We start from the raw sequence: 57204 nt of genomic DNA on the forward strand, positions 1-57204 counted from the left end.
GGGGGGGGGGGGGGGGGGGGGGGGGGGGGGGGGGGGGGGGGGGGGGGGGGGGGGGGGGGGGGGGGGGGCCAACGGGGGGGGCGGGGGGCCTCAGGCGATGTCGAGCGAGAGGCGGCGCAGGAGGGCCGCGAGGCGCTCCTGGTCGGCCTTCGAGAGCCCCGCGAGCAGGTCGGCCTCGGCCTCGACCAGGTGCGAGATCGCCGCATCGACGCGATCGCGACCCTCGACGGTCATCGACACGAGCACTCCACGCCCGTCGTTGGGGTCGGTGCGCCGCTGCACGAGGCCGCGCCGCACCATGCCATCGATGCGGTTCGTCATGGTGCCGCTCGACACGTAGGTCTGCTCGAGCAGCGCCTTCGGGCTCAGTTCGTGCGGCGCGCCCGCCCGGCGCAGCGCGGCGAGCACGTCGAACTCCCACGACTCCAGGTCGGCGGTGGCGAACGAGGCGCGCCGGGTCTTCTCGAGCTGCTTGGCGAGCCGCGTGACCCGCGACAGGATCTTGAGCGGCGAGAAGTCGAGCCCCGGATGCTCGCGCACCCACGCGTCGACGATCTCATCGACGGTGTCGCGCGAATCCCTCTGGTGCATCCACCCATTATGTCCACCTGAGGTCTGGCAGACTGGACTACTGCATCGGCAACCGATGATCCGCGATGGTGTAATGGCAGCACGACAGCCTTTGGAGCTGTTAGGTCCAGGTTCGAGTCCTGGTCGCGGAGCTGGCAGTGCGGTGCGATTCGATGCGCCGGATTCGCCTTCGTGCATGTGACGGGGCCCTACCCGATATGCCCGAAGTCGAATCCGGAGCATCGAATCGCATCCCGCCATCGTGAAGTGAGAAAGGCATCCCATGACTGATCAGAGGCTCGCGATTGTGGTGCTGGCAGCAGGCCAAGGTACGCGAATGAAGTCCGCCACCCCCAAGCTCCTCCACGAGATCGCGGGCGTCCCCCTCATCGGCCACGTGCTCGCCACCGCCGGAGAGCTGGATGCGGCATACACCGTGAGCGTGGTGCGCCACGAGCGCGACAGCGTCGTCGAGGTGATCGCCGACCACTTCCCGTCGAGCATCATCGTCGATCAAGACGAGGTGGCCGGCACCGGCCGCGCCGTCGAGCAGGCCCTCGAGGGGCTTCCCGCCGACTTCGACGGCGACGTGCTCGTGGTCTCGGGCGACGTGCCGCTGCTCGACGCGGCCACCCTCAACGGGCTCATCGCCGAGCACCGGGCCACCGGGGCATCCGCCACCCTCCTCTCCGCCCTGCTCGACGACCCCAGCGGTTATGGCCGCATCGTGCGAACGACCGACGGGATGCTCGACCGCATCGTCGAGCACAAAGATGCCACCGACTCCGAGCTCGCCCTGAACGAGATCAATGCGGGCGTCTACGTGTTCGGCCTAGCCGAGCTGCGCGACCAGCTGGCGCAGGTCACCACCGCCAACGCCCAGGGCGAGAAGTACCTCACCGACGTGATCGGCCTGCTGCGCCGTGCGGGCTCCGACGTCGCCGCCGTCAGCGTCAGCGAGCCCTGGCTCGTGGCGGGCGTCAACGACCGCGCCCAGCTCTCCGAGGCCGCCGCCAAGCTCAACGCCCTCATCGTGCGCGGCTGGCAGCTCGCCGGGGTCACCGTGGTCGACCCTGCCACGACCTGGATCGACCTCACGGCGAGCTTCGAGCCCGACGTCGAGCTGTTGCCGGGCACCCAGATCAAGGGCGCCACCACCGTCGCGAGCGGCGCGAAGATCGGCCCCGACACCACCCTCGTCGACTGCGAGGTGGGCGAGAACGCGGTCGTGAAACGCACGGATGCGACCCTCTCCGTGATCGGCGCAGGCGCATCCGTCGGCCCCTTCGCCTACCTCCGGCCGAACACCGTTCTCGACGCCGACGGCAAGATCGGCACCTTCGTGGAGACGAAGAACTCGCACATCGGCCCCGGCAGCAAGGTGCCTCACCTCTCGTACATCGGTGACACCGAGGTGGGCACGGGATCCAACGTGGGTGCCGGCACCATCACCGCCAACTACGACGGCGTGAACAAGCACCGCACCGAAGTGGGTTCGCACGTTCGGACGGGCTCGCACAACGTGTTCGTCGCCCCCGTTAGGATTGGTGACGGCGCCTACACAGGTGCCGGAACGGTCGTCCGCAAAGACGTTCCCGCTGGTGCTCTCGCGATCAATGTGGCTCCCCAACGGAACATGGCGGGCTGGGTCGAACAGAACCGGCCCGGTTCGGCGGCGGCCGCTGCGGCATCCGGTGCGCAGACGGATGACGCGCAGACCGCGCGGGCATCCGGAGAGAGCGGAGAATAGGTGTCCGGAATCAAGGCCAGCGGAGAGAAGAGCCTCGTCGTCGTCTCAGGACGAGCGCATCCGAAGCTGGCGGAGGACATCGCGGCAGAGCTCGGCACCGACCTCGTCGAGACCGAGGCCCGCACCTTCGCGAACGGCGAGCTCTACATCCGCTACGGCGAGAGCGTGCGCGGCAGCGACGTGTTCGTGCTGCAGTCGCACACCGCTCCCATCAACGAGTGGCTCATGGAGCAGCTCATCATGGTGGATGCACTGAAGCGCGCGAGCGCCAAGCGCATCACGGTGGTGGCTCCCTTCTATCCCTACGCCCGCCAGGACAAGAAGGGCCGCGGTCGCGAGCCCATCTCCGCCCGTCTCGTGGCCGACCTGTTCAAGGCCGCCGGCGCCGACCGCATCATGTCGGTCGACCTGCACGCCGCCCAGATCCAGGGCTTCTTCGACGGTCCCGTCGACCACCTCTTCGCCATGCCCGTGCTGCTCGAGCACATGCGCAAGTCGCTCGACCCCGCCACCCTCACCGTCGTGAGCCCCGACATGGGCCGCGTGCGCGTCGCGGATGTCTGGAGCGACAAGCTCGGCGTGCCCCTCGCCATCATCCACAAGCGCCGCGACCCGCGGGTGCCCAACCAGGTGAGCGTGCACGAGATCGTGGGCGATGTGAGCGGCCGCGTGTGCCTTCTCGTCGACGACCTCATCGACACCGGCCGCACCATCGTGGCCGCCGCCGAGGCGCTCAAGGCGAACGGCGCCACCGGAGTCGTGGTGGCCGCCACGCACGCGGTCTTCTCCGACCCGGCCACCGAGATCCTGCAGAGCGATTTCATCGACCAGGTCGTGGTCACCGACACACTCCCGCTGCCGCCCGAGAAGCACTGGGACCGCCTGACGATCCTGCCGATCGCCCCGCTCATCGCGCGCGCCATCAACGAGGTGTTCTCCGACGGCTCGGTCACCACGATGTTCGACGGAGACGCCTGATCGCCGGCACGCGACATCCGCTCGCCCGGCAGGCTTAAACTGGATGGCATGAGCATCGCCTCGATCGACACCTTCACCCCCGCGGCCGGAGCCGTCACCATGTTCTCCACGAGCTGGTGCGGCTACTGCAAGCGCCTCAAGACCCAGCTCGACGCCCAGGGCATCGCCTACACCGAGGTGAACATCGAAGAGGTCGATGGCACCGCCGAGCTCGTGGCCGCGGTCAACGGCGGCAACCAGACGGTGCCCACGCTGATCTTCCCCGACGGCTCCACGGCCACCAATCCGTCGGCGCGCGAGGTCGCCGAGCGCCTTGGCTGATCGCCCCTGGTCGCTCTCGGGCGCGCTCCGCGGCATGTTCGCGAAGCGCACCATCGACGACGAGACATGGGAAGACCTCGAAGACGCCCTGATCAAGGCCGACTTCGGGCCCACCGTCACCGACGAGGTGGTCTCCGACCTCCGGGCGAAGGTTCAGCGCTACTCCACCACCGACCCGAAAGACCTGCAGCGGATGCTCCGCGAGTCGATCGAGGAGCGCCTCGCCAAGTACGACCCCACCCTCAAGCTCACCGAGCGCCCTGCGGTGGTTCTCGTCGTCGGCGTGAACGGTGTGGGCAAGACCACCACCATCGGCAAGTTCGGCAAGTTCCTCCGCACCTACAACCGCACCGTCGTGGTGGGCGCGGCCGACACCTTCCGTGCCGCCGCGGTGGAGCAGCTCGCCACCTGGGCGGAGCGCGCGGGGGTCGACATCGTGCGGCCGCAGCACGAGGGGCAGGACCCTGCGTCCGTCGCGTTCCAGACCATCGAGAAGGCCAAGGCGAACGGCACCGAGATCGTGATCATCGACACGGCCGGCCGGTTGCAGACCAAGGGTGGCCTGATGGACGAGCTGGGCAAGATCCGGCGCGTCATCGAGAAGCAGGCCCCGGTGTCGGAGGTGCTTCTCGTGCTCGACGCCACCACCGGTCAGAACGGGCTGGCGCAGGCCGATGCGTTCATCCAGCACGCCGGTGTCACCGGGCTCGTGATCACGAAGCTCGACGGCTCGGCGAAGGCCGGCTTCGTTCTGGCCGTACAGGAGAAGACGGGCATCCCGATCAAGCTGGTGGGCCAGGGCGAGGGCATCAACGACCTCACGGGATTCACCCCGCACGTGTTCGCCCAGAACCTGGTGGGCTGATCTGCAGCTGAGATAAGCTCGGGTCTGGAGGAGTCTTCATGATCAGTGCCCCAGCCGAACTCGTTCGCGCGAGCGTCTACCGCGGGTTCGCCGAGACGGGGCGGTGCCCGACAGCCGCCGACCTGGCGGCATCCACCGGCCTCTCGGCCCTCGCCGTCGAGTCGGCCCTCGTCGAGCTCGACGACAGCCATCACATCGTGCGTCGCGACGGCGAGCTCGTGCTCGCCCATCCGTTCGCCACGCGGTCGTTCGGATTCTCGGTGATGGGGCCCGACGTGCTGTGGTGGGGCGGATGCGCGTGGGACTCGTTCGCCATCCCCCATCTCGTGCCCACCTCTCCCGAGGTGCTCGTGGCCACCACCTGCCCGGCTTGTGCCACACCACACGCCTTCACGGTCACGAACCGCGAACCTCCGGCGGGTGCCCAGGTGGCACACTTCCTGGTTCCCGCGGTGCACATCTGGGACGACGTGGTGCACAGCTGTGAGAACCAGCTCATCTTCTGCTCGGATGAGTGCGTCGAGACGTGGCTCTCATCGACGGGCAGGCAGCGCGGGTACGTCATGTCGCTGGAGACCCTCTGGGCTCTCGCATCGCGCTGGTACGAGGGGCGCCTCGACAGTCCGTACGCACGGCGGGAACCTGCTCAAGCCGCCGAGTACTTCCGCAGTGTGGGGCTCACCGGGCCGTTCTGGGAGGCGCCGCCCGCGCCCGCCTGAGGTTCGCCGGTCGGGTTCCCGCTGCGCCCGCGTGGAGTTCGCCAAGCCTGCGCCGAACCGGCGGCGTCGGCGCCGCGGTTGTCGGCTCGCTTGGAGAAGTCCGCACGTCGTGGCGGCCGGCGGCCGACGTGTGGAGGTTCAGCCGGCGTCGACCTCGGCGAGGAACTCGCGCACCGCGCGCACCGTCTCCGGATGCCGCGGGGTATCGGCATGCCCCGCACCCTCCACCACGGTGAGCCGCGACGTCGGCAGCGCTCCGTGCACGTGCTCGGCGGCGCGCATCCGCTCGGGGTCACGGGTGCCCGCGATGAGGGCGACGGGCATCGACAGGGCGGCGATCTCCGCATCCGTCACCCGCGGCACCCGTTCGGCCTCGCGCATGTAGGCCGCCAGGGCGAGCCCGTCGTTCGTGAGGAACGCGGCACGGGTGCCGGGGTCGAGCGGATGCCCCATCCGCTCCTCCCATGCGGCGACGAACCCCGCCATGCCGCCCGCTTCCAGCGTGCCGATCGCCTCGGGAAAGAACACGCGGTCGAACACCCCGCTCCCTGTTCCGGGCGCCCCGGCGATGCTCGTGAAGCTCGAGAAGCGCGACGGATGCTGCGCCGCGAGCGAGAAGCCCACCCGCGCTCCGAGTGAGTACCCCACGAGGTGGGCGCTCTCGATCCCCGCGGCATCGAGCACCGCGATCACGTCGCCCGTGAACCGCGCCATCGCGTAGGCATCGGCCGTGTGCGGCTTGTCGCTGCGCCCGTGCCCGCGGAAGTCGAGTGTCACCACGGTGTGCCCGGCGAGTTCGCGCAGATACCCGTACCCACGCCACGTGGCCTGCGACAGGGCGGTGCCGTGCAGCAGCACGACGCAGCTCCCGCTGTCGCCGCTCACGCGGTAGGCGACCCGAGTGCCGTCGTCGGGATTCGTGGCGTAGTCCATCCGTTCACGCTACCTGTCGGGTAGCACGCTCAGGTCCAGCGCTGGCCCCAGGCCACGAGGGGCTGGAGCGACTTCATGAGGTCGATCCCGCGGTCGGTCAGGGCGTAGCGCACCTGCACCGGCGTGCTGGCCACGACCTCGCGCGTCACGAGGCCTTCCTTCTCGAGCTCCTTGAGGCGCTGGGAGAGCAGCCGGTCGGAGAGGCCCGTGACCGTAGCCAGGATCTCGCTGAACCGGCTCGAGCCCTGTGCGATGGCGAGCAGGATGCCAGAGCTCCACCGTTTGCCGACGAGTTCGAGCGACGACTGGAACAGCCGGCACTGCGAGTCGTCGATGTGGTGCCAGGTGGTCTGGGTCGCGGTAGTCACTTACTTAGTGTAAGGCACTAACTCACTGTTTGGCGCGGGGCGACCGCGCTGCCACCATGGAGCCATGCCCCACTACGGTCACCGCCTCCAGTTCGGAACCTTCATCACCCCGGTGAACACCCCGCCCGAGGCGGCCGTCGCCCGAGCCCAGCTGAGCGAGCAGCTCGGCTACGACCTCGTGACCTTCCAGGACCACCCCTACCAACCGTCGTTCCACGACACGTGGACGCTGATGACCTGGGTCGCCGCCCAGACCGAACGCATCCATATTGCTCCGAACGTGCTCAACGTGCCGCTCCGCCCGCCGGCGGTGACGGCCCGCGCCGCCGCCAGCCTCGACCTGCTCTCGGGTGGCCGCTTCGACCTGGGTCTCGGCGCCGGCGGCTTCTGGGACGCCATCGAGGCCATGGGTGGCACCCGCCTCACACCCGGTCAAGCCGTCGATGCCCTCTCCGAGGCGATCGACGTCATCCGTGGCATCTGGAACGCCGGCGACCGCTCCCACTTCCGTGTCGACGGACAGCACCACCGCATCGACGGCGCCAAGCGGGGTCCCCTGCCCGCCCACGACATCCCGCTCTGGATCGGCGCCTACAAACCCCGGATGCTGCGGCTCACCGGCCGCAAGGCCGACGGCTGGCTGCCGTCGCTCGGGTACCTGCAACCCGGCGACCTCGCGCGCGGCAACGCCACCATCGACGAGGCCGCCACGGAGGCGGGCCGCGATCCGCGCGAGATCCGCCGTCTCCTCAACCTCTCGGGCCGCCTGCTTCCCGCGGGCGGGGCCGATCGCGCGGAGACCGGCCGCTCCGGCGCCGGCCCCATCGAGGGTCCGAGCGAGCGCTGGGTCGACGAGCTGCTCGGACTCGTGGTCGACCACGGCATCGGAACGTTCATCCTCGGCTCCGACGACCCGAACCAGCTCCAGCAGTTCGCCGTCGAGGTGATACCCGCCCTCCGCGAGGCCGTCGATCGCGAGCTCGGCATCGACAGCTCCGTCGAGAAGGCCGTGCGCACCTCCATCGCGCTCGCCAAGCGCCGCGACGGCATCGACTACGACTCTCTGCCGGCTTCCCTCGCCGCCCGGGCGATCGAACCCGGCGACCTCGGGTACTCGCGTGTGCGTTCCACGTACATGCGCGGCGGCGCCCCCGGGCTGGTGCTTCAGGTGCACTCGGTGGACGAGGTGGTCGACGCGCTCGCCTTCGCCCGCGCGCATCCGGATGCCGCTCTCGCGATCCGCAGCGGTGGTCACGGCATCAGCGGCCGTTCCACCAACGACGGCGGCATCGTGATCGATCTCTCGAAGCTGAACGCGATCGAGGTGCTGGACGAGGAGACCCGCCGGGTGCGCCTCGAGCCCGGCGCCCGCTGGATGGATGTGGCCGCCGAGCTCGGCACCCGCGGCTGGGCTCTGAGCTCGGGTGATTACGGGGGAGTGGGTGTGGGCGGTCTCGCGACCGCGGGCGGTGTGGGCTGGCTCGTGCGCGAGCACGGCCTCACCATCGACCACCTGCGCGCCGTCGACCTGGTGCTGGCCGACGGATCGGTCGTTCACGCCAGTGAGAGCGAGAACGCCGACCTCTTCTGGGCCGTGCGGGGTGCGGGTGCCAACTTCGGCATCGTCGTGTCGTTCGAATTCGAGGTCGACGAGGTGGGCGACATCGGCTGGGCGCAACTCGCGTTCGATGCATCCGACACCGCCGCGTTCCTGGAGCGGTGGGGCGCGACGGTCGAAGGGGCCCCGCGCGACCTCACCAGTTTCCTGATCATGGGGCGGCCGCGGCCCGCGCAGCCGGCGATCGCGCAGGTGCTGGTGACCGTCGATTCCGATGTGCCCGAGACCATCATCGACCGCCTCCAGCCGATGGCTCAGATCGCACCCCTCGTCGACCAGTCGGTGCAGCTCATGCCCTACTCGGCGTTGATGGCCAACGCGCAGGGCGGCGACCACGACGGTCAGGGTGACCCGGCTGCACGCTCCGGCCTGATCGACCACATCACGCCGGAGTTCGCCGAGGCGGCGGCCGGGCTCATCGCCAGCGGGTTGGTCTACTTCTTCCAGATCCGTTCGGTCGGCGGCGCGGTGTCGGATGTCGCCCCCGAGGCCACCGCGTATGCGCACCGCTCGGCGAACTTCTCGGTGGTGGCCTTCGGAGCCGACCGCGCCCGCCTCGACGCGGTCTGGGAGGACTTCGGCGAGCACTTCGACGGTCTCTACCTGAGCTTCGAGACCGACCTGCGCTCCGAACGCATCGAAGGCGCCTTCCCGCCGGCGACGCTCGCGCGTCTGCGTGCCCTCAAGGAGCGCTACGACCCCGCGAACGTCTTCCGCGACAACTTCAACATCGCGCCGCGCTGACCTCGGTGCAGCGGCGGACCGTCTACTCCGTGAAACGGGCGGCCACGGATTCGAGCACGGCCTCCGACCCCGCGTAGATGCCCGACGCCCGAGGCCAGTGGCTGATCATGTCGGTGAAGCCGAGCTCGGTGGCCCGCCCCTCGAGATCGTCGAAGGCGTCGACACTCTCGAACGAGAAGCCGACGCCGGCGTTCAGGGAGTCGACGGAGAGATAGCGGGGGAAGGATGCGGGATCGCGCCCGGCCGCGGAGAGCGCCACGTCGAGGCGTGCCGCCAGTGCGGCGAGGTCAGTCCACCACTCGTCACCCGATCGCTCGCCGACCCCGGTCGTGACCCAGCCCTGCCCTTGGCGCGCGGCCAGGGCGAGGCCCTTCGGACCATTCGCGGCGATCACGAACGGGAGCCGCGGATGCTGCGCCGGCGCACCCACCATGCGCGCATCCTGAGCGGTGTACCACTCGCCCGCGAACGAGATGCCCTCCGATCCCGGCTGCTCGAAGCGCAGCAGCACGTCGAGGTCGTCGACGAACTCGGTGAACCTCTCGTGCCGCTGCCGCGCGGCGAGCGCGGGCTGACCGAGCACCACCGAGTCGAAACCGGTTCCGCCCGAGCCGACGCCGAGAATCATCCGGCCGCCCGAGATGTCGTCGACGGTGGCGAGCTCCTTCGCGAACGGCACCGGATGGCGGAAGTTCGGCGACGCCACGAAGGTGCCGAGCCGGATGCTCGTGGTCACCGTCGCGGCCGCGGTGAGCGTGGGGAGGGTGGCTCCCCACGGCTCACCGGCGAGCGTGCGCCAGGAGAGGTGGTCGTAGGTCCAGGCGTGATCGAAGCCGAGTTCTTCGGCGCGCGACCATTTCCGGCGCGCTTCGGGCCAGGGGTCTTGGGGGAGGATGACGATTCCGTGCCGCATCACCCGAGTCTGCCAGCGAATCCCGCGTCAGGCCGTGCGGGCCTCGACCTCGTCGAGTTCGAGTTCTTCGGCGAGGGCGGCGCGGTCGAGCCCGACGGCGGCCAGACTTCCCGTGGCGGTGAGCTGACGGCGCCCGTATCGCACCAGCCACACGGCTCCGATGCCGAAAGCCACCAGGCCGGCGAGCGCCGCGGTGCCGAGGGCCCAGCGGGGACCGAGGGTATTGGCGACGGCGCCGAGCAGGGGTGCGCCGATGGGAGTGCCGCCCATGAACACCGCCATGTAGAGCGCCATCACGCGGCCGCGCATCCGCGGGTCGGTGGTGGTCTGCACGGTGCCGTTGGCGGTGGTCATGAGGATCTGGCCCGAGAACCCGATCAGCACGAGTGCCGCGGCGAAGAACCAGTAGCCGGGCGAGAGCGCGGCCGCGAGCGCGAACACCCCGAACGAGGCGCACGCCAGCACCACCAGACGGATGCGCGGCCTGTCCCTGCTCGCCGACACGAGGGCGCCCGCCACCGAGCCCACCGCCATGATCGAGGTGAGCAGACCGAACCCGGCGGAGTCGAGGCCGAACTCCACGGTGGCCATGGTGGAGGTGAAGATCGCGTAGTTGAAGCCGAAGGTGCCCACGATGAACACGATCACGAAGACGAGCAGCAGATCGGGGCGCCTCCGCACATAGCGGAACCCTTCGAGCAACTGCCCTTTCGCGCGTGACGCCTTCGGCGTGGCCATGAGCCGCGATGGCTTGATGAACTTGAGCGAGGCCAGCACACCGGCGAAGGTGACCGCGTTGATGAGGAACACCCAACCGGCCCCCACGAGCACCACGAGCACTCCGGCGATGGCCGGCCCGATGGTGCGGGCGGCGTTGAACGACGCCGAGTTGAGCGCCACCGCGTTCGACACGTTCGCGCCCGAGACGAGCTCGGACACGAAGGTCTGACGCACCGGTGCGTCGATCGCCGAGGCGATGCCGAGCAGCACGGCGAAGAGGTACACGATCCAGAGCTGGGCGTGACCCGTCACCACGATCAGGCCGAGGCCGAGGCCGAGCAGCGCCATCGCGAGCTGGGTGGCCATGAGGGTGTGCCGACGGTCGAAGCGATCGGCGATCCATCCGGAGACCGGCACGAGCAGGAGGCCCGGCCCCAGCTGCAGAGCCATCGTGATGCCGAGCGCCACCGCGTCATGGTCGGTGAGAGCGGTGAGCACGATCCAGTCCTGAGCCGTGCGCTGCATCCAGGTGCCCACGTTCGAGACGAGGGCACCCGCGAACCAGATGCGGTAGTCGATGCTCGCCAGCGAGCGGAACATGGCGCTCACTGTTCGAACAGCTTCCGGATGATCGTGGCGGCCTCTCCGAGCACCGCGCGTTCGTGCGCATCCAGGGTGTCGAGACGGTGATCGAGCCAGACCTCGCGGCGGCGGCGGGTCTCGAGGGCGATCGTGCGGCCTGCATCCGTGAGGGAGACGTGCACCATGCGCCGATCGTCGTGGCTGCGGGTGCGCTCGACCAGCGCGGCTTCTTCGAGCACGTTGAGCGTGCGGTTCATCGACGGGGGTGAAACCTGGGCCCAGACGCTGAGGGTTGCCGGGGTGAGAGGGCCTTCTCGGAAGAGGTGCAGCAACACGCTCGTCTGCGGTTCGCTCAGCTCGTCGGCTGCGCGCTCCTGGCGAAGCCGCCGCGACAGGCGCATCACTCCGGTGCGCAGCTCGCTGCTGAGCGTGGGGGAGTCATCGGAGCCGGGCATGTACTTAGCATACGCTAATTAGCATTGCTAATGACTGGCGTTCGCCGAGAGCGAGGACCGCCCTCGTCGAGCTCTCCGGCGCGAACGGCTAAAATGGCGGCACCATGGCTACTTTTGGAAATCTCTCGGACAGGCTCGCCGACACCTTCAAGAACCTCCGCACGAAGGGAAAGCTGAGCCCCGCGGATGTGGACAGCACCGTGCGTGAGATCCGTCGTGCCCTGCTCGACGCCGACGTCGCACTCGACGTCGTGAAGGAGTTCACCGGCAAGGTGCGCGAGCGCGCCCTCGGCGACGAGGTGAACAAGGCCCTGAACCCCGCCCAGCAGGTGGTGCAGATCGTCAACGAGGAGCTCGTGCAGATCCTCGGCGGGCAGCAGCGCAGGCTCGAGTTCGCCAAGAAGCCGCCCACCATCATCATGCTGGCCGGCCTGCAGGGTGCCGGCAAGACCACGCTCGCGGGCAAGCTCGCGAAGTGGCTGGCGAAAGACAATCACACGCCGATCCTCGTGGCGGCCGACCTCCAGCGCCCCAACGCGGTGAACCAGCTGCAGGTCGTGGGTGGCCAGGCCGGGGTCCCCGTGTTCGCGCCCGAGCCCGGCAACGGCGTGGGCAATCCCGTCAAGGTGGCCAAGGACTCGATCAAGTACGCGGTCGACAAGCAGTACGACACGGTCATCATCGACACCGCCGGCCGGCTCGGTGTCGACGCCGACATGATGAAGCAGGCGGCCGACATCCGTAAGGCCGTCGATCCCGACGAGGTGCTCTTCGTGATCGACGCGATGATCGGTCAAGACGCCGTGGCCACGGCCCGCGCCTTCCAGGAGGGCGTCGACTTCACCGGGGTCGTGCTCACGAAGCTCGACGGAGACGCCCGCGGTGGTGCCGCTCTCTCGGTGGCCTCGGTCACCGGTCGACCCATCATCTTCGCGTCGACGGGTGAGACCCTCGACGACTTCGAGCCGTTCTACCCCGATCGTATGGCGTCGCGCATCCTCGACCTGGGTGACATCCTGTCGCTCATCGAGCAGGCCCAGTCGGCCTTCGACGAAGAAGAAGCCCGAGCGGTCGCCGAGAAGTTCGCCACCGACTCGTTCACGCTCGAAGACTTCATGAAGCAGATGCAGCAGCTGCGCAACGTGGGCTCCATCAAGAAGATGATGGGCATGCTCCCCGGCGCCGGCGGTCTCAAGCAGCAGCTCGAGAACTTCGACGAGAAGGAGATCGTGCGCACCGAGGCGATCATCCAGTCGATGACGAAGGCGGAACGCCAGAACCCGAAGCTGCTGAACGGCTCGCGCCGACTGCGCATCGCGCGCGGTTCGGGCATGACCGTCACCGATGTGAACTCGCTCATCCAGCGCTTCGAGCAGGCCTCGAAGATGATGAAGACCGTGGCCAAGGGCGGCGTGCCCAACGTTCCTGGTATGGGCCCCATCCCGGGCGCCGGCTTCGGCGGTGGGCGTGGCAAGGCGCAGGCCAAGAGGAAGAGCGGATCCCGGTCGGGCAACCCCGCGAAGCGGGCTGCCGAGAACGCGGCCCGCGCCTCCGGCGAGAAGCCGGCGATCGCAGCCACGACCGGCGGGGGAGCGGGCTTCGGCCTCGGCTCCAAGGCTGCGGATGGCACGCCGAACCCGAGCCCTGAGGAGCTCGAGGCGCTGCAGCGCTTCCTGCGCTGACCCGACTCTCCCGGGCGGCCGGGCGCTGGTTAGGGTAGCCTTACTCGGGTGACCTCCTCTGCACCCGCCCTCGCGACGCCGTTCCGCCTCTTCGAGGTCCGGCTCACGAAACGCACGGTGCTGAGTCCCACTTTCGTGCGCTTCACGTTCACCGGGCCCGAGCTCGACCGGTTCGCCGACAACGGGCTCGACCAGCGCATCAAACTGCTCTTCCCGGCCGGCGACGGGTTCGCGACCCTGATGCGCTCCCCGGACGACTGGTACACCGCCTGGCGCGGGCTGGCCGACGAGGAGCGCCCGCCGATGCGCACCTACACGATCCGGGCCGTGCGGCCGCACGAGAACGAGATCGACGTCGACATCGTGCTGCACGGACTCGTGGGAATCGCTTCGACCTGGGCCTCCACGGCGCCGGTGGGCTCGCCCCTCATCGTCTGCGGGCCGAATGCCGACTTCGATGCGTTCCACGGCGGCGTCGACTTCCATCCGTCGGCCCGAACGGCACGCATCCTGCTGGCCGGCGACGAGACCGCGCTCCCGGCCATCGCGAACATCCTCGAGCGCCTGCCGACGGACGCGCGGGGGTGCGCGATCGTCGAGGTTCCGGATGCCGGCGACGCAGCGGCACTGCCCTCCCACCCCGGTTTCGACGTGATCGTGGCGGCGCGCCCATCCGGTGGATCGCACGGCGATGCTCTCATCCCGCTCGTGCAGGAGCACGCGGCACGGCTGCTCGACCGGGCGGGCGGCACCGCGACATCCGGAACCGCCGGAGGCCCCGCCGGCGCGCTCTCGGAGCTGGAGGATGTCGACATCGACGAGGGGATCCTCTGGGAGGTGCCGAACGACGAGAGCGGCGACGACGTGCCCGTGTACGCCTGGCTCGCGGGAGAAGCCGGCGTCATCAAGGCCCTCCGCCGCCACCTCGTCTCGGAGCGCGGCATCGACCGTCGCTCGGTGGCGTTCATGGGCTACTGGCGGCTGGGCAAGAACGAACAGAACTGACCGGGGACAGGGCGTTTCTCCCTCTCGCCGGCGTGCCTAAGCTGGCACTATGACGACTCCTTCCCGGCCCGTGCGCATCGGCGTGCAGATCGCGCCGCAGCACTCCTCGTACTCCACCATCCGCGACACCCTCGCCTTCCTCGAAGACGTGGGCGTCGACATCGCCTTCAACTGGGACCACTTCTATCCGCTCTCGGGCGAGCCCGACGGCCTGCACTTCGAAGGCTGGACGATGCTCGCCGCCTGGGCGGAGCAGACCTCGCGCATCCAGTTCGGCCCTCTGGTCACCTGCAACAGCTACCGCAACCCCGACCTGCTGGCCGACATGGCACGCACCGTCGACCACATCAGCGCGAAAGACGGCGCAGAGGGCCGGCTCGTCTTCGGCATCGGATCGGGCTGGTTCGAGCGCGACTACGACGAGTACGGCTACGAGTTCGGCACGGCCGGCCAGCGTCTCGATGCCCTCTCGGAGGCGCTGCCCCGCATCGAAGCCCGCTGGTCGAAGCTCAACCCAGCGCCCACCCGTGACATCCCGGTGCTGATCGGCGGCGGCGGCGAGAAGAAGACGCTGCGCATCGTGGCCGAGCACGCCGACATCTGGCACTCGTTCGCCGATACCGAGACCCTGGAGCGCAAGCTGGGCATCCTGCGCGAGTGGTGCGAGAAGGTCGACCGCGACTTCTCCGACATCGAGATCTCGGTCGGCACCCGCGGCGCCCGAGGCGACAGCGCCCCCGATATGGATCGCCAGCTCGAGCTCGGCGTCACCCTCTTCACCCTCGGCATCACAGGCCCCGACCTCGACCTCCAGGGTGTCAAAGACCTGGTGAAGTGGCGCGATCAGGTCACCGGCTAGCTCAGGCCGTGGCGCAACTCCTTGGTGAGTGACGCCACGACGGCCCGGAGGCTCCCGCCGTTCTCCTCGGCCACGCGCAGCTGCCGCTGGTAGCTGGCGCCGTGGTCGAGGATGAGGTTCACCTGATCGAGCTCGGTCGCGCAGCCGAGCCGCTCGGCGACCGGCGCGAGGCGTTCGAGTTCGCCGCGCACCGCATCCGTCACCAGTTGCTCGTCGCCGCCGGAGTTCAGGATGATCTCGGCCTCCATGCCGTAGCGGGCCGCCCGCCATTTGTTCTCGCGCACGAACCAGGGCTGCATCGTGGGCAGCTCCTCGCCCGAGTCGAGCCGGCCCGCCATGTCGTCGACCAGGCATTGGATGAGGGCGGCCACCGCCCCGATCTCCTCGGGGCTCGAGAGCCCGTCGCAGGCTCGCATCTCCACGGTTCCCCACTGCGGCGAGGGGCGGATGTCCCACCGCACCTCGGTGTGGTCGCTGATCACCCCGGTGTGCAGCAGGTCGTCGACGTACTCCTCGTAGTTCGCCCAGCTGCCGAACTGGTAGGGCAGGCCCGCGGTGGGCAGCTGCTGGAACATCAGCGCGCGGTTGCTGGCGTATCCGGTGTTCACCCCGCCCCAGAACGGGCTCGAGGCACTGAGCGCCTGAAGATGCGGGTAGTAGTTGAGCAGGGAGTTGACGATCGGCAGGGCCTTCTCGCGGTCGTCGATGCCGACGTGCACGTGGATGCCCCAGATCATCATGTTGCGGCCCCACCACTGGGTGCGGTCGATGAGCGTGTGATAGCGCTCCTTGTCGGTGACCGTCTGCTCGAACCACTGACCGAACGGGTGTGAACCGGCGCACATCAGCTCGACGTCGAGAGGGTCGGTGATGGCGCGCACCTCGGCCAGTTGCCCTTGGAGGTCGTCGACCGCATCCGACACCCGGTGGTGCACACCCGTGACGAGCTCGACGGTGTTGCGCAGCAGTTCGCCCGTGATCTTCGGATGCTCGGTGCCGTCGTCGCCCTTCAAGGCATCGAGCACATCGCCCGCCACGTTGATCAGGTCACCGGAACTCTGCTCGACCAGCGCGACCTCCCATTCGATGCCGAGAGTGGAGCGTTCGGACGGAGCGAAGGAGATCTCCATGGGGCGCCTTTCGGGAATTACCGCTTTGCCAGCAATATCTGTCAGAATAGCCAGTCGAGTCCTGCCCCGCCCGACCCTCTAATCAGGCGACAGGATTCCCTTAGAGCTTTTGCCGAGTGTGCCCCCACGCTCACGGCTGTCAGTTCGCCCATTCAATAGATCACACAGGAGAATTGTGGCTGTCAAAATCCGTCTGAAGCGCCTCGGCAAGATCCGTGCGCCCTACTACCGCATCGTTGTGGCCGACTCGCGCACCAAGCGCGATGGTCGTGTCATCGAGGAGATCGGTCTGTACCACCCCACCGAGGAGCCCTCGGTCATCAAGGTCGACTCCGACCGCGCGCAGTACTGGCTCTCCGTGGGCGCCCAGCCTACCGAGCAGGTTGCCGCGCTGCTGAAGCTCACCGGCGACTGGGGCAAGTTCAAGGGCGACAAGAACGCCGTCTCCACCGTCAAGGTGAAGGGCGAGAAGGAAGCCTTCGTCGTCGACGAGAAGAAGAAGCCGGTGCTCAAGCCCAAGGCCGAGCCGAAGGCCGCTCCGGTCGAGGCCGAGGCTGCTGCTGACGCCGAGGCTGCTGCCGCGACCGACACCGAGGCCAACGAGGCCGCTGTCGAGGCCGTCGAAGACGCCGCGGACAAGGCCTGACCTTGCTCGCTCCCGCTCTCGAGCACCTCGTCAAGGGGATCGTCGACAACCCCACCGAGGTGCGGGTCATCACGAAGAGCTCACCGCGCGGCGAGGTCCTCGAGGTGCGCGTGCACCCCGACGACCTCGGCCGCGTGATCGGTCGCTCCGGTCGCACCGCGAAAGCGCTGCGCACCCTCGTCACCGCGCTGGCCGATGGCAAGCGCGTTCGTGTAGACGTGGTGGACACCGATTACTGAGAACAACAAGACCCAACTCCGGGTTGGTCGTCTCACCAAGGCCCATGGCCTGAAGGGCGCGATCAAGCTGGAACTGTTCACCGACGACCCGGAACGACGCTTCGTTCCGGGCGCGGTGTTCACTCTGCAGGTGCCCACGTCGTCGCCGTGGCACGGCAAGACCCTCGAACTCACCGAGCTGCGCTGGTACAACAGCCACCCGGTGGGCTTCTTCAGGGGCGTCGCCGACCGTGATGCGGCTGAAGGGCTCGTCAAGGCCATCCTCTGGATCGACCTCGACGAGTCGGAGACCTCCTCGGAGGAAGACGCCTGGTACGACCACCAGCTCGTGGGCCTCAAGGTCGTGCGCGACGGCGTCGAGGTCGGAACGGTGCGTCTCGTCGAGCACCTTCCGGCACAAGACCTGCTGCTCGTCAAGACGCCGGCGGGCGAGGTGATGGTGCCGTTCGTGAAGGCAATCGTGCCCTCCGTCGATCTCGCTGCGGGCATCGTCACGGTCACGCCCCCGGCGGGCCTCTTCGAAGAGCTCCCCGACGACGCCGACGAGCCGCCGGCGGCCGAACCCGCCGAGTAACTACGTAAATAGAGAAGACCGACCGCGTATATCGGGTCGGTCTTCTTCATTTCTATAGTTGCGCCTTGAACACTGGCGAGCATGCCTCATGCCGTCGAGTTCGTCAGCCGCGTGGGTGGTGTCGCGTCGGTCGCTTTCCTGAACGGGCGTGGCGTCACCGCCGGCCGCATTGACGCGGCAGTCGAGCGTGGAGAGCTGCTTCGGGTGCGCAAAGGCTGGGTCGCCGTCCCCGCGGCGCAGAATCTGGCGTCTCCCCACGACCGCCGCATCCCCCTCGGCCGCCCCGAGCGGTTCGGCATCGCGCTCCACCGTTCCCACCGCGCCCCCTTCCTCGACGAACCCGAGGGCCCGGTCGACTCCTTCGCCTGGGCGCTCCTCCACTCGATCACCTGCCAGACGAAGCCCGACGCGATCGTCACACTCGACTCCGCTCTGCACCAGAAGCGCATCTCCCGCACCGAACTCGAGTTCCTCGTGGCCGGGCTCCCCGCGAAGTACCGCGCCTACCTGGAGCTCTCAGACGGATCCGCCGCGTCCGGCCTCGAGACCAAGGCCCGCCTCGGTCTCCGCCGCTTCAACATCCCCTACCGGACCCAGGTGAAGATCGCCGGCGTCGGCTCTGTCGATCTGGTGGTGGGCGAGCGCCTCGTGGTGGAGACCGATGGCCGCGAATGGCACACCAAGACGGAGGCGTATCTCGAAGACCGCCGCCGAGACCTCGAGCTCGCAGCTCTCGGCTACGCCGTTCTGCGCCTCAGCTACCTCCAGGTGATGGAGCAATGGGACGCGGTGATCGACGTCATCCGCTCGATGGTCGCCCGCGACGAGCACCGCTGGAACCCGAAGCACCTCAAGGCCGGCCTCGGCACCGGTCGCGAGCTGATCTGACGGGTCGCGCCGCCGTTAGGCTTTGGGGATGCGCATCGACGTCGTCACGATCTTCCCCGAGTTCTTCGACGTGCTCGACATCTCGCTTCTCGGCAAGGCCCGCCAGACCGGACTGCTCGATGTGCGCGCCCACAGCTTGCGCGAGTTCACCCACGACCGGCACCGAACGGTCGATGACACCCCCTATGGTGGCGGCGCCGGCATGGTGATGAAACCGGAACCCTGGGGCGAGGCGCTCGACGCGATCCTCGGCGAGGGGCCGGGGGTTCCGGATGCGGGCGACTCCGCCGCTCCCGCAGCACCCGAGCTCGCGGCATCCGGAGACCCGGCCGCCCCCCTCGTGATCTTCCCGTCGCCCGCCGGCACCGTCTTCACGCAGGCCATGGCCCGTGAACTGGCGCAGCGCGAGCACCTGGTGTTCGGCTGCGGCCGCTACGAGGGCATCGATCAGCGCGTCTTCGACCACACCGCGACTCGCGCCGAGGTGCGGCTCGTCAGCATCGGCGACTACGTGCTGAACGGGGGAGAGGTCGCGGTGATGGCCATGATCGAGGCGATCGGCCGCCTCATCCCGGGCGTCGTGGGCAACCCCGAGAGCCTCGTCGAAGAATCGCACGAAGACGGCCTGCTGGAGTACCCGAGCTACACCAAGCCCTCGACCTGGCGCGGTCTTGAGGTGCCTCCGGTGCTGCTCAGCGGCAATCACAAGGCCATCGAGACCTGGCGCCGCGAGCAGCAGCTCGAGCGTACGCGGCGTGTACGCCCCGACCTGCTGCCGCCCGACGCCGGGTAGTGCGGGGGTTCAGCGCCGCGCGGTGAGTACCAGCGGGCCGTCATCCGTGATGGCCACGGTGTGCTCCATGTGCGCGCCGTTCGAGCCATCCGCCGAGCGGAGCGTCCAGCCGTCCTTGTCGGTGTAGATCTTGTCGGTGGTCTCGAGGAACCACGGCTCGATCGCGATCACGAGTCCCGCGCGCAGGGGCAGTCCGCGCCCCGCGCGCCCTTGGTTGGGCACGTGCGGGTCGCCGTGCATCGTGCGGCCCACGCCGTGTCCACCGAAGTCGGTGTTCACGCCGTAGCCCGCGGCGGTGGCCACGGCGCCGATGGCGGCCGAGATGTCGCCCAGCCGGTTGCCCGGCCGGGCGGCCGCGATTCCGGCGGCCAGGGCATCCGTCGTCACCTGGATGAGCCGGGTGTCTTCCGCGCGAGCTGTGCCCACCTGCACCGTGATCGCCGAATCGGCCACCCAGCCGTCGACCGATGCCGCGAAGTCGAGGCTCACCACGTCTCCGTCGCGCAGGGCGTAGTCGTGGGGGAGGCCGTGCAGCACGGCGTCGTTGACGCTCGTGCAGAGCACCTTGCCGAACGGGGAGGCGCCGAACGACGGGTGGTAGTCGATGTAGCACGACTCGGCGCCGCGCGCGCGGATCATGTCGTGCGCGATCTTGTCGAGCTTCAGCAGGTTGACACCGACGGCGGCCTGCTTCGCGAGCTCGGAGAGCACCTCGCCCACGAACACGCCGGCGGGCCGCATCTGCTCGATTTCAGCGGGGGTCTTGAGCTCGATCATCTTGGTCCTTCCGATGGGGCGACGGATGCGCGCAAAGCACCCATGAAGACCCTACCCACCTGAGTCTCAGCGAACATGCGGAGAGCCTGCATAGTCTGGTCGGGTGCTGATCCGCAAGGCGTTCTTCTACTGGCAGTTCCCCGCTGCAGTGATCCTGCCCGCCTGGATTCTCATCGGCTGGGGTATCTTCTCGGCAACCGGATGGCAGATCATCGGCCTCATCGTCGGCGTCATGATGCTCACGGTCGCCATGCTCGCCACGGCCGGACTCATCTTCGCCCGCAAAGACGTGCGCGCCGAGAAGGCCGTCTCGTGGCTCGACGTCGGCCTGCTGACCGTGCTGCACGGTCTCATCATCGCCGTCGGGTTCTTCACCCCCGCCACGGCGCTGCTCGGCACCCTCGCGGTGGTGGCGGTCATCGCCCTGTTCTGGTCGGGCATCATCCAGCTCGTGGTCGAGACGCGCAAGCGGGTGAAGGCGGCGCTCGCCGGGTACGAGGAGCAGGTGCGCCGCGTGCAGAGCCCTCTTCAGTCACCCCGCGTCGACGGCGAATACATCGTCATCCAGACGAGCGACCGCACCGCGCCACCGCGCCTCTGAGGCACTGCCCGAGGGCGCATCCTGCGTCTTTGCGAGGATGCGCCGATCTATGGCACAATTGACCCTTGTGCCACGGCCCGGCTCTGCCACAGGGGAGCCAGCAATCATCCGGCACATCATCTACCGACTTCAAAGCCGTGCTCGACCTGTGAGCGGGCGCAGATTGCGAACTACACAATGCATATCCTCGACAACGTCGATGCGGCCTCGCTCCGCAGCGACATCCCCGATTTCCGCGCCGGCGACACCGTCAAGGTGCACGTGAACATCATCGAGGGTACGCGCTCGCGTATCCAGATCTTCCAGGGCGTCGTCATCGCCCGAAAGAACGAGGGCGTTCGCGAGAGCTTCACCGTTCGCAAGGTCAGCTTCCAGGTGGGCGTCGAGCGTACGTTCCCCGTGCACTCCCCGGTGATCGACCACATCGAGGTCGTCACCCGCGGTGACGTGCGCCGGGCGAAGCTCTACTACCTCCGCAACCTGCGTGGCAAGAAGGCCAAGATCAAAGAGAAGCGCGACTCGTAGTCTTCGCTTCGAATTCGCTCCACGCCGAGCGTGATTTGAAAGCTATCCTGAGCTCCCGACCATTACAGTGGTTCGGGAGCTCAGGCGGTTAAATGACAGAAACATCCGTGCCATCGCACGACAGCAGCGACACGGGCGGCACCGCCGATCGGCGTTCGAAGCGGCAACGCAGCGCGTGGCTGTTCGTGCGCGACCTGCTCATCATCTTCGTGATCGCGCTGGTCGCATCCGTGCTCATCAAGACGTTCTTGGTGCGGTCGTTCTACATCCCGTCGAGTTCGATGGAGAACACGCTGCAGATCAACGACCGCATCCTCGTGAACCAGCTGGAACCGAACGTCATCCCGATCACCCGGGGCGACGTCGTCGTGTTCAAAGACCCGGGTGGCTGGCTGCCCGCGGTGGCCCAGCCCACGAAGAACCCGGTCGTCGCGGCCCTCGACTGGGCGCTGCAAGGTGTGGGCCTCGCGCCGGATGATGCCAACGACCACCTCATCAAGCGCGTCATCGGGCTGCCGGGCGACCACGTGGTGTGCTGCAACGCCCTGGGGCAGATGTCGGTCAACGGCGTACCACTCGACGAAGCGGAGTATCTGAAGCTCCCCGACGGCGTCACCGCCGTCTCCCAGGAGGCCTTCGACGTCACCGTGCCGGCGAACTCGCTGTGGGTGATGGGCGACAACCGCTACAACTCCGCCGACTCGCGTTTCAACCAGGAGAAGCCCGGAAAGGGCTTCGTTCCCATCGGCAACGTGGTGGGGCGCGCCGTTCTGGTGACCTGGCCCATCGACCACTGGGCCTGGCTCGACGACTACGGAGACGTGTTCAGCGGGATTCCGGATGCGGCACCCGCGGCCGAGGGTGCTGCCGCGTCTGTGGCCCCGCCCGCCTCGTCGTCCGCATCCGGCTCGGCCGACGGCGACGGCGACAGCGACAGCGACGGCGTCGATCTGGTCGCCGAGGCCGCGCGTGAGGCCGTGTCGGCACCCACGCTCGACTCCCTCGGCAGCACCCGATGACCCCTGTCGCCGATCCCACGCTCGACCTCGAACGAAAGATCGCGGGCGTGGGGCGCGGCCGGCGGCCCAATGGCCACAGCGGCATGGTGATCGGCTGTGACGAGGTGGGCCGTGGCGCGCTCGCGGGCCCTGTGGCGGTCGGTCTCTGCGTGATCGACGTGCGGGCCGCGCGGGAGGTGCCCCGAGGTCTGCGTGACTCGAAGATGCTGTCGGAGCCGCGGCGCGAGGAGCTCGCTCCCGTGGCCATGTCATGGGGGCTCGCGCACGCCGTGGGCTACGCCTCGGCGCAGGAGATCGATGAGAAGGGCATCAGCGTGTGCCTCGGCCTCGCGGGCAAGCGGGCACTGGCCGAGCTGCACTCGGCGGGGGTCGATGTCATGGCGGCCACGATCATCCTCGACGGGCACTTCGACTGGCTGTCGCCCGTGCTCAGCACCCCGCTGTCGATCCGCACCCAGGTGAAGGCCGACCGCGACTGCGCGTCGGTGGCGGCCGCATCCGTCATCTCGAAGGTGGCGCGCGACCGCATGATGATCGATCACGACTCCGATTTCCAGGGCTACGGCTGGGCGCGCAACAAGGGCTACGCGAGCGAGGAGCACCGCGACGCCATCCTGTCCCTCGGTGCGACGGAGCTGCACCGGCACACCTGGTTGTCGAAGCTCTTGGGCTCTGCCGAACTGCCGCTCGAGTTCACGGCCTAGACTGGTCGCACGATGGACGAGGACGAATTCGAAGACTACGACCGCGAGGTCGAGCTGGCTCTGTACCGCGAGTACCGCGATGTCGTCTCGCAGTTCAAGTACGTGATCGAGACGGAGCGCCGGTTCTACCTCGCGAATGAGGTCGAGCTCGCGCGACGCGACACGGAGCACGATTTCTACTTCGAACTCACCATGAACGACGTGTGGGTGTGGGACGTGTACCGTTCCGACCGCTTCGTGAAGTCGGTTCGGGTGCTCACGTTCAAAGACGTGAACGTCGAGGAGCTCTCGAGCAAAGACTTCGAGCTGCCCAAGGAACTCGCGCTCGACGAGTAGAAACCTCCACTTCTGCACTTTCGCTGCGGAGTCGGTTTCGTCCACAGATCCGCTGTGAGCGGCCTGCTGCCTGCTCCGTCGACCGATCCTGGTCGCGGAGGTTGCCATGAAAGCGAAAGACGCACTGGGGCGGCGAGGCGAGGAGATCGCCTGCGCCCACTTGATCGATGCCGGTTTCCACGTGGAGGCGCGCAACTGGCGCTGTCCCGTGGGCGAGATCGACATCGTGGCCCGCGAGGGGCCCGAGCTCGTGATCGTGGAGGTGAAGACGCGGTCGACGGATGCCTTCGGCCACCCGTTCGAGGCCATCACGCCGGCCAAGCTCAGGCGTCTCCATCTGCTGGGGGCGGCCTGGGTCGCCGCGCACGAGGGCGGCCGACGGCGGCCGTTCCGGGTCGATGTGGTGGGCATCCTGTGCGCGTCGTCGGGTGAGCCCACGATCGAGCACCTGCGGGCGGTGGTGTGATGGTGGCGCACACGCTGTCGGTCGCGCTGCTCGGCATGACCGGGGCGGTCGTGGAGGTCGAGGCGCACATCGCGAGCGCCATTCCCGGCTTTCAGATCATCGGCCTGCCCGACACGGCGCTCTCCGACGCGAAAGACCGGGTGCGGGCCGCTGCGGCAAACGACGGATGCCCGTTGCCGGCCAAGAAGATCGTGGTGAACCTCTCACCGGCGTCGTTGCCGAAGCAGGGTTCCACCTACGACTTGGCCATCGCGCTGGCGGTTCTGGCCGCCGAGGGTGCCATCGATCCCTCGTCGATCGCGGGTGTCGTGCACCTCGGCGAACTGAGTCTCGACGGCCGCGTGCGGCCCATGCACGGCGTGCTGCCCGCGATCGTGGCGGGGCGAGCCGCCGGGTACCGGCGATTCGTGGTGCCGCGGGGCAATGAAGACGAGGCGCGCCTGGTTCCGGATGTCGAGGTCACCACGGTGACCTCGTTGCGCGATGCTCTCATCCGCCACGGGGCCCACCTCGATCCTGAGGTGGTGGAGCCGCTGGTTCTGGCACCTCGGTCGGAGGTGGCGGCCGCGACGGGAGACCTGTCGGATGTCATCGGCAATCCCGATGCGGTCGAAGCCCTCATCGTCGCCGCGGCCGGCGGGCACCACCTCTTCCTCCTCGGTCCCCCGGGTGCCGGCAAAACGATGCTGGCCGAGCGGCTGCCGTCGCTGTTGCCCGACCTCGAGCCCGAGGCCTCGTTGGTGGCCACCTCGCTCGCCTCCCTGGCGGGGCGGCCTCTGACCGGCCTCGTGGTGCGGCCACCCCTCGAAAGCCCGCATCACACCTCGTCGGCCGCGGCCATCGTGGGTGGTGGGTCGAAGGTCATCCGTCCAGGAGCCGCGGCGCGAGCGGCCCACGGCGTCCTCTTTCTCGACGAGGCGCCCGAGTTCGCGAGTGCGGTGCTCGATTCACTGCGGCAGCCGCTCGAATCCGGAACCATCACGATCCACCGGGCCAACGCGGTGGCTCACTTCCCCGGTCGCTTCCAGTTGGTGCTGGCGGCGAACCCCTGTCCGTGCGGACAGTTCGGTACGAGTGACATCGCCTGCACCTGCACGCCGATCGCGCGACGTCGGTATCTCGCGCGCATGTCCGGCCCGCTGCTCGACCGAATCGACCTGCAGCTGCGGGTGGAGCGGGTCACCACGGCGGCCATCCGCGTGGCGGGCGACGGGGGAATGGCTGTCACGAGTGCGGAGGCCCGTCAGAGGGTGGAGGCAGCCCGTGTCGTGGCGCGGGAGCGGCTGGCACAGACCCCGTGGCGCACCAATTCGGAGGTGCCGGGCGGCTGGTACCGCTCAGCGAAGCGCCGCCCGGCACCTCGGGTGACCGCATCCATCGATCGCGCGCTCGAGCGCGGCACGCTCACGATGCGCGGCTACGACCGGGTGCTGCGGGTCGCCTGGACCTTGGCCGACCTCGACGGTTCCCCGATGCCCACCCGCGACCACGTCGGCTGGGCACTCTTCCTCCGTCGGTCGGTGAGCGCATGAGCCGCCATCCCGTCGGTCGCGCCGAGGTGCGCGTTGTGGTGGCCCCGTTCCCCGAGGGCTCCGGCGCGGGTCGTCCTCCTGTCAGGCCGGTGATCGTATGACCCACTACCAGCTCGATCGCTCCGAGGTACGTCGTCTCGTCGAATCGGTGCGCGGTGGGGCTGCCACGCGTTCCCTGTCGAGCGCCACGAGTGGTCCTTCGTCGGCCCGCTCCGAGCTCGATGAGGTGGCGGTGGCGCGGCTGTTCGCGATATCGACCTGGACGACGCTCGTCGAGCCCGGCGACGCCGTGGCCGGAATCGTCATCGGGGCGGTCGGGGCCGACCGGGCCTTGACGATGCTCATCGAGGGCTGCGCCGCGGCGCAGTGGCGGGAAGCCCTGCCGGCCGAGCTCTCGCACGAACTCACCGAGGCCGATCTCGACGCCGCAGTCGAGCGGTGGCGTCCGCGGCTCTCGTCCCGGTCCGCCCTGCGGGCGCTCGCCGCTGCCGCGCGCTGTGGAGCCAGGCTCGTCATCCCGGCCGATCCCGTCTGGCCGGCGGGCTTCGCCGATCTCGGCGCCCACGCCCCGCTGGCGCTGTGGGTGCGGGGTGTTCTGCGTGAGCTCAGCCATCCGGGTGGCTCGGTCGCCATCGTCGGCTCTCGCGATGCCACCAACTACGGCGAGCACGTGGCGATGGACCTCGCTTCGGGGCTCAGCGACAGGGGGCTCGCGGTGGTCTCCGGCGCGGCCTACGGCATCGATGGGATGGCGCATCGTGCAAGCCTCGCGAGTCGAGGCGCCACCGTCGCCTACCTGGCCGGGGGAGTGGATCGTCTCTACCCGAGCGCGCATCATGAGCTGCTTCTGCGGGTGATGGCCTCGGGCGCGGTCGTCTCAGAACTGGCGTGCGGATCAGCGCCCACGAAGTGGCGTTTCCTGCAACGCAATCGGCTCATCGCCGCCGCGTCACAGGCCACCGTCGTGGTGGAGGCGGGTCGCCGATCCGGTTCGCTCAACACGGCAGGTCACGCGGCCGCCCTCGGCAGGCCGCTGGGAGCCGTTCCCGGGCCGGTGACGAGCGCGACCTCCGCGGGGTGCCACCGGCTTCTGCGCGAGTACGACGCGCACTGCGTCACATCGGCGGCCGACATCGTCGAACTCGTCTTCGGCCCGGTCGGCGAACCGCCCCGCCTCGTCGACGACACGCCCGACTCGAACGACGGGGCAGACGTGGCAGACGGGAGTGGCCCGGGCACCGGCGGGGGTCTGCGCGGCGATGCGGCGGAGACGGTGCGCGTGCTCGATGCGCTCAGCCGCCGCGCCGAGCGCACGGTCGACGACGTGGCACGCGGAGCCGGCATGGCCCCGCGTGCGGTGGTCGCCGTGCTCGGCGTGCTCGCCCTCGACGGGACAGTGGAGGAGACCTCGAAGGGGTGGCGCCGTGTGGGGTGATCTCCGGGCACGAGGTGTTCACCTGCTCGTGCAGAGCGCTTCGGATTCGTGGGGCAGCACGACCGATCCGCGACATCGTCGGTCTGCGAGACTGGATGCATGTTCCAGTACGGTGAGCCACTGCACACGATCATCCACATCAGCGACACCCACTTCCTCGCAGACCGGAAGCCGCTGTACGGGGCCGTCGACACCGATGCCACCCTGACGCGGGCGCTCCGGCAGCTGGAGGCCTCCGGCATCCGGCCGGAAGCGCTGGTGTTCACCGGCGACATCGCCGACCTGGGTGAGAGCGACGCGTATCAGCGCATCAGGGGAATCGTCGAGCCGGCGGCCGAGCGCCTGGGCGCTCGCGTGCTCTGGGTGATGGGCAATCACGATGACCGGTCACGCCTGCGCGAGCAGTTGCTCGATGAGCCGGCTGCGACGTCACCTGTGGTCGCCAGCATCCGGCTCGGCGGTCTGCGCGTGATCGCACTCGACAGCTCGGTGCCCGGCTTCCACCACGGGGAGCTCAGCTCGGAGCAGCTCCAGTGGCTGCGCGCCGAGCTGGCAGTGCCGGCGCCCGAGGGCACGATCGTGGCGCTCCATCACCCGCCCATCCCCACGAGCATCCCTCTCATGCCGGTGCTCGAGCTGCAGCGTCAGCACGAACTCGAAGCCGTGATCGAGGGCACCGATGTGCGGGCCATCCTGGGTGGGCACCTGCACTACTCCACGAACAGCATGTTCGCGGGGGTGCCGGTGTCGGTGGCGGCGGCCACCTGCTACACGATGGATGCCACCGCACCGCGCGGTGAGCTCCGCGGCCTGGGCGGCGGCCAGTCGTTCACGATCGTGCAGGTCTACGGCGACCGCATCGTTCACTCCATCGTTCCGATCGGCGACTTCCCGCAGGTGTCGGGCTTCGACAAGGCCTTCGTCGACCGTGTCTACGCCCTGAGCGCCGATGAGCAGCTCGAGGCCTTCTCCCGGCAGGTGCCGCCCATCTCGTCCTGATCGCCTCGCCGGTCTCTTCGCGCCGGCGTCTCGCCGGAGCGGGCAATGGGTCGGAGAACCGCCGGGGGGGTGGGGGAGCGTCGCGGGGGCGGCCGGGCATGCTGGTGGGGTGAAGATCTCCGAGGCACGCGTCGAGTACGGCAGGTACCTGCGGCTCGAACGCGGGTACTCCGAGCACACCGCGAGGTCGTACGGCTCCGATCTGGCCGACCTCGAGGCGTTCGCCGCGGCACGCGGCGTCGACGACGTGCGCGGACTCGACCTCGAGCTGTACCGGGATTGGCTCTGGGCAGCGGCTCAGCGCGAGCTGGCCAAGTCGACGCTCGCGCGGCGCGCGGCGACCGCCAAGACGTTCTCGGCCTGGCTGGTGCGCGCCGATGCGATCGATGTCGATGCGGCTGTGCGACTGCGTGCTCCCAAGCCTGACCGCTCTCTTCCCCGCGTGCTCTCGGGCGACTCGATGACCGGAGTGCTCGACGCGCTCGCCGAGGCCGCAGCGGAGGGTGACCCGATCGCGCTGCGCGACCGCGCCGTGGTGGAACTGCTCTACGCCTCCGCCCTCCGCGTCTCGGAACTCGTCGGCATCGACGTCGACGACCTCGATCTCGACCGGCGCACCGTTCGCGTCATCGGCAAGGGGTCGAAAGAACGTGTGGTGCCCTTCGGGCTGCCTGCCCACGTGGCTCTCGTCGACTACTCCGCTCGTGCGCGGCGCGGCCTGGTCTCCCGAGCGACGGCATCCGCCACCCCGGCGCTCTTCGTGGGTGCGCGCGGCGGTCGACTCGGCACCCGTGCCGTCTACGAACTCGTGGCGCGTCTGCTGCAGGAGGTGCCCGGTAGCGGCCCCGCCGGCCCACACGCATTCCGCCACACCGCCGCCACCCACCTGCTCGACGGTGGTGCCGACCTGCGCGCGGTGCAGGAGATGCTCGGTCATGCGAGCCTCGGCACGACCCAGATCTACACGCACGTGACAGTCGAGCGCCTTCGTGACTCCTACCGGGCGGCACATCCGCGCGCGTAGAGCCTCGTCGCCCTGGTTGCGATATCGGTGCCGATCGCGCCGCGACCGGAAGCAGCACCGCTCGCGGGATCTCACCCATCAGCCCCCTCGGGTTCAGGTAGTCTCCGTTCAGCCTTACCCCGAAGTGCAGGCACGACCGGTCGCAGTGGCCACCGCTCGCGACCCGGCCGAGCTCCTGGCCGGCCGTGACCTGCGTTCCGACGGGAATCGCCGCGTCGACGGGCTCCATGCTCGACCGGTATCCGCCCGGATGCTCGATCGACACCACCCGTCGATCCGCCACGACGCCCGCGAACACGACTATTCCGGATGAGGGCGCCCGCACCACCGCACCCGTCGCTGCTGCGAGATCGACGCCCCGATGCCCGGGGGAGTACCGCGTCGCAGGCGCGACGTACTCGGAGGTGACGACGACGGGCGCGTCGACAGGCCACCGCCATCCACCGCGCACCGCGGCTTCCACCACTGACGCCGGCGCAACGGTGGTCGCGGCGTCGGCGTTCGAGGCCGACACCGCGGCGGGCCGTGGGACGAGCAGAAAGAGCAGCAGCGCCAGCACGAGCGCAAACGGACGCCAGGGCGGAGAGGGAGCGAACATCCCGTCACAGTGCCCGAGCGGGGCCACGAGTGGAGTCGGACCGACGCGAATGTGCACGAATCGTGCCAGGATCGGAGCTGTGGGGAAGAGGACGACGAGAACGCAGCCCGACACCCACTCGGCACGAAGGAGTCCGTCATGACGACCAATGAGCCCGGAAACGACCGAGCGGCGGCGAAGTCCACCGCCACCGACGATCCCGCCGCCGCAGGCCGACTCCGACGCAAGGTCATCGCCCTCTCCGTCGCTGCAGCCCTGGGCGGCTTCCTGTTCGGCTTCGACTCCTCGGTCATCAACGGCGCGGTCAAGGCCATCGACGAGGACTTCGCTCTCGGCGACCTGCCGCTCCTCTCCGGCTTCGTGGTGGCCTGCGCCCTTCTCGGCTGCGCGATCGGCGCCTACTTCGCCGGGCGCATCGCCGACCGCATCGGCCGCATCCCCGTGATGCTCATCGGCGCCGGACTCTTCCTGGTCTCCTCGATCGGCTCCGGCTTGGCCTTCGCCGTCTGGGACCTCATCGCCTGGCGCGTGGTGGGCGGCCTCGGCATCGGCATCGCCTCCGTCATCGCGCCCGCCTACATCGCCGAGATCGCGCCGAAGGCCGTGCGCGGCGCGCTCGGAAGCCTGCAGCAACTCGCCATCACCCTGGGAATCTTCGCGGCGCTGCTCTCCGACACCCTCCTCCAGGCCGCCGCGGGCGGCGCCAACGAGCCGCTCTGGTTCGGACAGGACGCGTGGCGCTGGATGTTCATCGTCTGCGTCATCCCCGCCGTCGTCTACGGCCTGCTGGCGTGGCGCCTGCCCGAGTCGCCCCGTTACCTGGCCGGCAAGGGCCGCCGAGACGAAGCGCGCACGGTCATCGCGAGCGTGGCTCCGGCCAGCGAGGTCGACGACGCGCTCGAGGAGATCGAGACGAGCCTGCGCGAAGACCGCGAGAACGCCCGCACCGCCAGCCTGCGCGGCAAGATGTTCGGTCTGCTCCCGGTGGTGTGGGTGGGCATCCTGCTCTCGATGTTCCAGCAGCTCGTGGGCATCAACGTGATCTTCTACTACTCCACGAGCCTCTGGAGCTCGGTGGGCTTCGACACCACCAACCCCGGCACGAGCTTCACCATCTCGGTCGTCACCAGCGTGATCAACGTGGCGGTCACCTTCGTGGCCATCTTCTTCGTCGACAAGATCGGCCGCCGTCCGCTGCTGCTCACCGGATCCGCCGGCATGGTCGTCTCCCTGGGCCTCATGGCCGTCGCCTTCTCCCAGGCCGTGGTGACGGATGGCGGCACCCCCCAGCTGCCCGGCGCCTGGGGCCCGCTGGCCCTCGTGGGCGCGAACCTCTTCGTGATCTTCTTCGGTGCCACCTGGGGGCCCATCGTCTGGGTGCTGCTCGGCGAGATCTTCCCGAACCGCATCCGCGGCAAGGCACTCGGCATCGCGGCTGCCGCGCAGTGGCTCACGAACTTCGCGATCACCGAGACCTTCCCGGCCCTGTCGGGCTTCTCGCTCGCCTTCACCTACGGCCTGTACACGTTCTTCGCCCTCGTGTCGTTCTTCTTCGTGTTCTTCGCGGTGCCGGAGACGAAGGGCCGTTCGCTCGAGAGCATGGACAGCCTGAAGGTCGTGCGCCGCCGCGACCGCGAGGTGCAGCCCCAGTAGCACCGGTGTTATGATTCTCGGAGCACCCCGCATGTCGGGGTGACTACGCGTGCCCATTCGGCGATCCGCATCCAATCGGTCTCTCTTGAAGAAGAGGGTTCGGATGCGCGCCGGGCACCAGGATTCGCGGCCACCGTCGCGAAGAAAACCGAGTGGCAATCGCCGACGCAGTATGCGTCCGCGTGCGCCGAAACATGAAGGAGATCGGCTCATGGCCGTCGTCACCATCCGCCAGCTGCTCGACAGCGGCGTTCACTTCGGGCACCAGACCCGCCGTTGGAACCCGAAGATGAAGCGCTTCATCTTCACCGAGCGCTCCGGCATCTACATCATCGACCTGCAGCAGTCGCTGGGCTACATCGACAAGGCCTACGACTTCGTCAAGGAGACGGTCGCCCACGGCGGCACCATCCTCTTCGTCGGCACGAAGAAGCAGGCTCAGGAGTCCATCGCCGAGCAGGCCACCCGCGTGGGCCAGCCCTACGTCAACCAGCGTTGGCTCGGTGGCCTCCTCACCAACTTCCAGACGGTCTCCAAGCGCCTCGCGCGCATGAAGGAACTGGAAGAGCTCGACTTCGAAGACACCGCGAAGAGCGGCTTCACGAAGAAGGAGCTCCTCATCAAGAAGCGCGAGCTCGACAAGCTCCACAAGTCGCTCGGTGGTATCCGCAACCTCACCAAGACGCCTTCGGCGCTGTGGGTCGTCGACACCAAGAAGGAGCACCTCGCGATCGACGAGGCCAAGAAGCTGGGCATCCCGGTCATCGGCATCCTCGACACCAACTGCGACCCCGACGAGGTCACCTACCCGATCCCGGGCAACGACGACGCGATCCGCTCCGTCGCCCTGCTGACCCGCATCGTGGCCGACGCCGCGGCCGAGGGCCTCATCCAGCGCCACCAGAAGCCCGAAGAGGGCGACGCCCCCGCCGAGCCCCTGGCCGAGTGGGAGCGCGAGCTGCTCCAGGCATCCGAGACCCCCGCCTCCGAGGCCGAGAAGATCGAGGCCGTCGACGGTCTGGTCACCGGTGCCGAGAACGCTGAGGCAGTCGCCGAGGTCATCGCGGCCGAGGTGCCCGTCGAGGAGAACGACGCGGATGCTGCTGCAGCCGCCGACCTCGCCGAGATCACCGACCCCGAGCTGGTCGTGGAGCACCACGTCGAGTCCGACGAGGCCGCCGAGGCGAAGATCGAGGCCGAGGCCACCGACGCCGAGAAAGCCCCCTCGACCAAGTAGTCACTGCACCGTCACCCCGGTGCGCTAACGTGACCCGCGATCCGGGTCGCGAGAAAATTTCAAGGAGTCAGAAAGTTATGGCAACAATCAGCCTGGCTGATGTCAAAGCGCTGCGCGAGCAGCTCGGAACCGGCATGGTCGACACCAAGAACGCCCTGGTCGAGGCCGACGGCGACATGGAGAAGGCCGTCGAGATCCTGCGTCTCAAGGGTGCGAAGGGCAACGCGAAGCGTGCCGACCGCTCCACGAGCGAGGGCCTCGTCGCCGCCAAGCAGGGCGACGGCGCCGCGACGCTGATCGAGCTCGCCTGCGAGACCGACTTCGTCGCGAAGGGCGAGAAGTTCATCGCCCTCGCCGACAAGGTGCTCGAGGCGTCGTTCGCCGCCGGTGCGTCCACCGTCGAAGAGGCCCTCGCGGCCCCCGCCGACGGCAAGACGGTGGCCGACGTCATCAACGACGAGGCTGCCATCCTCGGCGAGAAGATCGAACTGCGCCGCATCGTGCGTCTCGAGGGCAACGCCTTCGAGATCTACCTGCACAAGACCTCGAAAGACCTGCCCCCGCAGGTCGGCGTGGTCGTGGCCTACTCCGGTTCCGACGCCGAGACCGCTCGCTCCATCGCGCAGCACATCTCGTTCGCCGACCCGCAGTACCTCTCCCGCGACGACGTGCCCGCCGAGGCCGTCGAGAAGGAGCGCGCGATCGTCACCGAGATCTCGAAGAACGAGGGCAAGCCCGAGGCGGCTCTTCCCAAGATCGTCGAGGGTCGCGTGCAGGCCTACTTCAAGCAGGTCGCCCTGCTCGAGCAGGACTACGCGAAGGACAACAAGCTCTCCGTGTCGAAGGTGCTGGCGGATGCCGGCATCCAGGTCACCGGTTTCGCCCGCTTCAAGGTCGGCGCATAACCTCTGAGACACATGAAAACGGGCTCGGGTCGTCAGACCCGGGCCCGTTTTCTCTGTAGCCTGAACATGAGGCACGACGAAGGGACGAACGACGGATGTCAGAGCCGGCTGAGAAGCGCAGGGTACTACTCAAACTCTCCGGTGAAGCGTTCGGGGGCGGCTCCCTCGGGGTGAACCCCGACGTCGTCTCCAGCCTCGCGCGGGAGATCGCGGAGGCGGCTCGCGAGGTCGAGGTCGCGATCGTCGTGGGGGGCGGCAACTTCTTCCGCGGAGCCGAGCTCTCCCAGCGTGGCATGGACCGTGGGCGAGCCGACTACATGGGCATGCTGGGCACCGTGATGAACGCCCTCGCCCTGCAGGACTTCCTCGAGCAGGCCGGAGCGGAGACCCGCGTCCAGTCGGCCATCTCGATGACGCAGGTGGCCGAGCCGTACATCCCGCGCCGTGCCATCCGGCACCTCGAGAAGGGCCGTGTGGTCATCTTCGGTGCCGGAGCCGGTCTGCCCTACTTCTCCACCGACACGGTCTCCGCTCAGCGTGCGCTGGAGATCCATGCCGACGAGGTGCTGGTGGCCAAGAACGGCGTCGACGGCGTGTACTCGGCCGACCCGCGTGTCGATGCGGCCGCGGTCAAGCTCGACACCCTCACCTACAACGACGCACTGATTCAGGGCCTCAAGGTGGTCGACTCCACGGCCTTCAGCCTCTGCATGGACAACGGCATGCCGATGCACGTGTTCGGTATGGAGCCGGCGGGCAACGTGGCCAAGGCCATCCGGGGCGAGCGCATCGGTACGCTCGTCGCCACATCGCACTGAGTACACTGAACAGACTGAACCACTGAAGGAGTTCCCCGTGATCGCGGATGTATTGGCGGATGCCACCGAGCGAATGACCAAGGCCGTCGAGGTCACCAAAGACGACTTCTCGAACGTGCGCACCGGCCGCGCGAACCCCGCGCTCTTCCAGAAGATCCTGGTGTCGTACTACGGAACCCCGACGCCGCTCGAGCAGCTGGCCTCGTTGCAGAACCAGGAGGCGCGCACGCTGATCGTCACGCCCTACGACAAGAGCGCCTTGCGCGACATCGAGCAGGCCATCCGCGATGTGCCGAACCTGGGCGCGCAGCCCAACAACGACGGCACCATCATCCGTGTCACCCTCCCCGACCTCACCGAGGAGCGTCGCCGGGAGTACGTGAAGATCGTGAAGACCAAGGCCGAAGACGGCAAGGTGTCGGTGCGCAACATCCGTCGCAAGGCCAAAGACGACCTCGATGCGCTGAAGAGCGAGGTCGGCGACGACGAGGTGGCGCGCGGCGAGAAAGAGCTCGAGCAGGTCACCAAGAGCCACGTCGACGCCATCGACGACGCCCTGAAGCGCAAGGAAGCCGAACTCCTCGAGGTCTGACCTCGACGGCCGCCCATGAGCCACGACCCCGGTCTCGGACCCAGTCGCACTCCTCCTGTGAGGAAGACGCGATCGCTGTCGCGCGCCGACATCCAGGCGCAGGTGCGCGCCCGCAAGGAGCAGTTCGACGAGGCGAACGAGAAGATGACGGCCCGTTCCGGTCGCAACCTGCTCTCCGCCATCCTCATCGGAGTGGTGCTGGCCGGCGTGATGGTGGTCAGTCTCGTGGTGATCAAAGAGCTCTTCATGGTGCTCGCCGTGGTGCTCGTCACCTTCGGCACGCTCGAGCTCGCCACCGCCTTCCGGCACGCGAACATCCACGTGCCGCGCATCCCGAGCGTCATCGCGGGTGTGGCCATGGTTCCCGCCGCCTACTACTGGGGCGCCCCCGGGCAGTGGCTGGTGGCTCTCGCCGGGATGCTCCTCGTGGCGCTCTGGCGCGTGGTGCAGGTGGCGTTCGAGCATCCGCGCCCCACCGCCCTCGGTCTCGTGCGCGATCTCGGCGCCGGCACCTTCGTGCAGGTCTACGTCTCCTTCCTCGGCAGCGTCGCGGTGCTGTTGCTCTCGAAGGAGGGAGGCCAGTGGTGGGTTCTCGCCTTCATCATCACGGTGGTGCTGGTGGATGTCGGCGCCTACGCGACGGGGCTCAACTTCGGCAAGCATCCGATGGCCCCCACGATCAGCCCCAAGAAGACCTGGGAGGGCTTCGCGGGTGCTGCGGCTGCCGCACTCATCGGCGGCGTGCTGCTCGCCATCTTCATGCTGGGGCAGCCCTGGTGGGTCGGCCTCATCTTCGGCGCCGTCATCACCGTGACGGCCACCGTGGGCGACCTCTCCGAGTCGCTGCTGAAGCGCGACATCGGCATCAAAGACATGAGTTCCTGGCTGCCGGGGCACGGCGGATTCCTCGACCGTCTCGACTCCATCCTGCCCTCGGCCGCCGCCGCCTACGTGCTCTGGGTCGTGTTCGCGAGCTGACGCTCCGCGTTCCCAGCCAATCGTTGGCACAATAGACCCGTGAGCGTTCCTTTTCCCCGCACCCGCAACTCGACCCTCGGCTACGACACCGACGAGGTCGACGGCTTCCTGGAGAAGGCCCGGCTGGCCTATGACGAGCGTGGCGAGGTGCTGTCGGCCGGCATCGTGCGCAGCACGGCGTTCAGCATGCGCAAGGGCGGCTACTACCCGCCGGCGGTCGATGCGGCGCTGGAGCGCCTCGAAGACGCCTTCGCCTTGCGGGAGCGCGACCGCGCCTACCAGGCATCGGGCGACGAGGCCTGGTTCGCGGATGCGCGCTCACGCGCGGCCGAGATCCTTGCTCGCCTCGAACGACCTGCCGGGCAGAAGTTCGAGAGGGCCGGGTTCTTGCGGGTGGGGTACCACCCGAAAGACGTCGACGCGTTCACGCAGTACCTCGTCGACTACTTCCGCACGGGCATCGACGTCACGGTGACGGATGTGCGCACGGTGGTCTTCCGTTCCCGCCGCGGCGGCTACAGCGAGACCCAGGTCGACGCGGTGCTCGACGCGGTCGTCGACGTGATGCTCGCGGTGCGCTGAGCCGCGCACGATCCTTGAATCACGGCGCCGAAAAGCCGCTTGGCGCTCTGATTTCCCGCGTGAATATTTCGATCGCGTAAAGAATGCTCATAAATGGGGTACCCCAGTTTGGGTGACACGGATTCACTGTGTTAGCTATGTGTCACAGCACAAGCGGCCCGCGACGTCCACAGCGCCTCCGGTCCGCCCGCACCTGACACAGGAGGTACTGACGGATATGACATCCGCATCCACATTCGCCCGACGCACGCTCGTCGTGGCGGCCAGCGGGGCGGCGTTCGCGCTCGTCCTCAGCGGCTGCGCCGCGGGAAGCACCGATTCCACCACGTCATCGGGCGAGACGATCATCGTCGGCACCACCGACAAGGTCACGACCCTCGACCCCGCCGGTTCGTACGACAACGGTTCGTTCGCCGTGATGAACCAGGTGTTCCCGCTCCTCATGAACACTCCCTACGGCAGCCCCGATGTCGAGCCCGACATCGCCGAGAGCGCCGAGTTCACCGGCCCCACCGCCTATACGGTGAAGCTCAAGGAGGGTCTCACCTTCGCGAATGGCAACGCGCTGACCTCCTCGGATGTCAAGTTCAGCTTCGACCGCGACCTCGCGATCGCCGACCCCAACGGCCCGTCGTCGCTGCTGTACAACCTCGACAGCGTCGACACCCCCGACGACCTCACCGTGGTCTTCAACCTGAAGAGCCCCGACGACCAGGTCTTCCCGCAGATCCTCTCGAGCCCCGCTGGCCCGATCGTCGACGAAGAGGTCTTCTCGGCCGACTCGATCACGCCCGATGAAGACATCGTGGCGGGCAAGGCCTTCGCGGGCCAGTACACGATCTCGAGCTACGACTTCAACAACCTCATCTCCTATGAGCCCTTCGCCGACTACAAGGGTGTTCTGCCGGCAGCCGAGTCGCCCATCAACGCCAAGTACTACGCCGACTCGTCGAACCTCAAGCTCGACGTGCAGGAGGGCAACATCGACGTGGCGTTCCGCAGCCTCTCGGCCACCGACGTCGACGACCTCTCGACCAACGATGCCGTGAAGGTCTACGACGGCCCGGGTGGTGAGATCCGCTACATCACGTTCAACTTCGACACGCAGCCGTTCGGCGCCACCACCGCCGAGGCCGACCCCGCGAAGGCCACGGCCGTGCGCCAGGCGGTGGCCGACCTGATCGACCGCGACGAGATCGCCGACCAGGTCTACAAGGGCACCTACACCCCGCTGTACTCCTTCGTTCCCGCGGGCCTCACCGGCGCCACCGAGGTGCTCAAGGAGACGTACGGAGACGGCAACGGCGGCCCGTCGGTCGACAAGGCCACGGCCACACTCACCGCGGCCGGAGTCACCGAGCCCGTCGAGCTGAACCTGCAGTACAGCCCCGACCACTACGGCCCCTCTTCAGGCGACGAATACGCGCTCATCAAAGACCAGCTCGAGAAGTCGGGTCTGTTCACGGTGAACCTGCAGTCGACCGAGTGGGTGCAGTACGCGAAAGACCGCACGGCCGACCTCTACCCGGCCTACCAGCTGGGCTGGTTCCCCGACTACTCCGACGCCGACAACTACCTCACTCCGTTCTTCCTGAAGGACAACTTCCTCGGCAACCACTACGACAACCCCGAGGTCAACGACCTCATCCTGAAGCAGGCCTCCACGGCCGACGCGGCCGAGCGCCAGTCGATCATCGAGGAGATCCAGGCCAAGGAAGCCGTCGACCTGTCGACCGTGCCCTACCTCCAGGGCGCCCAGGTGGCCGTGGCGGGAACGGATGTCGGCGGGGTCACCCTCGACGCGTCGTTCAAGTTCCGCTACGCCCCGCTGACCAAGGGCTAGAACGACACCCGCACCCAGGGGCGGCCGGATCACACCGGCCGCCCCTTCGCGCGGCCCGACCCGCCTGGCACCGATGACTGATTGGCAATGATGACGACAAGTCTGCTTCCGACCGACGCACCGTCGGTGGTCGCTCCGAAACCGAAGAGCGCCGGGGGAGGGCTGGGGCGATATCTCCTCATCCGCTTCCTGCTGATCTTCCCCACCATCTTCATCCTGGTCACGCTGGTGTTCCTGCTGATGCGCACGATCGGCGACCCCATCACGGCAGCCCAGGGTGGCCGGCTCACGGCCGACCAGCTGGCCGAGCGTATCCATGCCGCCGGCTACGACCGGCCCGTGCTCGTGCAGTACGTCGAGTACCTCGGACAGGTGTTCACCGGCAACTTCGGCAACACCATCAGCGACAACCGCCCTGTCACAGAGGTGCTCCTCACCTACGGCGGAGCCACCCTGGAGCTGGCCTTCTACGCGCTCATCGTGGCCTTCATCGTCGGCATCCCGCTGGGCATGCTCGCCGCCTACTTCCGCGACCGCTACCCCGACGCGGTGCTGCGCATCGCCGCCATCCTCTTCTACGCCACCCCCGTGTTCTTCGCGGGCATGATGCTCAAACTGATCTTCTCCGTGTGGCTGCAGTGGCTCCCGGTGGCCGGCCGCGCCACGACGCGCACCGAACTGGCGATGCAGACCCTGCCCAACAAGACGGGCATCTACCTGATCGATGCGATCCAGCTCGGCAACTCGGCGGCCATCGGTGACGTGCTCTCGCACGCGGTGCTCCCCGGCATCGCGCTCGGCCTCCTGACCGCCGGCGTGTTCCTCCGCCTCGTGCGCACCAACGTCATCGGTACCCTCGGCACCGACTACGTGGATGCGGCCCGCTCCCGCGGAGTGAGCGAATTCCGCCTGGTGCGCAAGCACGCCTACAAGCCCGCGCTCATCCCGATCATCACCGTGATCGGCCTGCAGATCGCGCTGCTCCTCGGGGGCGCGGTGCTCACCGAGACCACCTTCGAGTGGAAGGGTCTCGGCTTCCAGCTCGCGGCCTACCTCTCGGCCCGCGACTTCGTGGCGGTGCAGGGCATCGTGGCCCTGCTCGCCGTGTTCGTGGCCCTCACCAACTTCGTCGTCGACGTGATCGCGGCGCTCATCGACCCGCGAGTGAGGTACTGAGCATGACCACCGAACTCGTTCCCACCGGCCACGTGGCCGCGCTGCCGCCCACGAAGCCCGGATTCTTCGGCCGCCTCCCCGTGCTGAAGCAGCTGCGGCAGAGCGTGGGCCTCCAGCGCGGCATGCTCGTGGCCGGCCTCGTGATCACCGCGATCTTCGTTCTCGTGGCGATCTTCGCCCCGCTCATCGCGCCGTACGGCTTCTCCCAGCTGCGCGACGACGCCGGGGCCTTCGGCGCGCAGCAGCCGCCGAGCGCCGCCCACATCATGGGCACAACGGTCGGCGGCTACGACGTGTACTCGCGCGTGCTCTGGGGTGCCCAGACGGCGGTGCTCGTCATCATCATGGCCGTGGTCTTCTCGATCTTCGCCGGCATCCTGCTCGGGCTCGTCTCGGGCTATCTCGGCGGTTGGCTCGATCGTGTGCTCGTGGTGATCGGCGACGCCATCTACGCCTTCCCGTCGCTGCTGCTCGCCATCGTGCTCTCGATCGTGATCTCGGGCGGCCAGTCGAGCCTCTGGGGCGGCATCATGGCCGCGGCGCTGTCGATCACGGTCGTCTTCATCCCGCAGTACTACCGCGTCATCCGGGCCGAGACGATCCGCATCAAGGCGGAGCCCTACGTGGAGTCGGCGAAGATGCTCGGCGCCGGGGCGCCGCGCATCATGTTCCGACACGTGCTGCGCAACGCCACGCGCACCCTGCCCATCATCTTCACGCTGAACTCCTCCGAGGCGCTGCTCACACTCGCGGGACTCGGGTTCCTCGGCTTCGGCATCGAACCCACGGCCGCGGCCGAGTGGGGCTATGACCTCAACAAGGCACTGTCGGACGTCACGAGCGGCATCTGGTGGACGGCGCTCTACCCGGGTCTCGCCATCGTGCTCGCCGTGCTCGGCATCACCCTCGTGGGCGAGAGCCTCAACGACCTCGCCGATCCGCGCCTGCGCGGGCGAAAGCGCGTGAAGCAGAAGGAGGGCACGATGTCGCTCACCTCGGTCGACAAGCCGCTGCCGAGCGAAACCGAGATCCTGGAGGAGAACGCATGAGCACCGACGTCGTGACCCCGGTCGTGCAGATCGACGATCTCTCCATCTCCTTCGCCACCGACGCCGGAGCGGTGAAGGCCGTGGCCGGCGTCACCCTCACCGTGAACCGGGGCGAGGTGCTCGCCATCGTGGGGGAGTCGGGCAGCGGCAAGACCGTCACCGCCAAGTCGATCCTGGGTCTGCTGCCCGAGACCGCAACGCTCGGCGGCGCGGTTCTGCTGTCGAATCGCGCCGGAACCGCCACGCGCGACATCGTGACCCTCGACAAGAAGCAGCTGAGGGCCGTGCGCGGCGCCGACGTCTCGATGGTGTTCCAAGAGCCGTCGACCGCCCTGAATCCCGTCTACACGGTGGGCTGGCAGATCGCGGAGGGGCTCCGTGCGCACAATGCGAAGCTGACACGCTCCGAGGCCAAGCGCCAGGCCATCGACATCCTGCGCAAGGTGGGGATCCCCGATCCCGAGGTGCGCGTCGACTACTACCCGCATCAGTTCTCCGGTGGCCAGAAGCAGCGCGTCGTGATCGCCTCCGCGCTCGTTCTGAACCCGGGCCTGATCGTGGCCGACGAGCCCACCACGGCGCTCGACGTCACGGTGCAGGCCGAGATCCTCGACCTGCTGCGCCGCCTCCGCGACGAGTTCGGCACGGCGATCGTGCTGATCACCCACAACATGGGGGTCGTGGCCGACCTCGCCGACCGGGTCGCCGTGATGTACCAGGGCGTCGTGGTGGAGGAGGCGGATGCCGCCACCCTCTTCAGCGCGCCGCAGAACGACTACACGAAGAAGCTCCTCGACGCCGTTCCGCGCATCGGCCAGGGCCGGGTGCGCACCGTCGAGCGGGCGGCGGAACGGGAACGGATGCGGGTCTCGCGCGCATCCGAGGGCCACGTCGACGCCCCCGTCGTGGAGGCCACCGATCTCGTGATCGAGTACCCGGGCCGCCTCGGCCGCAAGGGGTTCCGCGCGGTGGACGAGGTGTCGTTCCGCATCGCACAGGGCGAAGTGCTCGGCCTCGTGGGCGAGAGCGGATCGGGCAAGACCACCATCGGCCGGGCCATCGGAGGTCTCACCCGCATCACGGGGGGCTCGCTGAAGGTGCTCGACTTCGAGATGAACGGCTTCTCGGAGCGTCGGTTCAAGCCGTTGCGCGCCGACATCGGGTTCGTGTTCCAGGATCCGGCGGCGAGCTTCAACCCCCTGCTCACCATCGCGGACGCGGTGGCCGAGCCACTCGTCATCCACGGTCGGGCGAAGAATCCGGAGGCGGCTCGCAAGCGGGTCGACGAACTGCTCGAGGCCGTGCAGCTGCCGAAGAGCTACGGCGACCGCTTCCCGCACGAACTGAGCGGCGGCCAGCGCCAGCGCGCGAGCCTGGCTCGCGGGCTCGCGCTCGAGCCGAAGCTGCTGATCGCCGATGAGCCCACCTCGGCCCTCGATGTGTCGGTGCAGGCCCGGGTTCTCGAACTCTTCGCCGAGCTCCAGCTCGAGTTCGGCTTCGCGGCCCTGTTCATCAGCCACGACCTCGCCGTGGTCGATCTGCTGGCCGACCGCATCGCCGTTCTCTACCACGGTGCCCTCGTGGAGGAGGGCACGGGTGAGGAGGTGCTCGAGCATCCGCAGAACCCGTACACCCGCCGGTTGCTCGCCTCGCTGCCCGTTCCCGACCCGGCGGAGCAGGCTGCGCGCCGGGGCCTGCTGGCCTCGCTGCAGGAGAATTCTCGGGCGAATCCAGCCGGATGAGCTAAAATCGGTCAAATCGTGCCAAAGCCTTCTCAGACCGTCGCCCGCCCGCAGTCCGCACCCGCGGTTCGCGGGGTGGGTCGGCGAACCACCAGATCGGGTCGCTTGGCCCTCCAGGTTCTCGGCCTCGCCGCTGTCGGCGCCTGCGCCTTCGTGACCGTGGTGGCCCCGAACCTCGGCGCGACACCGGCCTCGGCGACGTTCGCCGACAGCTTCGACCAGACCAGCTGGACCACACAGGAGCTCGATGTCTCCGGCTCGGTGGCGGCATCCGTCTTCCGCGACTCCTATTCGGTGACCGAGGCCCCGAAGCCCGTGATCGTCGAGGCCTCGACCTCGAGCACGGCGACCGGGTCGTCGAGCTCGTCCAGCACGTCGACCTCGAGCGACTCCGGATGCCCCGATCCCAATGCCGCGGTGGCCGACCCCGATACGGCGAAGGCCGTGGCGCTCGACCTCGCGGCCGCCCGCGGCTGGACCGGGGCGCAGTACGACGCCCTCATCGCGCTGTGGAGCCGGGAGAGCGGATGGCGGGTGAACGCGCTCAACAAGTCGAGCTGCGCCTATGGCATCCCGCAGGCGCTGCCCGGCTCGAAGATGGCCTCCGCCGGCAGTGACTGGCTCACGAACCCCGCCACGCAGATCACCTGGGGGCTGAACTACATCCAGGGCCGCTACGGAGATCCCATCTCCGCACTTGCGCATTCCGACGCGAACCACTGGTATTGAGAACGATGTCATCCACGCGAGCCACCCAGAACCCCGTCGTGCGCACGGGGCTGCAGGTGCTCGCCTTCGGTACCGCGGTGGCGTTCGTGATGCTCTTCGCCGTCGACCCACAGTCGGTCGGCGCCAACGCCTCGCAGCAGTACGCGCCCACCATCACGGCTGAGGCCGGAGCCGACCAGTCGCTCTCCGTGGCCGCGGGGCAGTCCACGGCGGTCACCCGCGATGGCTACACGGTCACCGAGGCTCCGCCCCCTCCTCCCGCACCCGTTCCCGCGGCGGTGTCCGTGCCCGTCTCGAGCGGGGCCGTGGCCTCCGCGAGCGGTGGCTGTGAGGCGAACGTCGTCCCCACCCCGGGTCTGCCGGCTGCGGGCAGTTATCAGGACATCGCCTACCAGGGCGTGATGAGCCGCGGCTGGAGCGAGCAGGACTACTACTACCTGCTGGCCCTCTGGAACCGCGAGTCGGGGTGGAACCCCGCCGCGCACAACGCCTCCTCGGGCGCGCACGGTATTCCCCAGGCCCTTCCGGGCAGCAAGATGGGGCCGGGCTGGGAGTCCGACGCGAACGTGCAGATCAACTGGGGCCTCAACTACATCGCCGGTGTCTACGGCACCCCGTGCGAGGCCTGGGCCTCCTCGGAGAACCGCGGCTGGTACTGATCCACCGCACGCGGATCGACGGCCACGTCGGCGATCTGTGCGTGCACATCGGCCGCCGCCGCATTCACTAGGCTCTACCCATGAGGCCTGAGCTGGTCGGAATCATCTGCCTGATCATCATCGTCGGGGTCTCCGTCTTCTCGCCGAAGTTGCGGCTGGCCACTCCCATCGTCTTGGTCGTGATCGGCATCGGGATCTCGTTCATCCCCGGTGTGCCGCCCATCCACGTACCGTCGGAGATCATCCTCGCGGGAGTGCTGCCTCCGCTGCTCTACGCGAGTGCCATCAACCTGCCGCTGTTCGACTTCCGCAGGAATTTCGCGTCGATCTCAGTGCTCTCCGTGCTGCTGGTGTTCGTGAGCGCGTTCGCCACAGGATTCCTGCTCTTCGTGATCCTGCCCGACTTGAATCTCGCCGCAGCCATCGCCCTCGGCGCGGTGATCAGCCCCACGGATGCGGTGGCGGCCACCTCCATCGGCAAGCGACTCGGGCTTCCACCGCGGCTCATCGCGGTGCTCGAAGGCGAGAGTCTCGTGAACGACGCCTCCGCCCTGGTGCTGTTGCGCACCGCCGTGGCCGCGACCGCGGGCACGATCGCGTTCGGCGGATTCGGCGGAGTCACCCTCGATTTCGCCTACTCCTCCGTGGTGGCCATCGGGGTGGGGCTCGTCGTGGGCTTCGTGACCGTGTTCTTCCGGTCGAAGCTGAACGACTCGGTGCTCACCACCGCGGTGTCGTTCATCATCCCCTTCCTGGCCTACATCCCCGCCGAGGCGATCGGCGCATCCGGGGTTCTGAGCGTGGTGGTCGCGGGGCTCTACACGGGGCATCAGAGCGCGAAGCACTTCACGGCGTCGGCGCGCATCAGCGAGCGGCTCAACTGGCGCACCATCCAGTTCTTGCTGGAGAACGGCGTGTTCCTGCTGATGGGGCTGGAACTCAAAGACATCTTCATGAACGCGGCGAGAAGTGGGCACGAGTCCGACAACCTCAACGCGATCGAGGCCATCGGGCTCGGCGTGATGGCGGCGATCGTGCTGCTCGTCATCCGCTACCTGTTCGTGGGGCCGCTGCTCGCGATCCAGCGAGCGCGGGCGGGCCGTCGAGACCCGCAGGCCGTGGCGAACGAGGCCACGGGATGGCGCGGCGGAGTGGTGCTCACCTGGGCGGGGATGCGCGGGGTCGTCACCGTGGCGGCGGCGCAGTCGCTGCCGGAGGCCACGCCGTACCGCAACCAGTTGATCCTGATCGCGTTCACCGTGTCGTTCGTGACGCTCGTGTTCCAGGGCGGGACCCTGCCGACCGTCATCCGACTGCTCCGCGTGAAAGGAGTCGACGAGTCGGCCGACCACGCCCGGTTCGCCTCCCTGGTCGATGAGTTGCGCGCCGCGGGGCTGCAGGTTCTCGAGGCACCCGATCTGAGCCTGCCCGGGGGAGAGACCGTCGACGAGAGTGTCGTCGACCGGGTGCGCAGCGACGCCGACCTCCGGAGCGAATCGGCCTGGGAGCGGGCACACGCCGAGCACTCGGCGGGGAGTGCTCCGCACGAGCAGTACCGCATCCTGCGACTCGAGGTGCTGAGGGCGGAGCGGGCGGCCCTGCTCGACGCGCGAAGTCGTGGAGAGTTCCCGTCGCGCATCCTGGTGCGGGCGCAGCTGATGCTCGATCAGGAGGAGTCCCGGCTCCAGTCGACCGACGGTGCGGAAGGCCACTGACCGTAAACTGGGGGCATGCCTCGCAACAACCGACCGCACCGCCGCGCGGGCGACGGTGACGAGGAGGCCGACCTCTCGCGGCTGCTCGCGGGGTGGCGTCGCACCGAGACCCGGCGCGGCCGGGAGTGGAACGTGCAGCCCGTGTCGGCGGCCTCCGCGGTGAAGGAGTACGCGTGCCCCGGATGTAGCGTGCCGATCGCCCCGGGCACCGCCCACCTCGTGACCTGGCGCGCCGACGGAGTCATGGGTGACTCGAGCGACCTCGCCGCCCGCCGCCACTGGCACACCCACTGCTGGACGATCGGAGCCCCGGGATGACCGCCATCGAGATCCGCAGCGGCACCGAGCTGCCGGCCCGCCGGGAAGACATCGAGCTGCACACCGACGACGGCCTCACTCTCGTGGGAGAGCTCGCCCTGCCTCTGTCGGGTGACCCGGTCGCCACTCTGGTGACGCTGCATCCGCTCTCCACGCACGGCGGATTCATGGACTCGCATGTACTGCGCAAGGCGTCTCTGCGCCTGCCGGCGCTCGCCGATCTCGCCGTGCTGCGGTTCAACCTGCGCGGGGTCTCGTCTCCGCGCGGCACGAGCGAGGGTGCCTTCGACGAGGGCGAGGGTGAGCGGTTCGACGTGAAGGCGGCGATGGATTTCGTGGCGTCGCGAGGGCTGCCGCATCCGTGGCTCGTGGGCTGGTCGTTCGGCACGGAGCTCACGCTGAAGTACGGGGCGCAGTACTCGATCGACGGTGCCATCCTGCTGTCGCCGCCCCTGCACCGGGCGACCGCCGCCGAGATCGCGGCGTGGGAGGGCAACGGCAAGCAGCTCGTGGCCGTGGTGCCGGAGCTCGACGACTACCTGCGACCGGATGAGGCCCGCGAACGGTTCGCGTCGGTGCCGAGCATCGAGCTCGTGGCGGTCGAGGGTGGCAAGCATCTCTGGGTGGGGGAGCAGCAGACGCGACGCGTACTCGACGAGATCGTTGCCCGTGTGAACGCGGCCGCGTATCCGCTGCCCACGACCTACGATGTGTAGCGCTCTCCGTCCTCGCGCACGAGGGCGATCGTCGCCGCCCGGGTCGTGGTGTGCAGCTTCGCGAAGATCGCGTTGACGTGCGACTTCACCGTGGCCCGGCTGATGAAGAGCTCGGTGGCGATGTCTTCGTTGCCCGTTCCCCCGGCCATCAGCTCGAGCACTTCGGCCTCGCGGGGGGTGAGCTCCGGGAAGCGCGCGCGGAGCGTGCCCGCGACCGTCTTCGGCCCGTCGGCCTTCGCCTCGGCCGAGGCGAACCGGCCGAACACCCGGCGGCCCACGTCGGATGCCAGTGCTGTCTGCCCGGCGGCCACCGAGCGGATGGCGGTTTCGAGCTGGGCCCGGCCGGCGTCCTTCGTGAGATAGCCCTGCGCGCCCGCTCGCAGTGCGCCGGCGATCGACTCGTCGTCGGCGAAGGTGGTGAGCACGAGAACCGCGGTGGCCGGATGCTCCGCCACGATCTGCTCGGTCGCCCCCACGCCGTCGAGCACGGGCATCCGCAGGTCCATCAGCACGACGTCGGGGGAGGTGGCGGACGCTAGCCTCACGGCCGCCGCGCCGTCTGCTGCCTCGCCCACCACCTCGATCCCCTCGAGGAGCCCGAGCAGAACGACGAGTCCGTCGCGCACGATCGCCTGATCGTCGACCACGATGACGCGGATCATGCGAGCACCACGTGTGCCGCCACCCGGAATGACTCGGGGTCGTCGTCGTCGATCCTGAGCCGCGCGCCCGGGAGCCGGTCGAATCGTTCGCGCATGCCCGGAATCCCTCTCCCTGATCCCGATGCGGCGAGCTCGCCACCTGGACGAGCCGTTCGCGGATTCGCGACGGATACCTGGATCTCGCGGGTGGTCAGCTCGACGCGCACGTCGACGGGTTGGTCGGTCGCGTGCTTGCGCGCGTTCGTCAGCGCCTCCTGCACGAGACGCGTCAGCGCGTCGGAGGCCTCGGCGCCGACACGGACGGTGGCACCAGGCTCCGGGGTGGGCACCTCGCTCTCCACCGTCATCCCGAGACCTCGAGCTGCCTCGGCGAGCTGGGTGATCGACCGCACCACGTCGGCGACCGCGACGGTGCCGGTCAGAGGATCGCGGAGGGCATCGACCGCTCTCCGGGCATCGGCGAGACCCTCGGCGGCGAGTGTTCGAGCCGCCTGAACCCGGACGAGGACCTCGTCGACACGTCCCGCCTCGGCGAGCGCCTCGACCGCGTCGAGCTGCACCACGAGACCACCCAGTGCGTGGGCGAGGGTGTCATGGAGATCGCGGGCGATTCTGGCCCGCTCGTCGAGCGCGGCCGACCGTGCACGCTCCGTCTGCATCGCCAGGTGCTCGGCCGCCCGCTCCCGTTCGCGATCGGATGCCGCGCGCGCCTGCCTCCTGGTCAGGCCCGCGAGTACGGCGATCGCGAGCGAGGCGATCGCGACGGCGACCAGGGTGAGGGGCTGGCCGCCGGCTGCACCGACCACACTCACCACGGCCGCGCATCCTGTCGCGCCCGCCAACCCGACGGCGAGCGGCACATCCGTTCGCCCGATGGTCGCGATGACGGCGATCAGAGCCGGTACCAGGCCGATGATGCTGGTGGGCAGAGCGGCGAGTCCGCTTCCGAGCAGCACCACGACGAGCAGCCCGGCCCGCACCAGGAACGGCGAGCGTGCGGGCACGATCTCTGCCGCAGCCCAGGCCACCAGTGCCGCGCCGGCGGCGGTGAGGGCCCACAGCGGGGCGTCGGAGTGCGCGGCCCCGATCGACACCGCGACAACAACGATGCCGGCCAAGCCGAATGCCCGCCCGGACGCAGTGCGGCCCATCAGGGTTCCGAATCGGCCGGCAGGAGAGCTGCTCACGGGTAAATCATGCCCTGGCGACGGGCAGCCGTGTGCTTCGTGCCACGATCACGCCGTAGCGCACGAGGCGGTTGACGGCCAGGACGATCAGGATCATCCCGGCCGATTCCGCGATCTGGGCGCCCCACGACCCCGCCCAGAACCCGAGGCCGATGCGCACGGCGATCAGGGCCAGCCAGAGAACCAGCCCGACGACCCCGTTCCGGGCTTCGAGTGTGGGCGCCGGATCGCCGGAACGCCTGCTCGCGGCATGGGCGCGCAAGGCCTCCTCGGTGATCGGTCGGACGTGGGCGAGCAAGCCGATGGCCACGCCCACGCCCGCGCCCAACGCCAGTTCGATCACCAGCAGAGCGATGTCGGCGGCGTTCAGAGCGGTCGATGCGCCGGAGCCGACCAATTGGAAGACCCCGACCGCGCCGAGGATCAGCGGAGCCCGTAACGCTCTCGCCGGGTCGAGGGCGGTCCAGCGTGTCTGTCGGATGGCCACCCAGACGATGGCGGCCAGCACGAGCAGCGCACTGGCGATGGTAGTCGGGTTCACGATCGTTCCTCCTGCGTGACTTGATTTCCTCAAGCCTGCAGAGGGGACGACGGAGCCGACACCGACCTGGGGTGGAGATCCGGGTGGAGATCGCGACGGCGGCCTCCACCCGCGGGTCAGCGTTCGTTCTGGATCGGGATCACGACCTGCTTGATGATGAGCAGGAACGACGCCGCGATCGGGATGGCCACGAGCGCACCCAGCACGCCGAGCAGAGTGCCTCCGGCCAGCGCCGCGATCACCACGATCGAGCCGGGCACCGAGACGGCCCGGTTCATGATCTTCGGGCTGAGGAGGTAGGCCTCCACCTGCATGTAGATGATGTAGTAGATGGCGGCCACGAGCGCGGTGAGCGGCGATCCGAGTCCCGGGATGAGGCACACGAGCACGATGATCGTGGAGCCGGAGATGGTTCCCACGAGGGGGATGAGCGAGAGCATCCCGGCGAGGAATGCCAGCACTGCCGAGAAGGGGGCCTGGATGATCGACAGGAAGATGAAGCTCAGGATGCCGTTGCAGAGCGCCAGCGTGATCTGCCCCACGACGTAGCGGCCGACGGCCCCGGTGACCTGCTCGCTCAGATCGGCGAAGCGCTCGCGCTTGGACGCGGGGGCGAGGCGGTAGATCGAGCGCTTCATGCCGTTGAGCGAGGCGGTGAAGTAGAGCGTGAGAATCAGCACGATGATCACGCCGAAGAAGCCGCTCGCGATCCCGATGCCCACCTGCAGCGCGCCACCGGCCAGCGCGGTGACGTTTCCGGCATCCGCGAAGTAACTCACGACCGCGTTGTAGACCTCGTTGACGTCGACGAAACCGCCGAGGCTCTCGGTGACCGAGTTGCGCCAGTTCTGGTCGAGCACCTGGTTGATGAGGTTCGGCACCAGCGTGATCAACTGGGAGGTCTGTTCGACGATGATCGGCACCACGGCGAACACGAGGCCTGTGAAGATCCCCAGAACTGCCACCAGAACGGTGAGAATGGCCAGCCAGCGCGGCCAGTGCTTCTTCTCGAGCCAGGAGATGATGGGATCGAGGCCCAGGGCGATGAAGATCGCGACGCCGATGTAGGTGAGGATCGTGGCCAGAGAGGCCACGGCGCCCAGGATCAGGAGGCCGACGCCCACACCCAGGGTTGCGACGAGGCCGAGGGTGAATGCGTTCTGAATCTTCACGGATGCTCCTCGCTCACGCTGCGCCCTGGCGGGCTCAGCACAATCCTAGGGCGACGTGGATGTCACGATCCGGTATCGTCGGGGGTGGTTCGCGCGCTGGAGTGAATGCTGCCTGAACGCCGCCTGTATGAGACACGTAGCGTGATCAGCTATCTTTTAATGTCTTTTGTCAGGAGTCTTCGTGCGCTTTATCTTCGCTATCTTCGCCTTCATCATCGCTACTGCGCTGATCGGCGTCGGCGTCGCGCAACGAACGGTCTTCCTCCCCCCGAACACGGTCAACGCCACGGTCGACGTGCAGAGCGATGCGCCCTACGTGATGATCGACTCCGACACCCTTCAGACGCACCCCGGAAAGCAGACCCTCGTCCTCTCCGGTGCCGGCACCATCTTCGCCGCCTACGGCCGCACCTCCGACGTCGAGGCGTGGTTGAATGGCGCCTCCTACGACACCATCGGCTATGACTCCACCACCGGCAACCTCACCTCGACCACGGTCGAGGCGGATGCGGATGGGGCCGACAACGTGGCGAGCGGCTCGGCGAACCCGGCCGGCAGCGACCTGTGGCTCGAGGAATTCACGAGCACCGACGCCATGTACCGAACGGTGAACCTGCCCGCCGGCTACTCCGTCATCATCGCCTCCGACGGCACGTCGCCTGCGCCCACCAACATCAAGCTCTCGTGGCCGATCGCGAACGCCACCCCGTGGGTCGGCCCATTGCTGGTCGCCGGCGTCGTCTTCCTGCTCGCAGGTCTCGTGCTCCTCGTTCTCGGGCTGCTGCACATGCGCCGCTCGCAGCGTCCGCGGCGTAAACCTCCCGCACTGCCGAAGGGCAAGCGATTCTCGGCCTCGCGCACCAACGCGATCGAATCGAGCGTGAAGCGAGGGCGACGGTCGATCGCCCCGTTCGTCGCTGTTCCGATGGCGCTGGCCTCGGTACTGGCGTTCAGCGGATGCTCGGCCGACTACTGGCCGCAGGCCGCCCCGGCGGCAACCGACACCGCCACGGCGACCCCCGTGGCCGATGCCACCGCCGATCCGAACTCCACCACCGCGCCCACCGCTGCCGCCGAGCCCACGGTGGCTGTCGACGAGTCGGAGCCCGCGCCCGCGGTCACCCAGGCGCAGCTCGAGACCATCGTGTCGCAGATCTCCTCGGTGACGGCAGAGGCGGATGCGGCGTCGAGCGCCGACACCCTGGCCAACCGCTTCGAGGGCCCCGCTCTCGAGCTGCGCTCGGCCACCTACGCCATCCGCGCCGGCTACCCCGAGTACCCGGCTCCACAAGCGATCCCCGCGGGACCGCTGCAGGTCGTGCTGCCGCAAGCGTCCAATTCCTGGCCGAAGACCGTGTTCACCATCGTGCAGGGCACCGACACGACCGTGCCGCCCGTGGCACTCATGCTCGTGCAGGACACCCCGCGAGCGAACTACAAGGTCTATTACGAGATCACGCTCGAGCCCGACACGAGCCTGCCGCCGGTGGCTGCCGCGAGCGTGGGCACCACCCGGCTCGCGCCCGACACGAAGCTGCTGCAGATGACCCCGGACCAGCTCAAGACGGCCTACGCCGACATCCTGTCGGTGGGCGACTCGAGCCAGTACATCGACCAGATCGATGCCACGGGCGACTCGCTGCGCACGCAGGTGGGCGCCCAGTACAAGGCCGACAAGAAGGCGGGACTGCCCTCCACGGCCACGATCGACTTCGCGCAGGTGGCCGGCACAGGTCAGAGCATCGCGCTCGCCACGAGTGAGTCGGGCGCCCTGGTGGCGGTCGATCTCCGCGAGTCGGAGACGGTCAAGCCGGTCGAATCCGGTGCCACGGTGAGCCCCGAGGGTGCGGTGAAGGCGCTCTCCGGTGTGTCCGAGACCGCGAAGGGTGCCGAGGCGATCTACGGCTACCAGCTGTTGTTCTACATCCCGCCGTCGGGAGACCCGGGCAAGGCCCAGCTGCTGGGCTTCACCCAGGGCCTCGTTCAAGCGAAGGAACTGCCATGAGCATGATCCCTCCCTCCGCCGCGAACCTCCGTGGTGCTGTCGACCTGTCGTCGCTCGTGAACCGGGCGAACGCGCCGGCGCAGGGCGTCGGTGCTCCCGGAGTCGGCACGGGTGCGCCCTCCGGTGCCCCCGGTTCTTCTGCGGGCGCCCCCGCCGGTGCCGTGCCGAGCCTGGTGTTCGACGGCACGGATGCGAACTTCACCCAGTTCATCGAGCTCTCGAACACGCTCCCCGTGATCGTCGACCTCAAGGCCGAGTGGGCCGAGGCGAGCAAGGAGCTCAGCGCCATCCTCGTGAAGGTGGTCACGGAGTACGCCGGGCGTCTGCTTCTCGTCGGAGTCGAGGCACAGGAGAACCCTCAGCTCGCCCAGGCCTTCCAGGCCCAGTCGGTGCCCACGGTCGCCGCCCTCGTCGGCGGTCGCCCCGTCTCCCTCTTCCAGGGGTCGTACCCCGAGGAGGAGGTGCGTGCGGTGGTCGAGCAGGTGCTGCAGCTCGCGGCCCAGAACGGCGTCACCGGCACGGTGACGGTGGAGGGTGCCGGCCCGGATGCGGCTGCCACCGAGCCGGTCGAAGAGCCTCTGCCCCCGCACCACGCCGAGGCCTACGACGCGATCGCCCGGGGCGACTACGCCACCGCCATCGCCGAGTACCAGACGGCGATCGCCCAGAACCCCCGCGACGACCTCGCCGTTGCGGGCCTCGCCCAGGTCAAGCTGCTGGCCCGTCTCGACGGCAAGACCCTCGACGACATCCGTACGGCTGCGGCGGCGAACCCCGACGACCTCGAGGCCCAGCTGGCCGTGGCCGACCTCGACCTCTCGGGCGGCCACATCGACGACGCCTTCGACCGCCTTCTGACACTCTTTCCGACGCAGGACGCCGACGGCAAGACCGCCATCCGCACCCGGCTCCTGGAGCTGTTCGAGGTCGTGGGCACCGATGACCCGCGTGTGGCGGCGGCACGGCGGCGTCTCACCATGTTGCTTTATTAGGCCTCGGGTCATCTTACGGGGCTCGTTGGGTTCGTTCGCGTGAGTGGTGTCTTGGGCTAACCCGGAGCTGTGTTCATGCCGCGCCGCCGCTTCTGCGGCGCGGGCGACCTGCTGCGCAGTCCGTCGTTCCGTGTCGCTGCGCGGCACGGCCCGGCGGCTGTGCAGCCCTGGGTCGTCGAGTACGGCCCGCGGTTTGCACTCGCGCGACTGAGGTCGCGGTGGAACCCGGAGCGCAGCGAAGGGCCGTGGATGGTGGTTCTCCGCCGCCTTTCAGCTCCGCTGAACCCTTAGGCGGAGAGCCACCATCCAGGGCCCTTCGCGTCCCCTACGCCTTACGCGGCTTCAAGTAGAGAGCGGCGAGGGGCGGCAGCGTCAGCTCGACGGAGGCGGGGCGGCCCGACCAGGGGACGTACTCCGCCTCGACGGAGCCGTAGTTGCCCACGCCCGACCCGCCGTACTCCACGGCGTCGGTGTTCACGAGCTCGTCCCAGCGGCCGCCGAACGGCAGCCCGACCCGGTACGGGCCCACGGGGTTGCCCGAGAAATTCATCAGGATGGCGATGGGGTTGCCCTCCGAATCCCAGCGCAGGAACGACACGAGGTTCTGCGCCGCCGAGCCCCCGTCGATCCACTCGAAGCCCGCCGGCTCGTTGTCGAGCGCCCAGAGCGCCGGGTTCTCCTTGTAGACCGTGTTCAGCCGCGACACGAGCCCCAGGAGCTTCTGGTGCACCGGCTGGTCGAGGATCCACCAGTCGAGTCCGCGCTCCTCGCTCCACTCCGACGGCTGCCCGAACTCCTGCCCCATGAAGAGCAGCTGCTTGCCCGGATGCGCCCACATGAACCCGAGGTACGCCCGCAGGTTGGCGAGCTTCTGCCAGTGATCGCCGGGCATCTTGTGCAGCAGCGAGCCCTTGCCGTGCACGACCTCGTCGTGCGAGATCGGCAGCATGAAGTTCTCGCTGAAGGCGTAGAGGAACGAGAACGTGATCTCGCCGTGGTGGTAGGCGCGGTACATCGGATCCTGCTCGATGTACTGCAGGGTGTCGTGCATCCATCCCATGTTCCACTTCATGCCGAACCCGAGCCCGCCGCGGCTCGTGGCGTGCGTGACGCCCGGCCAGGAGGTGGACTCCTCGGCGATCATCACGATGCCGGGGTACTTGCGGTAGGCCGTGGCGTTGACCTCTTGCAGCATGCTGATGGCCTCGAGGTTCTCGCGCCCGCCGTACTGGTTGGGCAGCCACTCGCCGTCTTTGCGGGAGTAGTCGAGATAGAGCATCGAGGCGACGGCATCGACCCTGAGCCCGTCGATGTGGAACTCCTCGAGCCAGTACAGCGCATTGGCCACGAGGAAGTTGCGCACCTGCGAGTTGCCGAAGTCGAACACGAGCGTGCCCCAGTCGGGCTGCTCACCGCGACGCGGGTCGGAGTGCTCGTAGAGCGCCTGACCGTCGAACTGCGCGAGGGCCCACTCGTCCTTGGGGAAGTGGCCCGGAACCCAGTCGACCAGCACCCCGAAGCCGGCTTGGTGCAGCCGGTCGATGAGGTACCGGAGGTCATCCGGGTTGCCGAAGCGTGCGCTCGGGGCGTAGTAGCCGGTGACCTGGTACCCCCACGAGCCGCCGAACGGATGCTCCGCCAGCGGCATGAACTCCACGTGCGAGAACCCGAGGTGCTGCAGGTAGGGAATGAGCTCGTCGGCCAGCGCGCGGTAGTCGAGCCCCAGCTTCCACGAGCCGACGTGCATCTCGTAGACGCTCATGGGGTTGGTGTGGGGGTTCGTGGCGGCCCTCGTGGTCATCCACTCGTCATCGCCCCACTCGTAGGCGCTGGTGCCGATCACGGATGCCGTCAACGGCGGCACCTCGGTGCGGCGCGCCATGGGGTCGGCTCGGCTGACCCATCGGCCGTCCTGCGTGAGGATCTCGAACTTGTAGTTGCTGCCGGCCGACAGGGCGGGGATGAACAGCTCCCACACGCCGGTGCTGCCGAGGCTGCGCATCGAGTGCCGCACCCCGTCCCACCCGTTGAAGTCACCGATGACGCGCACGGCCTGGGCGTGCGGCGCCCAGACGGCGAAGGCGGTGCCGGCGGTGAGGGAGTCGACGCCGGAGACCTCTTCGACGCGCGATCCGAGCACCTCCCAGAGCTTCTCGTGCCGGCCCTCGCCGATGAGGTGGAGGTCGAGCTCTCCGAGCGTGGGGGCGTAGCGGTAGGGATCATCCGCCGTCCACACCGCGCCGTCGTCGTAGCGGGCCTCGATCTCGTAGTCGTTGAGCCCGGTGAGGGTGAAGCCCTGCCAGATACCCCCGTACAGGTGAGTGAGCTGCGCGCGGGCGCCATTCGAGAGGACCGCGCTCACCTCGCTCGCGAGGGGACGGAGGGTGCGGATGACCGTGATCGGGTCGGAGACGCCCTCGGCGTTCACGAGATGCTGCCCGAGCACCTCGTGCGGGTTGTAGTACGAGCCGGTCGCGACTCGCTGGAGCACGTCGAGCGGGATCTCGGGCAGGGTGAGAGCGGTGTCGCCGTCGGGAAGAGCCATCAGGAAGTGCCGCTTTCGTCGTGGATCACGTGGAGGATGTGCGCCGGCTGCGTGAACGCATCCAGCCGCACGTAGTTGTGGGCCGACCACTCCCAGGTGTGCTCGCTGAGCCGGTCGGTGACCGTGAAGGTCGAGTCGGCGGGAAGGCCGAGCAGCTCGAGGTCGAGGTGCACGGTGGTCTCGCGCACGGAGTGCGGGTCGACATTCACCACGACGAGGAGCGTGTCGGCCCGGCCGGTGCCGGTGAACTCCGCGTCGAGGTGCTTGGAGTAGACCACGATCGAGTCGTCGTCGCTGCCGTGGAAGCGCAGGTTGCGCAGCTGGCCGAGGGCCGGATGCGACCGCCTGATCGCGTTGAGCAGCGTGATGTCGGCGGCGATCGACCGGCCGTCGGCCTCGGCGGTTGCGAAGTCGCGCGCCTTGTACTCGTACTTCTCGTTGTCGATGTTCTCCTCGGCGCCGGGGCGCGCGACGTTCTCGATGAGCTCGTAGCCCGAGTACACGCCCCAGGTGGGTGCGCCGGTGGCGGCGAGCACTGCGCGGATGCGATAGGCGGGCCTCCCGCCGAACTGCAGGTATTCGGTGAGGATGTCGGGCGTGTTCACGAAGAGATTGGGGCGGAAGAAGGCATCCGTCTCCTGCGAGATGCTCGTGAAGAACTCCTCGATCTCCGGTCTCGTGTTGCGCCAGGTGAAGTAGGTGTACGACTGCTGGAAGCCCACCTTCGCGAGCCCCTGCATGGGGGCGGGCCGGGTGAAGGCCTCGGCGAGGAACACGACCTCGGGGTGTGCGGTGTTGACCTCGTGAATCACCCACTCCCAGAAGTCGAGCGGCTTCGTGTGCGGGTTGTCGACGCGGAAGATGTGCACGCCGAGCCCGATCCAGTACTCGAGGATGCGCAGCGCCTCGGCGCGGATGCCCTGGGGGTCGTTGTCGAAGTTGATCGGGTAGATGTCCTGATACTTCTTCGGCGGGTTCTCGGCGTAGGCGATGGAGCCGTCCGGCAGGGTGGTGAACCACTCCGGATGCTCGGTCACCCACGGGTGGTCGGGTGACGCCTGGAGCGCGAAGTCGAGGGCGATCTCGAGGCCGGCCTTGTCCGCGGCGGCCAGGAAGGTTCTGAAGTCGGACTCCGTGCCGAGGTCGGGGTGGATCGCGTCGTGTCCGCCGGCGGCTCCGCCGATGGCCCACGGCGATCCCGGGTCACCCGGCTGCGGGTCGAGGGTGTTGTTGCGGCCCTTGCGGTAGGCCTCACCGATGGGGTGGATGGGCGGCAGGTAGAGCACGTCGAAGCCCATGGCCGCCACCTCGGGGAGGCGCTCGGTGGCCGTCGTGAAAGTACCGCTCACCCAGCTGCCATCCGCCTTCTGCGTCGCGCCCACGGAGCGGGGGAAGAACTCGTACCAGGCGCCGGAGCCTGCCCGGGTGCGTTCGACGCGGAGCGGATGCCACGCGGAGTAGGTGACGAGACTCTGAGCAGGGTGCGCGTGCAGGGCCTCCGCGACGGCGGGGGAGTAGGCGGCGGCGAGGCGCTCGGCCTGCGGCCCGGCCGTCTCGGAGAGGGTCGCGGCGACACCGGCGAAGAGCTCGCGGGTGTCGGCGGAGCGCTCCGCGTCGGAGGCGAGGCGGCTGAACAACTGGGCGCCGATCGCGAACATCAGATCGACGTCGATGCCCGCGGCGATCTTCACCGTGGCGTTGTGCTCCCAGGTTGCGTAGTCGTCGGAGTAGGCGCGGATGCGGTACCGCCAGTCGCCCTCCGCCGTCACCTGCGCCAGTCCGCGCCACTCGTCGTCCCAGCTGTAGGTGCGGGTGAGGGCGCGATCGATCACCGTGCCGTCGGGCGCCTCGAGCTCGAGGTGGGCGCCCACGGCGTCGTGACCCTCACGGAACACGGTGGCGCCGAACGGGATGACTTCGCCCACGAAGCCCTTCGCCGCCCACCGGCCGCCGTCGACCTGGGGGAAGACGTCGATGATGGGGATGCGCCCGATCGCGGGGGTGAAGGGTGCGGGAGCCG

General features: G+C 68.5%; 56 protein-coding genes, 1 tRNA gene and 1 pseudogene. 43 read left to right on the top strand and 15 right to left on the bottom strand.

Features of this window, described 5'->3' with window-relative positions; all coding sequences use genetic code 11:
* Positions 1-90: 90 nt before the first annotated feature.
* Positions 91-591, bottom strand: a complete 501-nt coding sequence (locus tag EPO52_RS12585; RefSeq protein ID WP_290806995.1) for a MarR family transcriptional regulator — start codon at positions 589-591, stop codon at positions 91-93.
* 59 nt (positions 592-650) lie between these two features.
* Between EPO52_RS12585 and EPO52_RS12590 the strand changes: the two genes are divergently transcribed.
* From EPO52_RS12590 to merB, 6 genes are all read left to right on the top strand, one after another.
* Positions 651-722, top strand: a tRNA-Gln gene (locus EPO52_RS12590).
* Between the two features lie 131 nt (positions 723-853).
* Positions 854-2320, top strand: coding sequence for a bifunctional UDP-N-acetylglucosamine diphosphorylase/glucosamine-1-phosphate N-acetyltransferase GlmU (gene glmU, locus EPO52_RS12595; RefSeq protein WP_290806998.1), 1467 nt, complete (start codon positions 854-856; stop codon positions 2318-2320).
* Positions 2321-3298 (top strand): ribose-phosphate diphosphokinase, encoded by a 978-nt coding sequence (locus EPO52_RS12600; protein ID WP_290807000.1) that lies wholly within the window; start codon positions 2321-2323, stop codon positions 3296-3298.
* Positions 3299-3346: 48 nt separating this feature from the next.
* Complete coding sequence (locus tag EPO52_RS12605) at positions 3347-3619, top strand: mycoredoxin (protein WP_290807002.1); 273 nt, start codon at positions 3347-3349, stop codon at positions 3617-3619.
* A complete protein-coding gene (ftsY, locus tag EPO52_RS12610) occupies positions 3612-4484 on the top strand; it encodes a signal recognition particle-docking protein FtsY (protein ID WP_290807003.1) in 873 nt (290 codons plus the stop codon). Before EPO52_RS12605 ends, ftsY begins: the two co-directional genes overlap by 8 nt.
* A gap of 38 nt (positions 4485-4522) precedes the next feature.
* Complete coding sequence (gene merB / locus EPO52_RS12615; protein ID WP_290807006.1) at positions 4523-5203, top strand: organomercurial lyase; 681 nt, start codon at positions 4523-4525, stop codon at positions 5201-5203.
* Between the two features lie 138 nt (positions 5204-5341).
* Here merB and EPO52_RS12620 read toward each other — a convergent pair whose 3' ends face one another.
* Both EPO52_RS12620 and EPO52_RS12625 read right to left on the bottom strand, forming a co-directional pair.
* A complete protein-coding gene (locus tag EPO52_RS12620; protein ID WP_290807008.1) occupies positions 5342-6136 on the bottom strand; it encodes an alpha/beta fold hydrolase in 795 nt (264 codons plus the stop codon).
* 29 nt (positions 6137-6165) lie between these two features.
* Entirely contained in the window at positions 6166-6504 is a 339-nt protein-coding gene (locus EPO52_RS12625) for a helix-turn-helix domain-containing protein (RefSeq protein ID WP_290807010.1), read from the bottom strand.
* A gap of 64 nt (positions 6505-6568) precedes the next feature.
* Here EPO52_RS12625 and EPO52_RS12630 point away from each other — a divergent pair, with 64 nt between their 5' ends.
* Complete coding sequence (locus tag EPO52_RS12630) at positions 6569-8866, top strand: LLM class flavin-dependent oxidoreductase (protein ID WP_290807012.1); 2298 nt, start codon at positions 6569-6571, stop codon at positions 8864-8866.
* Between the two features lie 22 nt (positions 8867-8888).
* On the opposite strand, the gene EPO52_RS12635 is transcribed toward EPO52_RS12630, so the two are convergent.
* From EPO52_RS12635 to EPO52_RS12645, 3 genes are read right to left on the bottom strand one after another with little or no spacing between them, the layout of a single operon-like run.
* Positions 8889-9779: an LLM class flavin-dependent oxidoreductase gene (locus EPO52_RS12635; protein WP_290807014.1), complete on the bottom strand. Its 891-nt coding sequence runs from the start codon at positions 9777-9779 to the stop codon at positions 8889-8891.
* 27 nt (positions 9780-9806) lie between these two features.
* A complete protein-coding gene (locus tag EPO52_RS12640) occupies positions 9807-11108 on the bottom strand; it encodes an MFS transporter (RefSeq protein ID WP_290807016.1) in 1302 nt (433 codons plus the stop codon).
* On the bottom strand, positions 11105-11536 hold the full coding sequence (locus tag EPO52_RS12645; protein ID WP_290807018.1) for a MarR family transcriptional regulator: 432 nt from the start codon (positions 11534-11536) through the stop codon (positions 11105-11107). The genes EPO52_RS12640 and EPO52_RS12645 overlap by 4 nt, the downstream gene beginning before the upstream one ends.
* 104 nt (positions 11537-11640) lie before the next feature.
* Here EPO52_RS12645 and ffh point away from each other — a divergent pair, with 104 nt between their 5' ends.
* Genes ffh through EPO52_RS12660 form a run of 3 tightly spaced genes read left to right on the top strand, consistent with a single transcriptional unit; the run spans position 11641 to position 15082 of the window.
* Positions 11641-13218 (top strand): signal recognition particle protein, encoded by a 1578-nt coding sequence (gene ffh / locus EPO52_RS12650; protein ID WP_290807020.1) that lies wholly within the window; start codon positions 11641-11643, stop codon positions 13216-13218.
* Between the two features lie 48 nt (positions 13219-13266).
* Positions 13267-14223, top strand: a complete 957-nt coding sequence (locus EPO52_RS12655; RefSeq protein WP_290807022.1) for a siderophore-interacting protein — start codon at positions 13267-13269, stop codon at positions 14221-14223.
* A gap of 49 nt (positions 14224-14272) precedes the next feature.
* Positions 14273-15082, top strand: coding sequence for an LLM class F420-dependent oxidoreductase (locus tag EPO52_RS12660; RefSeq protein ID WP_290807024.1), 810 nt, complete (start codon positions 14273-14275; stop codon positions 15080-15082).
* Here EPO52_RS12660 and EPO52_RS12665 read toward each other — a convergent pair.
* Positions 15079-16212 carry a glutamate--cysteine ligase gene (locus EPO52_RS12665; RefSeq protein ID WP_290807026.1) on the bottom strand — a complete coding sequence of 378 codons (1134 nt, stop codon included), beginning with the start codon at positions 16210-16212 and terminating at the stop codon, positions 15079-15081. The two genes, EPO52_RS12660 and EPO52_RS12665, sit on opposite strands and share 4 nt — an antisense overlap.
* A 175-nt stretch (positions 16213-16387) precedes the next feature.
* On the opposite strand from EPO52_RS12665, the gene rpsP reads away from it, so the two are divergent.
* From rpsP to trmD, 5 genes are all read left to right on the top strand, one after another.
* Positions 16388-16858, top strand: a complete 471-nt coding sequence (rpsP, locus tag EPO52_RS12670) for a 30S ribosomal protein S16 (protein WP_290807028.1) — start codon at positions 16388-16390, stop codon at positions 16856-16858.
* 2 nt (positions 16859-16860) lie between these two features.
* The gene (locus EPO52_RS12675) at positions 16861-17097 is read left to right on the top strand and encodes an RNA-binding protein (RefSeq protein ID WP_290807029.1); all 237 of its coding nucleotides are present in this window, start codon (positions 16861-16863) and stop codon (positions 17095-17097) included.
* The gene (gene rimM / locus EPO52_RS12680; protein WP_290807245.1) at positions 17090-17671 is read left to right on the top strand and encodes a ribosome maturation factor RimM; all 582 of its coding nucleotides are present in this window, start codon (positions 17090-17092) and stop codon (positions 17669-17671) included. The genes EPO52_RS12675 and rimM overlap by 8 nt, the downstream gene beginning before the upstream one ends.
* An 81-nt stretch (positions 17672-17752) precedes the next feature.
* Positions 17753-18559, top strand: a complete 807-nt coding sequence (locus tag EPO52_RS12685) for a DUF559 domain-containing protein (RefSeq protein WP_290807031.1) — start codon at positions 17753-17755, stop codon at positions 18557-18559.
* Between the two features lie 28 nt (positions 18560-18587).
* Complete coding sequence (trmD, locus tag EPO52_RS12690; RefSeq protein WP_290807033.1) at positions 18588-19352, top strand: tRNA (guanosine(37)-N1)-methyltransferase TrmD; 765 nt, start codon at positions 18588-18590, stop codon at positions 19350-19352.
* A gap of 9 nt (positions 19353-19361) precedes the next feature.
* On the opposite strand, the gene map is transcribed toward trmD, so the two are convergent.
* Complete coding sequence (gene map, locus EPO52_RS12695) at positions 19362-20129, bottom strand: type I methionyl aminopeptidase (protein ID WP_290807035.1); 768 nt, start codon at positions 20127-20129, stop codon at positions 19362-19364.
* Positions 20130-20232: 103 nt separating this feature from the next.
* Here map and EPO52_RS12700 point away from each other — a divergent pair, with 103 nt between their 5' ends.
* The 10 genes from EPO52_RS12700 (at position 20233) to EPO52_RS12745 (ending at position 28770) form a co-directional block, all read left to right on the top strand.
* On the top strand, positions 20233-20730 hold the full coding sequence (locus tag EPO52_RS12700; RefSeq protein ID WP_290807037.1) for a hypothetical protein: 498 nt from the start codon (positions 20233-20235) through the stop codon (positions 20728-20730).
* A 177-nt stretch (positions 20731-20907) separates the two neighbouring features.
* Positions 20908-21255 (top strand): 50S ribosomal protein L19, encoded by a 348-nt coding sequence (gene rplS, locus EPO52_RS12705; RefSeq protein ID WP_290807039.1) that lies wholly within the window; start codon positions 20908-20910, stop codon positions 21253-21255.
* A gap of 92 nt (positions 21256-21347) precedes the next feature.
* Positions 21348-22274, top strand: coding sequence for a signal peptidase I (lepB, locus tag EPO52_RS12710; protein ID WP_363340254.1), 927 nt, complete (start codon positions 21348-21350; stop codon positions 22272-22274).
* Entirely contained in the window at positions 22271-22978 is a 708-nt protein-coding gene (locus EPO52_RS12715) for a ribonuclease HII (protein WP_290807041.1), read from the top strand. Before lepB ends, EPO52_RS12715 begins: the two co-directional genes overlap by 4 nt.
* Before the next feature lie 12 nt (positions 22979-22990).
* Positions 22991-23314: a DUF2469 domain-containing protein gene (locus EPO52_RS12720; protein WP_022898285.1), complete on the top strand. Its 324-nt coding sequence runs from the start codon at positions 22991-22993 to the stop codon at positions 23312-23314.
* A gap of 106 nt (positions 23315-23420) precedes the next feature.
* Positions 23421-23780, top strand: coding sequence for a YraN family protein (locus tag EPO52_RS12725; protein WP_290807044.1), 360 nt, complete (start codon positions 23421-23423; stop codon positions 23778-23780).
* On the top strand, positions 23777-25312 hold the full coding sequence (locus EPO52_RS12730) for a YifB family Mg chelatase-like AAA ATPase (RefSeq protein WP_290807046.1): 1536 nt from the start codon (positions 23777-23779) through the stop codon (positions 25310-25312). Before EPO52_RS12725 ends, EPO52_RS12730 begins: the two co-directional genes overlap by 4 nt.
* Positions 25313-25409: 97 nt before the next feature.
* On the top strand, positions 25410-26747 hold the full coding sequence (gene dprA / locus EPO52_RS12735) for a DNA-processing protein DprA (protein WP_290807048.1): 1338 nt from the start codon (positions 25410-25412) through the stop codon (positions 26745-26747).
* Between the two features lie 99 nt (positions 26748-26846).
* Positions 26847-27746, top strand: a complete 900-nt coding sequence (locus tag EPO52_RS12740; protein ID WP_290807049.1) for a phosphodiesterase — start codon at positions 26847-26849, stop codon at positions 27744-27746.
* Positions 27747-27855: 109 nt separating this feature from the next.
* The gene (locus EPO52_RS12745) at positions 27856-28770 is read left to right on the top strand and encodes a tyrosine recombinase XerC (protein ID WP_290807051.1); all 915 of its coding nucleotides are present in this window, start codon (positions 27856-27858) and stop codon (positions 28768-28770) included.
* Between the two features lie 100 nt (positions 28771-28870).
* On the opposite strand, the pseudogene EPO52_RS17820 reads toward EPO52_RS12745, so the two are convergent.
* A pseudogene (locus EPO52_RS17820) lies at positions 28871-29368 on the bottom strand (M23 family metallopeptidase); the annotation flags it as partial.
* Between the two features lie 138 nt (positions 29369-29506).
* Here EPO52_RS17820 and EPO52_RS12750 point away from each other — a divergent pair.
* From EPO52_RS12750 to EPO52_RS12825, 16 genes are all read left to right on the top strand, one after another.
* Complete coding sequence (locus EPO52_RS12750) at positions 29507-31021, top strand: sugar porter family MFS transporter (protein WP_290807053.1); 1515 nt, start codon at positions 29507-29509, stop codon at positions 31019-31021.
* A gap of 211 nt (positions 31022-31232) precedes the next feature.
* A complete protein-coding gene (gene rpsB, locus EPO52_RS12755) occupies positions 31233-32258 on the top strand; it encodes a 30S ribosomal protein S2 (RefSeq protein ID WP_290807055.1) in 1026 nt (341 codons plus the stop codon).
* 77 nt (positions 32259-32335) lie between these two features.
* Positions 32336-33163 carry a translation elongation factor Ts gene (gene tsf, locus EPO52_RS12760; RefSeq protein WP_290807057.1) on the top strand — a complete coding sequence of 276 codons (828 nt, stop codon included), beginning with the start codon at positions 32336-32338 and terminating at the stop codon, positions 33161-33163.
* Between the two features lie 95 nt (positions 33164-33258).
* Positions 33259-33981 carry a UMP kinase gene (gene pyrH / locus EPO52_RS12765; protein WP_290807059.1) on the top strand — a complete coding sequence of 241 codons (723 nt, stop codon included), beginning with the start codon at positions 33259-33261 and terminating at the stop codon, positions 33979-33981.
* Positions 33982-34018: 37 nt separating this feature from the next.
* Positions 34019-34573 carry a ribosome recycling factor gene (gene frr, locus EPO52_RS12770; protein ID WP_290807061.1) on the top strand — a complete coding sequence of 185 codons (555 nt, stop codon included), beginning with the start codon at positions 34019-34021 and terminating at the stop codon, positions 34571-34573.
* Positions 34574-34630: 57 nt separating this feature from the next.
* Positions 34631-35551: a phosphatidate cytidylyltransferase gene (locus EPO52_RS12775; RefSeq protein ID WP_290807063.1), complete on the top strand. Its 921-nt coding sequence runs from the start codon at positions 34631-34633 to the stop codon at positions 35549-35551.
* Between the two features lie 39 nt (positions 35552-35590).
* A complete protein-coding gene (locus EPO52_RS12780; protein WP_290807065.1) occupies positions 35591-36133 on the top strand; it encodes a DivIVA domain-containing protein in 543 nt (180 codons plus the stop codon).
* A gap of 217 nt (positions 36134-36350) precedes the next feature.
* On the top strand, positions 36351-37976 hold the full coding sequence (locus tag EPO52_RS12785; protein WP_290807067.1) for an ABC transporter substrate-binding protein: 1626 nt from the start codon (positions 36351-36353) through the stop codon (positions 37974-37976).
* Between the two features lie 90 nt (positions 37977-38066).
* A complete protein-coding gene (locus EPO52_RS12790; RefSeq protein ID WP_290807247.1) occupies positions 38067-39152 on the top strand; it encodes an ABC transporter permease in 1086 nt (361 codons plus the stop codon).
* 2 nt (positions 39153-39154) lie between these two features.
* Complete coding sequence (locus EPO52_RS12795; protein WP_290807070.1) at positions 39155-40201, top strand: ABC transporter permease; 1047 nt, start codon at positions 39155-39157, stop codon at positions 40199-40201.
* A complete protein-coding gene (locus tag EPO52_RS12800; protein ID WP_290807071.1) occupies positions 40198-41943 on the top strand; it encodes an ABC transporter ATP-binding protein in 1746 nt (581 codons plus the stop codon). The genes EPO52_RS12795 and EPO52_RS12800 overlap by 4 nt, the downstream gene beginning before the upstream one ends.
* Positions 41944-41961: 18 nt before the next feature.
* Positions 41962-42672: a lytic transglycosylase domain-containing protein gene (locus tag EPO52_RS12805; protein WP_290807073.1), complete on the top strand. Its 711-nt coding sequence runs from the start codon at positions 41962-41964 to the stop codon at positions 42670-42672.
* Between the two features lie 5 nt (positions 42673-42677).
* Positions 42678-43331 (top strand): lytic transglycosylase domain-containing protein, encoded by a 654-nt coding sequence (locus tag EPO52_RS12810; RefSeq protein ID WP_290807075.1) that lies wholly within the window; start codon positions 42678-42680, stop codon positions 43329-43331.
* 80 nt (positions 43332-43411) lie between these two features.
* The gene (locus EPO52_RS12815; RefSeq protein ID WP_290807076.1) at positions 43412-45046 is read left to right on the top strand and encodes a sodium:proton antiporter; all 1635 of its coding nucleotides are present in this window, start codon (positions 43412-43414) and stop codon (positions 45044-45046) included.
* A gap of 15 nt (positions 45047-45061) precedes the next feature.
* Entirely contained in the window at positions 45062-45364 is a 303-nt protein-coding gene (locus EPO52_RS12820) for a hypothetical protein (RefSeq protein ID WP_290807077.1), read from the top strand.
* On the top strand, positions 45361-46080 hold the full coding sequence (locus tag EPO52_RS12825; RefSeq protein ID WP_290807078.1) for an alpha/beta hydrolase: 720 nt from the start codon (positions 45361-45363) through the stop codon (positions 46078-46080). Before EPO52_RS12820 ends, EPO52_RS12825 begins: the two co-directional genes overlap by 4 nt.
* Here EPO52_RS12825 and EPO52_RS12830 read toward each other — a convergent pair.
* From EPO52_RS12830 to EPO52_RS12845, 4 genes are all read right to left on the bottom strand, one after another.
* Complete coding sequence (locus tag EPO52_RS12830) at positions 46068-46742, bottom strand: response regulator transcription factor (RefSeq protein ID WP_290807079.1); 675 nt, start codon at positions 46740-46742, stop codon at positions 46068-46070. The two genes, EPO52_RS12825 and EPO52_RS12830, sit on opposite strands and share 13 nt — an antisense overlap.
* The gene (locus tag EPO52_RS12835) at positions 46739-47929 is read right to left on the bottom strand and encodes a histidine kinase (protein WP_290807081.1); all 1191 of its coding nucleotides are present in this window, start codon (positions 47927-47929) and stop codon (positions 46739-46741) included. Before EPO52_RS12835 ends, EPO52_RS12830 begins: the two co-directional genes overlap by 4 nt.
* Before the next feature lie 7 nt (positions 47930-47936).
* Positions 47937-48470, bottom strand: a complete 534-nt coding sequence (locus EPO52_RS12840; protein WP_290807082.1) for a hypothetical protein — start codon at positions 48468-48470, stop codon at positions 47937-47939.
* A gap of 116 nt (positions 48471-48586) precedes the next feature.
* Positions 48587-49642, bottom strand: a complete 1056-nt coding sequence (locus EPO52_RS12845) for an AI-2E family transporter (protein WP_290807083.1) — start codon at positions 49640-49642, stop codon at positions 48587-48589.
* A 181-nt stretch (positions 49643-49823) separates the two neighbouring features.
* Here EPO52_RS12845 and EPO52_RS12850 point away from each other — a divergent pair, with 181 nt between their 5' ends.
* Both EPO52_RS12850 and EPO52_RS12855 read left to right on the top strand, forming a co-directional pair.
* The gene (locus EPO52_RS12850; protein ID WP_290807085.1) at positions 49824-51647 is read left to right on the top strand and encodes a hypothetical protein; all 1824 of its coding nucleotides are present in this window, start codon (positions 49824-49826) and stop codon (positions 51645-51647) included.
* Entirely contained in the window at positions 51644-52639 is a 996-nt protein-coding gene (locus EPO52_RS12855) for a tetratricopeptide repeat protein (RefSeq protein WP_290807087.1), read from the top strand. The genes EPO52_RS12850 and EPO52_RS12855 overlap by 4 nt, the downstream gene beginning before the upstream one ends.
* 325 nt (positions 52640-52964) lie before the next feature.
* Here the strand turns inward: EPO52_RS12855 and glgB are convergent, their stop codons facing one another.
* Both glgB and EPO52_RS12865 read right to left on the bottom strand, forming a co-directional pair.
* Positions 52965-55187 carry a 1,4-alpha-glucan branching protein GlgB gene (gene glgB, locus EPO52_RS12860; protein WP_290807249.1) on the bottom strand — a complete coding sequence of 741 codons (2223 nt, stop codon included), beginning with the start codon at positions 55185-55187 and terminating at the stop codon, positions 52965-52967.
* On the bottom strand, positions 55184-57178 hold the full coding sequence (locus EPO52_RS12865) for an alpha-1,4-glucan--maltose-1-phosphate maltosyltransferase (protein ID WP_290807251.1): 1995 nt from the start codon (positions 57176-57178) through the stop codon (positions 55184-55186). The genes glgB and EPO52_RS12865 overlap by 4 nt, the downstream gene beginning before the upstream one ends.
* Positions 57179-57204 lie beyond the last annotated feature (26 nt).

The sequence above is a fragment of the Herbiconiux sp. genome (genome assembly GCF_004297105.1).
Taxonomy (GTDB): Bacteria; Actinomycetota; Actinomycetes; order Actinomycetales; family Microbacteriaceae; genus Herbiconiux.

Bases quoted from the DNA above. Each gene is read 5' to 3' on its own strand.
- EPO52_RS12810 (WP_290807075.1), top strand. From the start codon at position 42,678: ATGTCATCCACGCGAGCCACCCAGAACCCCGTCGTGCGCACGGGGCTG.
- EPO52_RS12750 (WP_290807053.1), top strand. From the start codon at position 29,507: ATGACGACCAATGAGCCCGGAAACGACCGAGCGGCGGCGAAGTCCACC.
- EPO52_RS12585 (WP_290806995.1), bottom strand. From the start codon at position 591: ATGCACCAGAGGGATTCGCGCGACACCGTCGATGAGATCGTCGACGCG.
- EPO52_RS12830 (WP_290807079.1), bottom strand. From the start codon at position 46,742: ATGATCCGCGTCATCGTGGTCGACGATCAGGCGATCGTGCGCGACGGA.
- dprA (WP_290807048.1), top strand. From the start codon at position 25,410: ATGACCCACTACCAGCTCGATCGCTCCGAGGTACGTCGTCTCGTCGAA.
- EPO52_RS12720 (WP_022898285.1), top strand. From the start codon at position 22,991: ATGGACGAGGACGAATTCGAAGACTACGACCGCGAGGTCGAGCTGGCT.
- ffh (WP_290807020.1), top strand. From the start codon at position 11,641: ATGGCTACTTTTGGAAATCTCTCGGACAGGCTCGCCGACACCTTCAAG.
- glmU (WP_290806998.1), top strand. From the start codon at position 854: ATGACTGATCAGAGGCTCGCGATTGTGGTGCTGGCAGCAGGCCAAGGT.
- EPO52_RS12785 (WP_290807067.1), top strand. From the start codon at position 36,351: ATGACATCCGCATCCACATTCGCCCGACGCACGCTCGTCGTGGCGGCC.
- EPO52_RS12800 (WP_290807071.1), top strand. From the start codon at position 40,198: ATGAGCACCGACGTCGTGACCCCGGTCGTGCAGATCGACGATCTCTCC.
- EPO52_RS12635 (WP_290807014.1), bottom strand. From the start codon at position 9,779: ATGCGGCACGGAATCGTCATCCTCCCCCAAGACCCCTGGCCCGAAGCG.
- EPO52_RS12620 (WP_290807008.1), bottom strand. From the start codon at position 6,136: ATGGACTACGCCACGAATCCCGACGACGGCACTCGGGTCGCCTACCGC.
- EPO52_RS12725 (WP_290807044.1), top strand. From the start codon at position 23,421: ATGAAAGCGAAAGACGCACTGGGGCGGCGAGGCGAGGAGATCGCCTGC.
- lepB (WP_363340254.1), top strand. From the start codon at position 21,348: ATGACAGAAACATCCGTGCCATCGCACGACAGCAGCGACACGGGCGGC.
- rplS (WP_290807039.1), top strand. From the start codon at position 20,908: ATGCATATCCTCGACAACGTCGATGCGGCCTCGCTCCGCAGCGACATC.
- EPO52_RS12665 (WP_290807026.1), bottom strand. From the start codon at position 16,212: ATGGAGATCTCCTTCGCTCCGTCCGAACGCTCCACTCTCGGCATCGAA.
- EPO52_RS12685 (WP_290807031.1), top strand. From the start codon at position 17,753: ATGCCTCATGCCGTCGAGTTCGTCAGCCGCGTGGGTGGTGTCGCGTCG.
- EPO52_RS12815 (WP_290807076.1), top strand. From the start codon at position 43,412: ATGAGGCCTGAGCTGGTCGGAATCATCTGCCTGATCATCATCGTCGGG.
- tsf (WP_290807057.1), top strand. From the start codon at position 32,336: ATGGCAACAATCAGCCTGGCTGATGTCAAAGCGCTGCGCGAGCAGCTC.
- EPO52_RS12740 (WP_290807049.1), top strand. From the start codon at position 26,847: ATGTTCCAGTACGGTGAGCCACTGCACACGATCATCCACATCAGCGAC.
- EPO52_RS12855 (WP_290807087.1), top strand. From the start codon at position 51,644: ATGAGCATGATCCCTCCCTCCGCCGCGAACCTCCGTGGTGCTGTCGAC.
- merB (WP_290807006.1), top strand. From the start codon at position 4,523: ATGATCAGTGCCCCAGCCGAACTCGTTCGCGCGAGCGTCTACCGCGGG.
- EPO52_RS12645 (WP_290807018.1), bottom strand. From the start codon at position 11,536: ATGCCCGGCTCCGATGACTCCCCCACGCTCAGCAGCGAGCTGCGCACC.
- rpsB (WP_290807055.1), top strand. From the start codon at position 31,233: ATGGCCGTCGTCACCATCCGCCAGCTGCTCGACAGCGGCGTTCACTTC.
- map (WP_290807035.1), bottom strand. From the start codon at position 20,129: ATGATCGAGCTCAAGACCCCCGCTGAAATCGAGCAGATGCGGCCCGCC.
- EPO52_RS12630 (WP_290807012.1), top strand. From the start codon at position 6,569: ATGCCCCACTACGGTCACCGCCTCCAGTTCGGAACCTTCATCACCCCG.
- trmD (WP_290807033.1), top strand. From the start codon at position 18,588: ATGCGCATCGACGTCGTCACGATCTTCCCCGAGTTCTTCGACGTGCTC.
- EPO52_RS12825 (WP_290807078.1), top strand. From the start codon at position 45,361: ATGACCGCCATCGAGATCCGCAGCGGCACCGAGCTGCCGGCCCGCCGG.
- EPO52_RS12820 (WP_290807077.1), top strand. From the start codon at position 45,062: ATGCCTCGCAACAACCGACCGCACCGCCGCGCGGGCGACGGTGACGAG.
- EPO52_RS12605 (WP_290807002.1), top strand. From the start codon at position 3,347: ATGAGCATCGCCTCGATCGACACCTTCACCCCCGCGGCCGGAGCCGTC.
- pyrH (WP_290807059.1), top strand. From the start codon at position 33,259: ATGTCAGAGCCGGCTGAGAAGCGCAGGGTACTACTCAAACTCTCCGGT.
- EPO52_RS12660 (WP_290807024.1), top strand. From the start codon at position 14,273: ATGACGACTCCTTCCCGGCCCGTGCGCATCGGCGTGCAGATCGCGCCG.
- EPO52_RS12715 (WP_290807041.1), top strand. From the start codon at position 22,271: ATGACCCCTGTCGCCGATCCCACGCTCGACCTCGAACGAAAGATCGCG.
- EPO52_RS12795 (WP_290807070.1), top strand. From the start codon at position 39,155: ATGACCACCGAACTCGTTCCCACCGGCCACGTGGCCGCGCTGCCGCCC.
- EPO52_RS12790 (WP_290807247.1), top strand. From the start codon at position 38,067: ATGACGACAAGTCTGCTTCCGACCGACGCACCGTCGGTGGTCGCTCCG.